This is a genomic window from Sediminitomix flava (assembly GCF_003149185.1).
Taxonomy (GTDB): domain Bacteria; phylum Bacteroidota; class Bacteroidia; order Cytophagales; family Flammeovirgaceae; genus Sediminitomix; species Sediminitomix flava.
In genome coordinates, this window is sequence record NZ_QGDO01000001.1 from 288357 (window position 1) to 346027 (window position 57671).

Annotated in this window: 40 protein-coding genes, 4 tRNA genes and 1 CRISPR repeat array (2 of these 45 cut by a window edge); of the genes, 17 read left to right on the forward strand and 27 right to left on the reverse strand. The window is 35.6% G+C overall.

Features of this window, described 5'->3' with window-relative positions; translation table 11 throughout:
* Positions 1 to 925, forward strand: the end of a protein-coding gene (gene cas3, locus BC781_RS01060) for a type I-D CRISPR-associated helicase Cas3' (protein ID WP_109615400.1). 1106 nt of this gene lie to the left of the window's left edge; the window shows 925 of its 2031 coding nt (coding positions 1107-2031); its start codon lies beyond the left edge, outside the window; it ends in the stop codon at positions 923 to 925.
* 100 nt (positions 926 to 1025) lie between these two features.
* A CRISPR array of direct repeats spans positions 1026 to 3876; the repeat unit is 30 nt; unit sequence ATGTAATCTTTACCAGAATGGTATTCTGAC.
* A gap of 248 nt (positions 3877 to 4124) precedes the next feature.
* Here the strand turns inward: cas3 and BC781_RS01065 are convergent.
* The 4 genes from BC781_RS01065 to BC781_RS01080 form a co-directional block, all read right to left on the reverse strand.
* Positions 4125 to 4505 carry an MbcA/ParS/Xre antitoxin family protein gene (locus BC781_RS01065; protein ID WP_158281361.1) on the reverse strand — a complete coding sequence of 127 codons (381 nt, stop codon included), beginning with the start codon at positions 4503 to 4505 and terminating at the stop codon, positions 4125 to 4127.
* A gap of 628 nt (positions 4506 to 5133) precedes the next feature.
* Complete coding sequence (locus tag BC781_RS01070) at positions 5134 to 5781, reverse strand: hypothetical protein (protein ID WP_146201590.1); 648 nt, start codon at positions 5779 to 5781, stop codon at positions 5134 to 5136.
* A gap of 431 nt (positions 5782 to 6212) precedes the next feature.
* Positions 6213 to 6788: a hypothetical protein gene (locus BC781_RS01075; RefSeq protein WP_109615403.1), complete on the reverse strand. Its 576-nt coding sequence runs from the start codon at positions 6786 to 6788 to the stop codon at positions 6213 to 6215.
* 186 nt (positions 6789 to 6974) lie between these two features.
* The gene (locus BC781_RS01080) at positions 6975 to 7370 is read right to left on the reverse strand and encodes a helix-turn-helix domain-containing protein (RefSeq protein WP_109615404.1); all 396 of its coding nucleotides are present in this window, start codon (positions 7368 to 7370) and stop codon (positions 6975 to 6977) included.
* A 290-nt stretch (positions 7371 to 7660) separates the two neighbouring features.
* On the opposite strand from BC781_RS01080, the gene BC781_RS01085 reads away from it, so the two are divergent.
* On the forward strand, positions 7661 to 7861 hold the full coding sequence (locus tag BC781_RS01085) for a hypothetical protein (RefSeq protein WP_211323657.1): 201 nt from the start codon (positions 7661 to 7663) through the stop codon (positions 7859 to 7861).
* A 1076-nt stretch (positions 7862 to 8937) separates the two neighbouring features.
* On the opposite strand, the gene BC781_RS01090 is transcribed toward BC781_RS01085, so the two are convergent.
* On the reverse strand, positions 8938 to 13884 hold the full coding sequence (locus tag BC781_RS01090; RefSeq protein WP_109615406.1) for a DEAD/DEAH box helicase: 4947 nt from the start codon (positions 13882 to 13884) through the stop codon (positions 8938 to 8940).
* 400 nt (positions 13885 to 14284) lie between these two features.
* Between BC781_RS01090 and BC781_RS01095 the strand changes: the two genes are divergently transcribed.
* Positions 14285 to 15547, forward strand: a complete 1263-nt coding sequence (locus BC781_RS01095) for a phage integrase SAM-like domain-containing protein (RefSeq protein WP_109615407.1) — start codon at positions 14285 to 14287, stop codon at positions 15545 to 15547.
* Positions 15548 to 15658: 111 nt separating this feature from the next.
* Complete coding sequence (locus BC781_RS01100; RefSeq protein ID WP_109615408.1) at positions 15659 to 16723, forward strand: helix-turn-helix domain-containing protein; 1065 nt, start codon at positions 15659 to 15661, stop codon at positions 16721 to 16723.
* A gap of 52 nt (positions 16724 to 16775) precedes the next feature.
* Here BC781_RS01100 and BC781_RS01105 read toward each other — a convergent pair whose 3' ends face one another.
* The 6 genes from BC781_RS01105 to surE form a co-directional block, all read right to left on the reverse strand.
* Positions 16776 to 17621 carry a GIY-YIG nuclease family protein gene (locus BC781_RS01105; protein WP_109615409.1) on the reverse strand — a complete coding sequence of 282 codons (846 nt, stop codon included), beginning with the start codon at positions 17619 to 17621 and terminating at the stop codon, positions 16776 to 16778.
* A gap of 224 nt (positions 17622 to 17845) precedes the next feature.
* Positions 17846 to 17932, reverse strand: a tRNA-Leu gene (locus tag BC781_RS01110).
* Between the two features lie 42 nt (positions 17933 to 17974).
* A tRNA-Leu gene (locus tag BC781_RS01115) sits at positions 17975 to 18058 on the reverse strand.
* Between the two features lie 31 nt (positions 18059 to 18089).
* A tRNA-Leu gene (locus tag BC781_RS01120) sits at positions 18090 to 18173 on the reverse strand.
* A gap of 38 nt (positions 18174 to 18211) precedes the next feature.
* Positions 18212 to 18295 (reverse strand) — tRNA-Leu (locus BC781_RS01125).
* Positions 18296 to 18547: 252 nt separating this feature from the next.
* Positions 18548 to 19336 (reverse strand): 5'/3'-nucleotidase SurE, encoded by a 789-nt coding sequence (gene surE / locus BC781_RS01130; protein ID WP_109615410.1) that lies wholly within the window; start codon positions 19334 to 19336, stop codon positions 18548 to 18550.
* Positions 19337 to 19730: 394 nt separating this feature from the next.
* Here surE and BC781_RS01135 point away from each other — a divergent pair, with 394 nt between their 5' ends.
* Positions 19731 to 21461, forward strand: a complete 1731-nt coding sequence (locus BC781_RS01135) for an alanine/glycine:cation symporter family protein (RefSeq protein WP_109615411.1) — start codon at positions 19731 to 19733, stop codon at positions 21459 to 21461.
* 81 nt (positions 21462 to 21542) lie between these two features.
* Here BC781_RS01135 and BC781_RS01140 read toward each other — a convergent pair whose 3' ends face one another.
* The 4 genes from BC781_RS01140 to BC781_RS01155 form a co-directional block, all read right to left on the reverse strand.
* Complete coding sequence (locus BC781_RS01140; RefSeq protein WP_109615412.1) at positions 21543 to 22808, reverse strand: NAD(P)/FAD-dependent oxidoreductase; 1266 nt, start codon at positions 22806 to 22808, stop codon at positions 21543 to 21545.
* Positions 22809 to 22841: 33 nt separating this feature from the next.
* A complete protein-coding gene (locus BC781_RS01145) occupies positions 22842 to 23150 on the reverse strand; it encodes a 2Fe-2S iron-sulfur cluster-binding protein (RefSeq protein ID WP_109615413.1) in 309 nt (102 codons plus the stop codon).
* Between the two features lie 18 nt (positions 23151 to 23168).
* Positions 23169 to 24326 carry a cytochrome P450 gene (locus BC781_RS01150; protein ID WP_109615414.1) on the reverse strand — a complete coding sequence of 386 codons (1158 nt, stop codon included), beginning with the start codon at positions 24324 to 24326 and terminating at the stop codon, positions 23169 to 23171.
* Between the two features lie 280 nt (positions 24327 to 24606).
* Positions 24607 to 25455, reverse strand: a complete 849-nt coding sequence (locus tag BC781_RS01155) for an AraC family transcriptional regulator (RefSeq protein WP_109615415.1) — start codon at positions 25453 to 25455, stop codon at positions 24607 to 24609.
* Between the two features lie 260 nt (positions 25456 to 25715).
* On the opposite strand from BC781_RS01155, the gene BC781_RS01160 reads away from it, so the two are divergent.
* The gene (locus tag BC781_RS01160; protein ID WP_211323684.1) at positions 25716 to 26825 is read left to right on the forward strand and encodes a Zn-dependent alcohol dehydrogenase; all 1110 of its coding nucleotides are present in this window, start codon (positions 25716 to 25718) and stop codon (positions 26823 to 26825) included.
* Positions 26825 to 27631, forward strand: coding sequence for an alpha/beta hydrolase (locus tag BC781_RS01165; RefSeq protein WP_109615417.1), 807 nt, complete (start codon positions 26825 to 26827; stop codon positions 27629 to 27631). The genes BC781_RS01160 and BC781_RS01165 overlap by 1 nt, the downstream gene beginning before the upstream one ends.
* Before the next feature lie 84 nt (positions 27632 to 27715).
* Here the strand turns inward: BC781_RS01165 and BC781_RS01170 are convergent, their stop codons facing one another.
* Positions 27716 to 28330, reverse strand: a complete 615-nt coding sequence (locus tag BC781_RS01170) for a hypothetical protein (protein WP_146201591.1) — start codon at positions 28328 to 28330, stop codon at positions 27716 to 27718.
* A 665-nt stretch (positions 28331 to 28995) separates the two neighbouring features.
* Between BC781_RS01170 and BC781_RS25450 the strand changes: the two genes are divergently transcribed.
* Entirely contained in the window at positions 28996 to 30867 is a 1872-nt protein-coding gene (locus BC781_RS25450; protein WP_158281362.1) for a T9SS type A sorting domain-containing protein, read from the forward strand.
* Between the two features lie 85 nt (positions 30868 to 30952).
* Here BC781_RS25450 and BC781_RS01180 read toward each other — a convergent pair whose 3' ends face one another.
* From BC781_RS01180 to BC781_RS01190, 3 genes are all read right to left on the reverse strand, one after another.
* Positions 30953 to 31735, reverse strand: coding sequence for a nuclear transport factor 2 family protein (locus BC781_RS01180; protein ID WP_109615419.1), 783 nt, complete (start codon positions 31733 to 31735; stop codon positions 30953 to 30955).
* A 141-nt stretch (positions 31736 to 31876) separates the two neighbouring features.
* Positions 31877 to 32746, reverse strand: coding sequence for a family 16 glycosylhydrolase (locus BC781_RS01185; protein ID WP_109615420.1), 870 nt, complete (start codon positions 32744 to 32746; stop codon positions 31877 to 31879).
* A 93-nt stretch (positions 32747 to 32839) separates the two neighbouring features.
* Positions 32840 to 36133: a glycoside hydrolase family 2 TIM barrel-domain containing protein gene (locus tag BC781_RS01190; protein ID WP_109615421.1), complete on the reverse strand. Its 3294-nt coding sequence runs from the start codon at positions 36131 to 36133 to the stop codon at positions 32840 to 32842.
* 428 nt (positions 36134 to 36561) lie between these two features.
* Between BC781_RS01190 and BC781_RS01195 the strand changes: the two genes are divergently transcribed.
* Both BC781_RS01195 and BC781_RS01200 read left to right on the forward strand, forming a co-directional pair.
* Positions 36562 to 37908 (forward strand): T9SS type A sorting domain-containing protein, encoded by a 1347-nt coding sequence (locus BC781_RS01195; protein WP_109615422.1) that lies wholly within the window; start codon positions 36562 to 36564, stop codon positions 37906 to 37908.
* Positions 37909 to 38129: 221 nt separating this feature from the next.
* Positions 38130 to 39146 (forward strand): DUF481 domain-containing protein, encoded by a 1017-nt coding sequence (locus tag BC781_RS01200; RefSeq protein WP_245935559.1) that lies wholly within the window; start codon positions 38130 to 38132, stop codon positions 39144 to 39146.
* Positions 39147 to 39155: 9 nt separating this feature from the next.
* Here the strand turns inward: BC781_RS01200 and BC781_RS01205 are convergent, their stop codons facing one another.
* From BC781_RS01205 to BC781_RS01235, 7 genes are all read right to left on the reverse strand, one after another.
* A complete protein-coding gene (locus BC781_RS01205; RefSeq protein WP_109615424.1) occupies positions 39156 to 40523 on the reverse strand; it encodes a sensor histidine kinase in 1368 nt (455 codons plus the stop codon).
* Between the two features lie 162 nt (positions 40524 to 40685).
* Entirely contained in the window at positions 40686 to 41435 is a 750-nt protein-coding gene (locus tag BC781_RS01210; protein WP_109615425.1) for a YoaK family protein, read from the reverse strand.
* A gap of 241 nt (positions 41436 to 41676) precedes the next feature.
* Positions 41677 to 44940, reverse strand: coding sequence for an AsmA-like C-terminal region-containing protein (locus BC781_RS01215; RefSeq protein WP_158281363.1), 3264 nt, complete (start codon positions 44938 to 44940; stop codon positions 41677 to 41679).
* Positions 44941 to 45088: 148 nt separating this feature from the next.
* Positions 45089 to 45955, reverse strand: a complete 867-nt coding sequence (locus BC781_RS01220) for a universal stress protein (protein WP_109615427.1) — start codon at positions 45953 to 45955, stop codon at positions 45089 to 45091.
* Between the two features lie 323 nt (positions 45956 to 46278).
* Positions 46279 to 47364, reverse strand: coding sequence for an aminotransferase class V-fold PLP-dependent enzyme (locus tag BC781_RS01225; protein WP_109615428.1), 1086 nt, complete (start codon positions 47362 to 47364; stop codon positions 46279 to 46281).
* Between the two features lie 111 nt (positions 47365 to 47475).
* Positions 47476 to 49368, reverse strand: coding sequence for a phosphoglycerate dehydrogenase (gene serA, locus BC781_RS01230; RefSeq protein WP_109615429.1), 1893 nt, complete (start codon positions 49366 to 49368; stop codon positions 47476 to 47478).
* A 90-nt stretch (positions 49369 to 49458) separates the two neighbouring features.
* On the reverse strand, positions 49459 to 49938 hold the full coding sequence (locus BC781_RS01235) for a SixA phosphatase family protein (protein WP_109615430.1): 480 nt from the start codon (positions 49936 to 49938) through the stop codon (positions 49459 to 49461).
* Between the two features lie 226 nt (positions 49939 to 50164).
* Between BC781_RS01235 and BC781_RS01240 the strand changes: the two genes are divergently transcribed.
* The 7 genes from BC781_RS01240 to BC781_RS01270 all read left to right on the forward strand — a co-directional run bounded on the left by BC781_RS01240 (position 50165) and on the right by BC781_RS01270 (position 56825).
* Positions 50165 to 51100, forward strand: a complete 936-nt coding sequence (locus BC781_RS01240; RefSeq protein ID WP_109615431.1) for a phosphoribosylaminoimidazolesuccinocarboxamide synthase — start codon at positions 50165 to 50167, stop codon at positions 51098 to 51100.
* A gap of 85 nt (positions 51101 to 51185) precedes the next feature.
* Positions 51186 to 51572, forward strand: coding sequence for an STAS domain-containing protein (locus BC781_RS01245; protein WP_109615432.1), 387 nt, complete (start codon positions 51186 to 51188; stop codon positions 51570 to 51572).
* Between the two features lie 103 nt (positions 51573 to 51675).
* Positions 51676 to 52593 (forward strand): ribonuclease Z, encoded by a 918-nt coding sequence (locus tag BC781_RS01250; RefSeq protein ID WP_109615433.1) that lies wholly within the window; start codon positions 51676 to 51678, stop codon positions 52591 to 52593.
* 224 nt (positions 52594 to 52817) lie between these two features.
* The gene (locus BC781_RS01255; protein WP_158281364.1) at positions 52818 to 53537 is read left to right on the forward strand and encodes a DUF5020 family protein; all 720 of its coding nucleotides are present in this window, start codon (positions 52818 to 52820) and stop codon (positions 53535 to 53537) included.
* Between the two features lie 142 nt (positions 53538 to 53679).
* Positions 53680 to 54969 carry an NCS2 family permease gene (locus tag BC781_RS01260; protein WP_109615435.1) on the forward strand — a complete coding sequence of 430 codons (1290 nt, stop codon included), beginning with the start codon at positions 53680 to 53682 and terminating at the stop codon, positions 54967 to 54969.
* 276 nt (positions 54970 to 55245) lie between these two features.
* The gene (locus tag BC781_RS01265) at positions 55246 to 55683 is read left to right on the forward strand and encodes a DUF5606 family protein (protein WP_109615436.1); all 438 of its coding nucleotides are present in this window, start codon (positions 55246 to 55248) and stop codon (positions 55681 to 55683) included.
* Positions 55684 to 55838: 155 nt separating this feature from the next.
* Complete coding sequence (locus tag BC781_RS01270; RefSeq protein WP_109615437.1) at positions 55839 to 56825, forward strand: ROK family protein; 987 nt, start codon at positions 55839 to 55841, stop codon at positions 56823 to 56825.
* 87 nt (positions 56826 to 56912) lie between these two features.
* Here BC781_RS01270 and floA read toward each other — a convergent pair whose 3' ends face one another.
* Positions 56913 to 57671, reverse strand: the 3' portion of a protein-coding gene (gene floA / locus BC781_RS01275; RefSeq protein ID WP_109615438.1) for a flotillin-like protein FloA. It continues 240 nt past the right edge of the window; 759 of the gene's 999 nt are visible here — the last part of the coding sequence; its start codon lies beyond the right edge, outside the window; it ends in the stop codon at positions 56913 to 56915.

Consider the following 57671-nt stretch of genomic DNA (forward strand, 5'->3'; position numbering starts at 1 on the left):
GGATTATACCATCATGCAATCGGGTTTTGATTACAGAAGTTTCTTGCAACGTTTTGGTAGAACGGCAAGAGGGGAGATGAAAGGGAAAATAGTCATCTTTTTCTTGAAACAGAGAGAAGAAAAAAAACAATTCAATAAGCTGAAAAAGCTCTTTTCAGTGCAAGAAGAATGGGGCTATAACTCCTTTACAAAGACCGTAAAGAGTGTACTTCAGAAACCTGAATTTTATACTAATAAGATCAGTCCGTTTATGGGGCAATATCTCTATGCGGTTTATCACAATGCGGGGCGCTATAATTATGATACTAGAGAGTATATCCGTAACCGTATTATTGAAATGGATATGCCTGATATTCAAAGAGGGCAGTTCAAGTTTTTTCAAATTATAAATGCTTCTATTGTTCATCTAGGAAAGGGAGGGTATGCAAGACAATGGCAAGAATGGTGGGAAAAGTATCTTGATTCTTACCTCTCTTTTAGGGGATCAAGTCTTCATATTTCGATCAAAGATATGGAGCGAAACGGGCAAATCTTTAGCTATTCAAAAGAATGGGTCTTACGCAACAAAGCTATTACAGACATCTTGGAAGGACAGGCTCCTGATGGAAGGGACTTGTTTGTTGTAGAAGGTCTTAGGGAGAAACAAGACAATGAGTTATTGTATGAATCTGATACGATTCCTTCAGTAGGAGCTATGCAGAATCGCTTCTTTGAAAGGAAACACAAAAGCAATCAACGAATGCGTAAACAATTATTTTTGGGAGCACTCAAAAATATCGAAAATGGAAATGAGGGTATCGATAGTTTCTATGACAAACAAGAAGAGTTATTGGAAAAACTAGAAGGTTTAGCTCCGTTTTTTACAGAAAAGAGGCTAAATATTATCGGAGTTCAAGGAAGTGATGGCCTCTCTGTTATTTTCTAGTTTTGGTAATCATTTACCTAAACGTTCTTTGACATCTTATTTTTTTACCAGAATGGTGTTATGACCTTGACATCTATATGGAATCGGTACGCGAGAACTTATGTAATCTTTACCAGAATGGTATTCTGACTTCTTATCCTTTTCCCCAAAGTCGTTGAATTTGTCATGTAATCTTTACCAGAATGGTATTCTGACGATACTTCCTTCCATGTGAAGTTTTGAAGTAACGGCATGTAATCTTTACCAGAATGGTATTCTGACGTACCTCTTGACCAGATGTTAGTGTTCTCCTTTGCATGTAATCTTTACCAGAATGGTATTCTGACTGAATATATCAAAGAGAATGTAATCCTTGAAACTTGATGTAATCTTTACCAGAATGGTATTCTGACGTTGTAGACTCTACATAGTTCTCACTTTCTTCTGTAATGTAATCTTTACCAGAATGGTATTCTGACGATAATTGAATTGTCTTGCTGATCTGAAGTTTAAACATGTAATCTTTACCAGAATGGTATTCTGACTTGTTTATCAACCGTAAATCAAGAACCCCAATTGGATGTAATCTTTACCAGAATGGTATTCTGACTCACTAAACATGGATACAATAGAAATAGTATCTAAGATGTAATCTTTACCAGAATGGTATTCTGACGAGCCTATGCTTGAGGAATATGGGTTTAGAACTCTTATGTAATCTTTACCAGAATGGTATTCTGACTAATAAGCCCCTGAAGACCTGCAATAGATTCGCTATTATGTAATCTTTACCAGAATGGTATTCTGACATGATTGCCATTTCTTGTCATTCGCTTTTTATGGAAATGTAATCTTTACCAGAATGGTATTCTGACAACGAAAGAGGGCTGTTTTGCTAGTAAGCCCTTTAGATGTAATCTTTACCAGAATGGTATTCTGACCTGCCCTGCCTCATGAGTTGAACCTTGCGAGTGCTATGTAATCTTTACCAGAATGGTATTCTGACCCCTACGAATGAATACAATCTCATTACCCGAAAGATATGTAATCTTTACCAGAATGGTATTCTGACGCGTTAATCCACGATGCATTTATATTAATTGCATTATGTAATCTTTACCAGAATGGTATTCTGACAGAGATCTAACACCGCTATAAAATCCTTTCCATCATGTAATCTTTACCAGAATGGTATTCTGACATAATTCGGAGTGGTAAAAAAGTATATTTAATTTGTGATGTAATCTTTACCAGAATGGTATTCTGACGAATCTTTCCCCATATGTTTATCTAATTGCAGGTGAATGTAATCTTTACCAGAATGGTATTCTGAACCTTGATCATCGACAGGCACTTGCCCGTTTGTAGAATGTAATCTTTACCAGAATGGTATTCTGACTTGCCTCCAACTGCCTTACAAGCTCCCTGCCCGAAATGTAATCTTTACCAGAATGGTATTCTGACTTGTAAATTTGAAGCCTTACAATGTTGAAAAAAGCATGTAATCTTTACCAGAATGGTATTCTGACTGAAATCTAGTAATTTGAAAAGGTGCATCCTCGCTAATGTAATCTTTACCAGAATGGTATTCTGACGTTTATAACGGTGAGACGGATAATACTTCTACGGTATGTAATCTTTACCAGAATGGTATTCTGACAAAGCAGCTCCTAAAGCAGCAGTAAGAAGAAAGCAAATGTAATCTTTACCAGAATGGTATTCTGACTGTTCTGTCTCGATAATGAGTGCGCAATGCTCTTCATGTAATCTTTACCAGAATGGTATTCTGACATGATTGCCATTTCTTGTCATTCGCTTTTTATGGAAATGTAATCTTTACCAGAATGGTATTCTGACAACGAAAGAGGGCTGTTTTGCTAGTAAGCCCTTTAGATGTAATCTTTACCAGAATGGTATTCTGACGCTTCCATAAATGGCTCATGTCCAATCCCCAATACGATGTAATCTTTACCAGAATGGTATTCTGACCTGATTAATGGAAGTGTAATACCTTTCATTAGTCTTATGTAATCTTTACCAGAATGGTATTCTGACTTAATTAAATTCTCATACGGTAATATATATAGAGGCATGTAATCTTTACCAGAATGGTATTCTGACTCGGGCATTTCCATGACATCTAGTTTTGTCATGTATGTAATCTTTACCAGAATGGTATTCTGACTGTTATAACATGTCTGCGGCATCGTGGTGGGTTGGAATGTAATCTTTACCAGAATGGTATTCTGACTATTGACTTTGCATTTTATCAATTTTGACATTTGCATGTAATCTTTACCAGAATGGTATTCTGACTTTGATATGTCTATTGTTCAAAGTGTGACATATAAAATGTAATCTTTACCAGAATGGTATTCTGACTATTTTATTTCTGCGACAAGTGGTTATGACGTTGTATGTAATCTTTACCAGAATGGTATTCTGACTTGTGAAAAGACTTCAAATGTCCCCAGCGTTGATTGATGTAATCTTTACCAGAATGGTATTCTGACTGATGATATAACCAAGGCATGTTTTGAATATTTGGAATGTAATCTTTACCAGAATGGTATTCTGACCTTATGAAAACTGCACTGTTGTTAGCTCTTCCTCTTATGTAATCTTTACCAGAATGGTATTCTGACACGGATAGTGAATGGGCACAGAAGTGGGGTAAGAAAATGTAATCTTTACCAGAATGGTATTCTGACTGGGAATAGATTTTCTTTTCCATTTCGTCGGCTTCTATGTAATCTTTACCAGAATGGTATTCTGACGTAGTAGACTCTACATAGTTCTCACTTTCTTCTGATGTAATCTTTACCAGAATGGTATTCTGACCTTCTAAACCTTGCTATTTGGTCTATTTGGAAGTATATGTAATCTTTACCAGAATGGTATTTTGATTTTTAGGAATGATGACCGACTAAAATAAGTTGACCATGTAATTTTGACCAGTATGATATTATGACTTGCCCAACTCAGATAAATTGCCAATACTAAAGACAATGTAACTTTACTAAGTTCTACATAATATTATTACCAATAATAAAGCCCTACTAGAGTAAGTTAAATCCCTTGAATTAAAGAACACAAACTAAATTTTAATTTAAAAGACTGAATAGTAGGGATAAAAATTAAATAGAATACTTTTATCAGTACGCTTTGCTCAGTGTTTTTGTATAAAAGAGAATGCTAAGAATAACTTTTCTTAAGGTGATTATGATAGATCACCAAACTCTAAACTATTAAGCATATTACAGACTAAAGCAATACTACTAAGTCTCTTAGCCATCTCATAAGGAGAATTCCAATCTAAGTAGACATTATCTTTTTTAAGCCATTTATTGAACCCTTCTACAGAAGCAAAAACTCGATGTCCTTGATTTACTAAACCAATCAAATAAACAACCCTCTCCTGAATATCAGATTTAAAAGTTCTTTTCTTGTTAAGATAATTGTTCAACTCTGAAGTACTAATGTTCAGTAACTCTGAAAGATCTGTTTTTGACCATCCGCTAATTTCAAATAAATATAGTAGACTTTCTTGTTCTTCAGGAAACTCAGAAATGAAATTAAAGACTTGAGAATCTTTTGCCATATTTGGCAATTTTGATTTAAAATCATTTGATATAATCATAGTATAGAATTAAATGCTTTTATAAATATAAATAAAACTCTCACTATTAGATGTATAGAAACTAATTTCAATTCCATTCCTACAACAATTTAATATAAGCCATAACTAAAACGAATATTGATACAAATGCATTCCTAAAGTCATTCTTTAAAGGTTGATAAATTAAACAAAATGCTACAAACAATTAAGAAGTAAATAAATGTCGTCTATTGTCATTTATTGTCACTTAATGTCGTCTATTGTCGTCTATTGTCATTTATTGTCACTTAATGTCGTCTATTGTCGATAACAGAACTCACGACAAAACACTTAAACAGCAAGGATAAAAATAGAAAATCCAAACAATAAAACATTTAAGAGGAATAAAACACAAAGGCAGGGAATCAAACTAACAAGGTGACATAAAGGAAAAGAATTTATTTAATACTATTATAATGAAGTTTTGCCTATTTCTTTTAGAAAATAGTATCATTGATTAGTATCTACTAGTCTTTTAATGCCTTATAACACATAAGAAAACTATATCATCCTATTTAATTACATCTTTTAAATACTAAAAGGCTACCATTGTGGTAGCCTTTCATCGTATCTATTTCAAGATTTCTAAAGATTCACCAATTTTGAATTCCACACCAACATTCAACCCATAAGCATAGGGCCTGAGAGTATAATCAAGCTGATCGATATGATAGAATGATACCGCATAACGGTAATATCCATTCAAGATGATATTCATTTTATTAGAGACATCAATGATCACTCCAATTTCAGGTTGTATCGAACTTCCTGAACCTTTAGCTCTGGAGAGTAAATGAGAAACAGACTGAAAGTAAAACTCCGTTTCTAAATAGGGAATGAATTTACCTTCAGACTTAAGAAGGTGTCGATATCCCGCTGAAAAATGATACATGTTAATCAATGTACGTTTGAAATCAAATCCTGCCTCAGTATCAAAATGAACTGGAGAATTTCCAATACCTGCGGTGACAGCACTACGAGGGGTCAGATGGTAATAGACTCCCAGGTGTAATTGTGGGCTGATGCCTTGGCTTTCATATATACTAAAACTTGGCACGGCTATAAACTCCTGATAGGTAACTTCATAAGGGTAGTCCCCGTGATAACTGGTGTAGGCTGCCCCTGCCTCATTAATTAAATATAAATCCCCTTTTTTTCTTTGTTGAGCAACTAGACACAATGGTAGTGATAATAAAAATATCGTAATAATAGTTTTCATGATAAAAAATTCACATTTTATAGTGTGATGTCAAATTAAGTAAAATTTGAGAAATTTCAATACACTAACTTCTTTTATCGCAACTATAATATAAAAAACGCTCTATCCTGTGTCTTTATGAATTAGTATTAAGTTTATAAAATAGATGTCCTACTACAATTATATATCATAAAAGACTAATCCATAATTCCTATACTAGCTTAAAATGAACTAGGACCTAACGCTCATACCATCACACTTATTACGAAATTTAATAAACTTCTCTTCATCAAGAGAATAGGCATATAACCTTTGTGCTAGGAATCATTTGAAGCTTTAATTAAAACGGACCCAATAGAATCCTTTTCTAATAAAATATTAATTCAAGACACTGTTCATTAAAACGTAAATCTGTATATCTTTATTTAGATAGAAACACCTTATTAGGTTCTTTATTCACTTTTATCTATCAAAATAGAATTCAAATATTCTCTCATCTTTGGAGCAAAAAATTCCCTCCAGTCTTTTTCAGAAATCAAGTTACTTTTAGCGTTATTACAAAAGGGACATGCTAAAACTGAATTTTCAAAAGTATAACCTTCATTAGGATCAAGTTTTTCTATCTCTAAAGTTCCTTTTGAACGTTTTGATTTTTGATTGAGAGTCATATTTCCATCTCTAATTGATACAATTTTATATAATTCATCCTGAGATATTTGGCAATAATGACAACAGCCCTCTTGCTCATCATACCATACAAGTAGTTCGTTATAATTATCGAAAAGTTTCTTTCTTTCAACATTCCCATTTCTGTATTTTCTATACAGATCATCATATAGCTTAAAATACTCTCTTAGTTCATGAAGTTTCGAATGATTAATTTTAAGTTCATCAAGATAAAACTCTTCTATTTTTTGGTAGTTTTCTTTGGCTTGACCTTTCTCCCAATTTTTATAAGAATCTATCTTTACATATTCATGGATTCTTTTAGTGTAGCATAAATAAAAGTATCTATCATTTAGACTCATATCTATATCATTTTATGAATTATAACAACTGAATATTTAAAACACTTCATCATATCCCAACATGATTGAAAGCATATATCAAGCTTCAATACATTTTAAGAGAATGAGTTACAGTTTGACTATATTCAATTCCTTAAAGACTTTGTGTGTTTAGAAATTCAACATATTCTTTTCAGGTAAAGCCTTCTAACCTTTGTTCTTATCAAAGAAAATAAATACCTCAGGTTTTAATGCAAAAATTGAACTTAGTTTCTCTGCATTTTTTGGAGATATATCCAGTTTATGGTTAAGAACTTTACTGACGGTACTATTATGAACATTCATTTTATCTGCGAGTATCCTTATTGACATTTCATGACATTCCATTAGGTACTTAATTAATTCAACAGGGTGTATATTACCTGGCTTGATAGATGATGTACGTTCATCATAATTTTGAATTAGCAATGTTAAAAAATCAATCTCAATGAAGTCAACCTCTCCTCCTTCAGCCTCTATTGTAACTAACCTTTCTAATTTATTACAGTATGAATAATACTGCTCATCACTCTGGATATAAGTATACATGTTCATTTCAGCCATATAGAATAAAATCATAAAGATTGGATATTTGATTTCATTGAAAAAAATATCTTAGTTAAACATAATCAATTAGGTACTAGTAAAGTAGAATACTTAATAAAAATCTCAAGATGTTCATTTGCCTCATAATTATTAGATGTCGCTTTTATTAAAGTTCTCGTATTATATGTTTATTTTAAGTTCATTGACACTAAATCATCATTACCTAAGATTAGCCAAACTAATTGATTTAGAACTTTAAAAAGGAATGATCGTGTTAAATGAATACTACAATAAACAATAATGAAACAATGGGATATATAAAAGAGCCAGATGGTGTAACGTTTGTAGTAGAGAAAAGGACTCTATCAATTGAAGAAGAAAAATTACTAAAAGACTTCCTTAAGGGAAGTAAAGCAAGGAATAAAGGTTTCTTAAAACAATTTAAGGCAAGGAATAAAGATTTCTTAAAGCAGTTTAAGAATACAAGTTTTACTTCTAAAAGGAAATAATTTTTAATATCACGTACACTTTAAGTTTTATTACAACTGATAGTTTTTTTATCATCAGAATATCATGGATAGTTTGTTAGAAATGAAAAGAAGAACCTAAAAGCAAGAACATAGATATATGTCTCCAAGTTTTTTTATTCATGTACTCTAAAGTTTTTCGTAAAACCTTTCCATTCTTGCCTAACAATTTTTTAGAAGCAGAATAGAAAAATGATTCTATATTTTTTAGTATAGATCTATTTATTTCAATTCAAGTCTTAATTTACAACTTTATTAATAATGGCTTAACTGAGAAATTCTTTCAAAAAAGCATCATAAAATCCTATAACTCCTTTTTTTTATCTCCCATACTCCTTAATTAGAAGTATCTTTTCAAATTCGGAGAAAAAAATATCAATTTGTTAATTAGAAGTCATTACATATTACTTCAATGATGTTTGTTATTCCTTTTTCAAAGAAAAACTACCCCGAGTCCTAAATTCTTTTTTTTTGAAAAAAGTAAATATGAGGATAGATATCAGCTTGTTGAAATCATTCTGGATAAGATTGTAGAAATAGCAGACCGTTGACTTGTTCAAAGTCCGGTTTACATTCTCCACTTTATACGAATTTTGTAAATACAAGACGTTCTCTTTTATACCTTTAAATATATGTGATGTAATCGTCTCAAAACGGTAAATAGTATGACGAATTTACTGTATTAACTATGCTTGTAATAAACTTTCAATAGCCCACTATAAAGCTTAATATAGATTAGTACAGATATGAAATAAGTGCATTATCAAAGTATTTATTAAATGTTAAGTCTAATCAGAAAAGGGGTTTATATCATTCTATGACTCTATAAGCTCCCCGATTTCAAAAAGTGTCCTATATATGCCCTGAGAGTGTAAAAATTTTGAAAATTTTCACATTATTAAAGATCGAGTCTCATTCGGAAATAATTGTCGTTTTGAGGAAAGTGTATTTTCTTCAATTAGGATTCATCTAAGGCAGGGTTTGAAAAATTGCCAAAAACAAGGAAATAGAATGTCATCTTACTTAATAGGAAAACGACATCTATTTCCTCGATTTTTCTATTTTTTGTTGTGTTCGTTCAACAGCGCCAACACACAATCTTCATTTTTTTCAAAATCGTTGCATGGTAGGTAAGCACTGATCCATTTTCGATAGGTTTCAGTGATAGGTTTTTTCTTTTTTTCAAAAGTTTTTTGCAATTCCTTCACTCTTTTTTCAAAATCATTCTGATTTATGTAACCGCCAACGAGGTTTTCTCGAAGGTCTGACAATGCCACATTGTGTTCCTTATGCAGACTACTCAACTCAAAGCTGAACTCTGTCAAAATCTTTCTACCGTTTTGACGCATAAGTATCTTGTCTTCCCCAACCGTGTCTTTTATAGATTCAAGTATTTCGCTCAATACCAGCCTTAGTTCGGGGCGAAATCTCAATTGTGCCATCCCTTCAAAAACTAGTTCCTTGACGATCTTACCCCCCATACGCTCTGTAGTATCACTGCTTCGCATAATACGCCCAATTATCTGTTTTAACATCCCTGCCTTCGCCTTATGAGGGTGTTGAATCCCCTTTTCAAGACATCCCACAAGGCTTTCCGTGAGGTCTGAGATGTTTAATGTGAGAGTGAGTGTCTCATTGTAATTCCTGCCCACGAGTGCGGTACTTGAGTTAATATAGGTCAGCAAATTACCCGAATGATTAACATCTTCAATTACACTTTCTGCTGTAATCAATTTATCAGATACATCTGAAAGGATATAGCCATTGAACCCATCGACTTTTTCAATCATGTGCTTTCGTGCGCATATAAACAGCGTGTCATTGCACTCTGTTGACTTTTGACAAATATTCTTGGGTGCAAGTAGTGTTCGGTGATCTCCTGTCTCTTTGAAGTTGATCAGTAGCTGATCTATGGAGGTTACCTTTGTTTCCAGCCGTGTGATCTCTCGATCAGGTACAGGCGTTGCACTTAATCGGGTGCTTTTGTCGAAAAGCGTGCTATCCTTTTTGAGAGCGATATGCCATAACCCATTCCCCTTCTCAATTGATCGTTGAAGTTGTCCTCTTTTGAATTCTTGAGTTTCTTCGTCCAATACAGGCTTATTATAGTAGAAAGGCTTAAAAAATAGCACTTTCCCTGCCGAGATGTGATTATAAAGGATTTCATAAAACTCCTCGTATAAAGCGTCTTCGCTCCCCATACTTTGAAGATAGGCTTGCTTGAACTTTTCATAGCCTTCATGTCTCCATGTGGCAGAGTACACATCCAGCATTTGTGTGTCGTTGGTCATACCCTGCCATGCTTCGGCAGGGGTGAGTTCGATACACTCGTCGAACAGGTATTTTCTGTCAAGTCTGTCATTGAATTTTGTAAGCACTTCGGGTTTGAAGGTGTCACGGGTTTGATCTCGGTACGAGAAACTTTGAAAGCAGAAAGACAATTGCTCTGTAAAGTGACATTTCACCTCCTCTTGCTCTTCGTCTTCGTTGCTTTCACCTTCTGATGACGGTATTGTATGTGTAAGCTTTGCGTATTCGGCATCCGTAATAGCTGAAAGCCTTTTGAAATCATCAGATTTGCATATCGAGAAGGTGTTGTGCAGTTTATTGAATTCATACGCATGTTCGAGCTGTACAACCTCATAGCGGTTGAAGAGGTGCTCTTCGTCCACAATTGAGTGTTCAATTATTGATTGAAAGGCATTCAGCCTAGACACATACTTCGGTAGAAAAGACTCCGATAAGTAGGCATGCGTAGTGATCACTAGCTTTGCATTTTCAAGCATGCTGATGTCTGAAGTTGCCATGAACTTGATAACACCGAGTTCAGCCATGGTACTTTGTACCGATTTTGGGTCAATCTTCACTTGATACTCTGAGGATAAGGCATCTATACTCGCACGAATCATGTCTTTGTAGACCGAATGTATTGTCTCTTTCGAATGAACAAACAATACAGAGACTTCACCTCGTAAAGCCCATTCCAGTAAAGCACTACCTGAAGCATACGTTTTACCTGAGCCTGTTGGTGCTTCAAGCGTTGTGTCAGGCTGTATCTGTCTTTTGATCTCAAGCGTTTTGTTTGCATACACCTGTAGGGCAGACTTTGCTAGTGCCTGCTTTACTTGCAAAACTATTTGTTGTACTTGAAGATAAGTCTCCTCAGAGATTCTGTGTACGATATCAGAAGAGTAGCCATCACCTGTTTCTGTATGGAAGTGCATTTTGAAGTATTCGTATTCACCTAGGACAGATACTTTACCCTTGTCAAGAATTTGTTTTGCCGTGTGCTTTTTACTGTATACCCTGCCACTTAACATATCTACAGTTTCTGTACCATCGTCAAGAATGAGATAAAGGCGTTGCGTTTCGGTATTGTGTGACCACTTCAACCCCTTGAGGTCTGCGCCTACTAATAGACTTCCTATCTTAGTTCCTGCATCACTATTAGTCGTTTTTACGCTACTTGGACAGGTAGAGTCAAGCGGTGTAAAGGTGAAATATGGGGAAAGCTTTTTGATGTTGGGCTTGGTCAATTTCAGTACTTTTTTCTGTACCGTATTATAACCACTGAGGCAGAGCACTCCTTGAGCAGGGAGTTCTGTAATAGAAAGTGTTTGCCTAACATCCTCTGACATATCTTCTTCTATTTCCTTGACCTCAATATGATAAGGTGAAGGCATTGTTGCTAAAACCCTCATGCGTCCCTTTGCTCTGTTTTCTTCACTGTATACGTGAAAATGCTTTTCAAAGAGTTTTCGTAGGTCTTTTGGAAGATCGTCAGGATGGGTACAGTCAAAATCTAACCAGACGGATTTTCCTTCTTCTACAGGTAGTGAATAACCATACATGCTTCTGTTCGACTCGTACGTCTCATGTATTTCATCGATTCCGTATCCCATCCCTTTTAAATTGTATATTTTCTTCTGCTGACCGCCAGAATAATTCGCAATGAGTTCTAGTGGGAACTCTGTCGACGTGATGATATTTGCATCAACAAGCTCTTGATAAGGTGTGAGGTTCTTGTAGTCAAAATTAAGAGGTTTCTGGGTATCAAATAGTCTGTTAAGCACCTTTGCATTCAAAAACGTTTCTGCCTTAGCAAGTGTATCATCTGCTGTATGAGTCGCATTGATATTCTGCGACTTGTTGCTGTACTTAAACTTTCTTCCACTCCCTTGTGAGAGAGTTGGATAAGTTCCCGAATATGTCCAGAGCCCTGCCTTTGAGCTTAACAACAGCTCTAACTCTTCTGATGAAAGTTGAATATTCTCACGAATCAACTCTAAGACAGGGGCAGGGAATTGTGAGCGATAAGGGTCTTTTGTTTGCCAAATGCCCTTCGCTTTAATGCGTTTATCATCCCCCACGGATTCCACAGCAAAGTAATTGTTGACATTGATCACATGCATCATCTCATACTCTGTAATCTCAAGAGGTATACTGTACGCCTTCCCAGCCTCGGATGTGAATTTCTCAAAGTCTAGTGCTCCTCGCTTACACATGATTGTAATACCATCAGTGTTCGTCTGTAGAAGCTTCATTTCCCCTTCCAGCAAACTGTTGACATAGTAGATAAGAGCCGTAATGAAATATTGTCCCGTTAAGCAGGTCATCAAGTTACCTTTAGGCACACACAGTGACGAATATTCAGCATTCGTCAAACCAAACAAGCTGTTGATGACGATCTTTTTGAGTTGAGCTTGCTGTGCCCATTTCTCTTCCTCTTCAATATTGCCCGCCTTTTTCGCTTGTTTAGCTTTCGCCTTAGCATCTAGTCGATCTGCAATCAACTGCTTGAGTATATCCGTAGAGAAATGAGACGTTTTGCCAAATACCATCGGTATAAAATTGGCTATCAGTAAAGGGTAAAATGAACCAAAGTCGATATCAACGATCTGCCATTCATCGTCACTCACAAACAAGCCCTTCTCTTCAGCATGTAAACCTCCTCGCTTGAACTTGTGCTCAACCCCCTTGATCGAGTAAAGAAATTCGTCCGATTTGCCTGTGCTGAATTTCATTTTAGCTTCCATGCTTTGAACGATACTTTCGGCAGTGCTCCCCTCGAAGAAAGCTTTTAGGTCGGCAGAGATAAGGTCTGTACCAGGAACTTTTATGTCCGTTATAGAGTAACTACCAACCTTTACTCCAACAGCGTTCGCCTCGGTGGGAAAGAGCTTATTAATTACAGAGTTAATCGATAGCAGGGTACTGAGTTGATATGACTTCCCTTGATCGAGAAGCAATTGTTCGTGTCCTTGCAACTTCGGCAGGGTATACTTCTTGAACATTTCAACAGTTACCAAGACATCCTTCTTCAAGTAATCAAGCAGAGTTGTGCGCTCATCTTCCGTCTCTACGTCCTTGTCAAACGCAGGAATGTCGATATAGCCCTGCCCGATACTATCAGCAAAGTGTTTAAGGGTTGCAAAAGTACCCGAATTGTCCATCATGCGTTTGCCCTCCCCAGAGGCTTCTATTGCATGCGAACATATTTTCTTGAAGACATGAAGAGCTGTTTTTTCAGTTTGTAGGTACTTCAGTAACCTAGCTAGTTGCTGTGCTTTAGGTTGAGTCATGTTGGCACAAAAGCCAAATTCACGTTTGAGGCGGTAGCGTGTACCTGTTTTAGTTCGAGTCTGTTCAAAAAAGGTAGACAGGTCTGAAAGGTTGCACTCAAACTCCTTGAATGCCTCTGGGTTGAGCTGAAAGTCATTGATGAATTCCCCCGTCAATGTCTTACCTTGCTTGTAGTGAACGTAATTGATCATTAAGGTCGTGACATCAACAATTACATTATGCCCGACTAGAAAAGGCATGGTGTCAAGGCTTGCAAGATATTCTACCCACTGACCAATCTGAATAGCACCTTCAAAGGTTTTGTAGTCACCAGAGCTAAATTGATAGGCTCCTGCAATATTGATGTTTTTATAGAATTCAGAGTCGAAGACAATCGCTTCGATCTTCGTAGCGGATTGTAGTTTTGTAATGTTATGTTTCATATGTAGGGAGTAGAAACCTTGACTCAAATGAAAAACCCTTACCAAAAAAAAAAGATAAAAACAACGCTAATTAACTGATATTCAAATGAATTAAATTTTAAAAAAATTATTTTATCACATTAATGGTGTATTTACACACCTGTCTGGGTATATGGCTTAACTTGTTGGGAGTACGGTTTGATTGACTCGGTATGTCGTATGACAATTTATCTTTCCGCATTCTATCTGCCAGTCTTGGAATATCAGTACCTACTTGATTGCCTTGTTTTGTTCTAATCAATAGGTTAAAAGTGTTAGTGTCTATTTAATTGATATTTTTTTCCTTCTCACCTTTTTCTTTCGTTGAAAGGTATCTATTCCATAGCGATGAACATTTTCATAATTTAAAATCGCTAAAACAATGGCTATTTCAATTTACTTTCAACTAGGCAAAAAAGAGGATAAAAAAGGGAAGGATTATGTTTGTATGACAGTATACAAAGGTAGAGGTAAGCAATTCTCTTGTGCAACAGGTTATAAAATACATCCAAAAAATTGGGATGCAGAAAATCAAATTGCAAGACGTAGAGCAGAAGATGCACGAGTCATTAACTCGCACCTCGATCTTCGAAAAGATGATATTGAGGATATTTATATAAAAGAACTCGAAGCAAATTTGATTGACTGGGATACCTTCAAGGCAAAAGCAAAATTTATTGCTCACAAGAAGAATAAGGGGAAAGTGTTTAACTTAAGCTCTACCCAAATCAAAAGTAAACAAGACTTCTTTCAAGTATGTGAAGCCTTCCTTGACATCAAAGGTAAGATATATTCCCGAAACACTATAAAAGGATATGAAGACCTTTTTTCAAAACTAAAAGAGTTTGAAGCAGAGAAAGAAACCAATATTATCTTCTCACAAATCACCTTACCTTGGTTTGATCAGGTTATTAACTTTCTCATAGATAGTCAACTCATGAATTCATCTATTAACAACCATCTCAAGAACTTGAAAGCGTTTTTGAATTGGGCATCCGATAGAGGCTATTACCAAAAAAGATTTGACTTTACTAAGATCGGAAAGCTTCCTGAATCAGAGGGAGATACAATAGCTCTAAATAAAAAAGAGCTATTGAGACTGTATGAAATAGACCTTTCTGCTTTCCCTCACTTAGAGCCGGTTAGAGATGTGTTTTGCTTTTTATGCTTTACACTGCAACGTTACCAGTCATATAAAGACTATTCTCCCGATCAGATAATGAATAACGGGACTACTTGGGCTGCACAATGTGGGAAAGTATACGGTATTGCCTACGTCCCTTTAAATCTGTTTGATCACAGGGCTAAACACATTCTTGAAAAATACAATTATACTCTTCCAGAATATGCCGATGGATACTTGAACAAAGAGATCAAGAAAATATGTGAGATGGCAGGGATCAATGAAAAGGTTTTTGTCTCTAAGCGAATAGGAAATAGGGAAATAGGCATCTATAAATACAAATATGAAGTCATTTCATGCCATAGTGCACGTCGAACAGGAGTATCGTTAGCATCAGAGTTTTTGACACTTCCACAAATTCAGAAAATCACTAAACATAAAAGCTTGAAAACATTACAAAAGTATATCAATATTGACCGTGAAAGTCTAAAAAATCACTGCACAAGAGTCACCTTATATTAAGTCGTGAATGGAGCTTCGATACGGAGTTCCATTTTTTTTGAAATTTCTTTTACCCTGCCTTTTTTAATTGCTTTAACCTATCTATTCCATACTGTATCAACTTAAAACAGTATGAAAGAGATAAAAACCTCTGAGACAAACCAAATAAATCTAGTACCTAACAAACTCATTACTGGAAGTGAGCTGTGCTCCATTTTGGGGATTAGTATGCCGACTCTGAAATCATGGCGAGACAAAAGGCTTGTCAAAGCTATCCAAAGAGGAGACTATTACTATTTCAACAAAGAGAATACTCTTGATGCAATTCTCGGTAAGAAACGACGAAAAGAGTGTCAGCAATATGTTGACAAAGACACAATTGCAGAGCGACTCAAACTACCTCCTCATAGAGTGAAATACTACAGTAATAAAGGGCTTATTCCTATGTATACTTTTGAGCGCTCTCGGTTCTATGACCTGAATGAAGTTCTTAAACACTTGTTTCCTTCAAGGGTAGGAGAAGCTATCACAGTTCTTAACGAGAAAGAATTGTATGAATTGCTGGGTGTACAACGCAATACAGTAATCAAATGGAGAAAAGAGGGAGTCATCAAAGCGACTTCTCTAGGTGCTGCCCATCTCTATGTAAAAGAAGATATCTGTGAGAGTGTCTTTAGAGATCAGCGCCCTTATCCTTGTAGTCGATTGTACAAAATCAAAGACATACAACTACTGCTTGGACTGTCACAAATGTCTATATACCGACGCATGAACAAGGACGAAATCCCAAGCCATCGCTTTCAAGGCAAGGATTACTTCGATTTGTCAGAGGTGTTTAAGGCTGTTACAGGAGAAGATCAAATCTTCGAAATCACTTCTGAAAAGCAAATACTTGACAAAGGTGAAGTAACTAAGCAAGAGCTTAAAGCAGCTGTCAATGATCAAAGAATCCGAGTTTATACATTCACAGGAGTGAGATTTTATTCTACAGAAGAACTTAAGGCTTACTTAGAAGAACTTAATAAGAATAAGAAATGGCTTGGCATTGATGAGCTGTTTTCGATAGTACCAGACCTTTCTGAAACAAAGCTAAACTCGTATATCGAGGCAGGGACTATCCGAGCATATACCCATAAAGAGACTATTGTGTTCAAGAGATCTGATATAAAAGTCTTGACCTCGAGTCAGGTCGCTTGAGCTCCAGTAAATCATAGCCACTTCATATGTAATATACGTAGTGGCTCGATTGTTATTTGTCTCCGTTCTTCCAAAGTACCTTAAGAGTTCGTCCACCTTCATCTTTCCACTCTGTCCATCCAGACGCCACAACCCCAAGAACAGTTTCAGCAGCTGAAGACGGTGTGGGAAACAGGTGATCTTTCTCAAAAACGTATATTCCTTCTTTACGTATCATAACCCCTGTTTCCAAGAGTTTTTCTCTTAGCAGAACGATAGAATGATAGAGGCATGGCTTTATTTCAATACTTGCTTCAGATCCACGTAGTACAACAAAGCCTTCACTGGTGTATTCACCTGTTGCTTTAATTCCTTTCCTATTGATATAAAGGAGCTTGCTATCGATTTCGATAAGGGGCTTGAAAAGGTTATAGCCAGACTCCTCCATGACAAGCCTAATGATCTCAAAGCTCTCCAACAAACTTGCCTCCAAGCTTTCAGGTACCATAGGTTTGGGAGGTGTGACAGAGTTGTAAACTTTATACCTGCCAATAGTCTTTGCGACCATATAAGAATGATTTTCAAGGTATTTTGTAGCTGTAGACAAAAGTTGTCCTTCTGTGCTGGAAGAAATGACTAGAGCATGGCTCCATTCAAACTTTGCACTATTTTCATGCCGTTGGAGTCGTTCAAAGGCATTACCTGCCTCTCCTATATAGACAGATGGTTCTAGGGTTTTCTCATCGTTACCAAACAAGAAGTAAAGACATGCCCGTTTTAAATCAATTCTGTCTTTGTACTTTTCGATAAGGTTACGAGGTAGTCCTACTGCTCTGATAATAGAGTTGCTAACAGTCTTGATGACTACAGAGCTTTCCTCTGTATTGGGAATAAAAGTTGTAATTGTTTTGCCGTACATACCAAAAGGTATATTTTATACATTAAAGAAATATCATTGATAATGTAATGTAAGGAGGGGATTTTGTGTTATATTTAAAAAAAAACAGGCAAAAAGAGTACGGTTAGGAGTACGCTGTTTTATGCTAATTTTAGGACGTTTTCATCGAAGATTTCATCGAAAAACTGACTTTAGATAACAAAAAAAGCCCCAAATCGCCATTTTAGAGGCATTTTGGAGCTAAGTGGTACTCGGGGCGGGAATCGAACCCGCACGGTATTGCTACCACTGGATTTTGAATCCAGCGCGTCTACCAGTTCCGCCACCCGAGCAAGGTGATAATATGGCTTTAAAGTAACTTTAGAGTTGTTTTGTACCTGGGGCGGGAATCGAACCCGCACGGTATTACTACCACTGGATTTTGAATCCAGCGCGTCTACCAGTTCCGCCACCCAGGCAAAAATCTCTAATGTAATCAATAAAGGGTTGTACTTCGGGCGGGAATCGAACCCGCACGGTATTGCTACCACTGGATTTTGAATCCAGCGCGTCTACCAGTTCCGCCACCAAAGCATTTGCAAAGACCGTTTGTCTTTACTTTTTTAAGGTAGTACCTGGGGCGGGAATCGAACCCGCACGGTATTGCTACCACTGGATTTTGAATCCAGCGCGTCTACCAGTTCCGCCACCCAGGCTTACTTTTCGTAGGTGCTTTCCTTAAAAGCGATGCAAACATAGCAGGTTTATTTGGATAAATCAAACACTGTGTTGCATAAAAAAAGCCTCTCCTAGGCGTCAGAGAGGCTAACATCTTGATAAATAAATGTTTTTCGAAGCGAAAAAATTTCATTTTTTTTCAAAAAAAAATCTTCCGCTAATCAAATTGTCTTTTTGAGCATTTAAAATTGTATTGTCACAGGTTTACAGCTTAACAAACATTTAGAACTCTATCCCTTCGACGACCAATTTTCTTCAATTTCTTTGAGTGCTTTATAGGCTGTCATGTCATAGGTGACAGGTACAACAGATACATAATTATTATCGATCGCATGAATATCTGTTCCTTCTCCTTTGTCTTCACACACAAATTTACCCGTCAACCATAAATATTCTCGATTATATGGATCTTGTCGTTGGTCAAATGCTTCTTGCCATTTGGCTACAGATTGTCTACAGTATTTTATCCCTTTGATTTCCTCTTCAGATTTTGGAGGAAAATTGACATTTAGAGTGATGCCTTCTGGAAGTCCTTTTTCTAAAACATTTCTACAAATCTCCAAAATGAAATCATCAGTATGGCTAAAATCAGCATCATGACTATAATCACAAAGTGAGAAACCAATCGAAGGCAAACCTTCTATCGAAGCTTCAATGGCAGCTGACATCGTACCAGAATATAAAACACTCACAGATGCATTCGAACCATGATTAATACCACTTACCACCAAATCAGGTACTCTCCCTTCATTCAGATAGTTTTTAGCCAACTTCACACAGTCTGCTGGAGTTCCCGAACATTCATATGCCTCTACTTCTTCACCCCAAATATTCGATTTGTAATATCTTAGTGGATCATTAATTGTGATAGCATGTCCCATTCCCGATTGCGGACTATTAGGAGCTACCACTAATACATCTCCCAATTGCTGCATTAAATTCACTAAGTGACTAATGCCCTTTGCTGTAATTCCATCGTCATTAGACACAAAAATCAACGGTCTCTTATTTTCTGTCATCACTAGTTCATTTTTAGTTCTATCCTCTAAAGGTGTAATATAAGGACTTGGTTTTAGTTTAATGCGATATAATTTCAGAAAGGGAACTGAGGGTCTAAAAAAATGACGAACGTCCTGTTTTTTTCTTTTTTTTTCTTCCTTCCGTTAAAAAACAGCTATATTGTGTGCTTGTATGAAGAATAAAAAGAGAATTAATCATTGGACTTTATCACGATGTATTCTATAGTAGGGTTTTAATCTATCGCTATTCTCCATTTTAAATGTAGAATTTAATGGTTCTTTAAGGTTTAAAATGATATACAAAATAAAACGTGATAAAAGCTATAGATTAATTCTCTGTTGGGTACAGATATATCCATTTTTTTAAACATTTGAACTTCAAAAACTGAAACTAATGCGAATATTTAGATTATCTGAATACTCTTTAGAAGAGTTAAATGCGATATTGAACACCTTAAACGGCTATATCAGTGGTGAATGGTTCGTTTTCTTCCTATTGGGTACTGGACTGTTCTTTACCTTATATTTGAAGTTTCCTCAATTCAGATTTTTCCGCCATGCTTTCCGTATTGTAAGAGGGAAATACGACAAGGATGGAGATGAAGGAGATACTTCACATTTTCAGGCACTGACAACAGCGCTTTCAGGAACAGTAGGTACAGGTAATATTGCAGGTGTTGCTTTAGCAATTCATGTTGGTGGTCCAGCAGCCTTATTCTGGATGATCATCACAGCTGTTTTAGGTATGACGACTAAATTTGTTGAGGTAACGCTCTCTCACAAATACCGTGAAAAAGCAGAAGATGGTTCTATAGCTGGTGGTCCAATGTACTACATGAAGAATAAACTGAACATGAAATGGCTAGCGGCTATCTTTGCTGGTGCAACAGTTCTCTCTGCATTTGGTACAGGTAACCTTCCTCAAAGTAATAGTATTGCTTCATCTATTGAGGCTACATTCGGATTAGACCCAAAATTGACTGGTGGTCTTTTGGCCGTTTTACTTGGTTTTGTAATTATTGGAGGTATTAAACGTATTGCAAATGTAACAGAGAAGTTAGTACCATTGATGGCTGTGGTTTACTTGATTGGTGCATTTGCTGTTATCTTCTTCAATATCGAAAATGTAATTCCGTCTATTGTAGCAATCTTCTCAGATGTATTCTCTGGTTCAGCAGCTACAGGAGGTTTCCTTGGTGGTTCTGTTGCATTGGCATTTACTAGAGGTGTAAACAGAGGTTTATTCTCAAATGAAGCTGGTCAAGGTTCTGCACCAATAGCTCACGCAGCGGCTAAAGCTCACGAACCTGTTTCAGAAGGTATGGTAGCTATCCTAGAACCATTTATTGATACAGTATTAATTTGTACACTTACAGGTATCACCCTTCTTTCTTCTGGAGTTTGGAATGAGAAAATTGAAAATAAATTCCAAAAAACAGATCTAATTGTACTTACACAAAAGTATGATGAAACAAACGCTGAAGACATTCAAAAACTTTCTATTCACTTAGATGGAAATGAAAAACAACCTGTTTACACAGGAAACTTGAATGTTAGAGAAGGAATCATTACAAATTCTGTTTCATTATTACACGCTCGTTCTTTAGCTGAAGACATCAAAGTTTTCCAAGAAGGAAACCTCTTCAGTGGTACATTGAATGTTAATGCAGGAAAAATTAAATTCCCAGAAAAAGTAACCATCAGAGGGAAATCTTTAATGCATAGCTCCCCATTAACTACAGAAGCATTTAAAAGAAGCTTCTTAGGAGATTATGGTCAATATATTATTTCTATTGGATTGTTATTGTTTGCATTCTCTACTGCTATTGCTTGGTCTTATTATGGTGACCGTGCCATTACTTATTTGGTAGGTGCAAAAGGAGTAATCTATTTCAGAATTGTGTATGTTTTAGGGTTCTTCCTTGCTGCATTTACAGATACAACAATCATCTGGACACTTTCTGGAATTACAATTGCGCTAATGACAATTCCTAACTTATTCGGTATTCTGCTACTTCGTAAAGACATGAAAGAAACAGTTACTAAATACTGGAAAGATTTCGATTTGGAGTGGGGTGAAGCAAAAGAGCTTCCTATTGAGAAAAAAAAAGCTGAGGTAGAATAATCTATTCTGAATCTCAGTAAAAAATATAAAAGCCATTCAAATTAAGATTTGAATGGCTTTTTAGCTGATATAGTATTTAGGTTAAATCACTTCTTCTAAAATTAAATTTTTAGGCTTCAACTCCGTTAAGGGATCGCTCAATTTCTCCTTATCCACAAGCGTTCTTTCTTTGATAAACTTTGTGCCTATGACATAAGCTTTCGGATTATTGATCGCATCTACAGCTAGTAGTTCATCTCCTTTGAAATGCCAAACCGAAAACTTCAATGGATTGTCTGCTTCTTTTCGAACAACAGATTCTGTTAGCCCCTCAAACAAACCTATCATTTGTAATTTCACCTCAAACTGATCTGACCAAAACCATGGTATACTTTCATAGTTGGTAGGAATTCCGCAGATATTTTTTGCAGCGACCTTTGCTTGATCTACGGCATTTTGTACCGATTCCAATCTGTGTGAACGATCGTAATGAGGATTATGATGAAAGCTACAATCTCCGATTGCATAAATGTTTTCATCATTTGTTTGGGTAAAAGCATTGACTTTAATTCCATTTTCGAGCTCAAGCCCTGCCTTTTCTGCCAATTCAGCATTTACACTCACACCCACTCCTACAATAATGATATCAGCCTCAAATGTAGAACCATCAGCACAGGTTACCACATTTTGATTTTCGTCAGTACGGATAGAAACAACATTCTTTTCACAGAATATTTCTACGCCTTTTTCTTTATGATAAGATTGGAAGAAAGTAGAAATTGGAGCTGTGGCTACTCTTGCCAAAACTCTATCTTCTCTTTCCAAAACTGAAACCATTCCACCCATTTTCTTGAGTGAAGCAGCCGTTTCCAAACCAATATAGCCACCTCCAATGATCAATACACGCTTTTGCTCACTCTCTTTAAATGCAGTTTTTATATCAGAAACATCTTTAGCAGAACGTAAAGGAAATAGATTTTTAGCCTTTTCAATACCTTCAATTCTAGGAATAATAGGGCTTGCGCCAGTTGCAATCACCAATTGATCATAAGACTGCTCTGAACTATCTGAAAGTGTAATCTTTTTATTTTCTCTATCTATAGAAGTGACAGAAATCCCTAACTTCAAATCAATATTTTCTTGCTTATAGCTTTCCCAAGATTTCAATTGATTTTTCTCAATACCATCATCGCTAGTCAAATATGCTTTGGATAAAGGCGGCCTGTGATACGGAATAGTTGAATCCGAATCAATAAGAATAATTTGACCTTCCCAACCTTCTTTTCTCAAAGAAAAAGCAAGGTTGACACCTGCATGACTCGCTCCAATGACCACACAACACGGATTGTTAGGGATATTTTCTGACATAAGTTTGAATGTTTAAGTCTTAAAAAGTTTATACTATTTAGCTACATGAAAAACAGCTCCATCTAATGCTTCAGAAACTTCCATCTGACAGCACAAACGGCTATAATCTGATACATTATCGTCTAGTTCGAGCATGTCTTTCTCAATCTCACTGGCTTCTCCAACTTTCTCAAAATGCTCTGGGGCTACATGTACATGACAAGTTGCACAAGAACATACGCCTCCACAATCGCCATCAATTCCTTTTACATTGTGTTGTACTGCAAGTTCCATTACAGAACCCGAATTACTTTCTACCGTGATTGATTCATTTTCACTTGTGATAAATGTGATCTTTGCCATAGTGTTCTTAGTTGTAAATTAGTTTGCGTTGAATTTTACTTTGATTTGTTCGAAACCGACTTTACGTCTGAATTCGCCCCATTCCTCTATGTTTTCTTCTGCTTCCAGAATATCAATTGATTTTACTTTTTCAGCTAACGTAGCAAGTAAAATGTTCATAATCTGACGAGCATGTGTTGCTCCCAAACAATTGTGATGGCTAAAACCAAAACTGATATGAGGATTTATTTTACGATCCAATACCACTTCGTTCGGATTCTCAAAAACCTTTTCGTCTCTGTTTGCTGATGCCCAACACAATGAGATTCTCGAATCATTTTTGATGGCATGTTCACAAACGGTTGTATCTTCTGTCACCACCCTTCCCATATGCGTAAGTGGAGCAAAATAACGGATCAGCTCTTCTACTGCTTTTCCTCTGATTTCTGGTTCTGCCTGTAGTCTTCTCAAAGACTCAGGATGCTCCGCAAAGTATGAGATTGAATTTGTAACGGCATTTATCACGGTATCTCTACCTCCTGCAAAAGTCAAAATCATGACACCTTTTATTTCTTCTTTTGTCAACTTTTTACCGTTAACTTCTGAAGCTAGTAGCATCGAATACAAGTCTTCTCCAGGGTTTTCAATGGCTTTTTCTATTTGGTCATCTATATAGTCGTAAAGAATCGATGCTTTGTCTCCGTCTAATGCTGAATCGTCACTTCTGAATACATGTGTTCCCCAATTGATCCAAGTTTCAGATTCTTCATAAGGAATATTTAGAAGTAAAGTCAGTGCTCTAGATTGTAGCTTTAATGAGAATTCACTTACAACTTCAATCGTATCTTTTTCTAATACTTCATCTACAATATCATTGATGATTTTGCAAAGTTTTCCTTGATATGCGGGGTCCAAAGGTCGCTTAAACCAAGGTTCTACCAATGATCTATAATCTCCGTGTAATGGCGGATCTACCTCAAAAGGAATTTGGCGAGTATCACGAATATTTACTTCAGAAGGAACCACAATCCTTCCAGGAGTAGCGCCAGACTGAAAGGTTTTCCAATTATGTGCACTCTTACGTACATCCTTCAAACGCAATAACATGGTTACAGGATCGTTCTGATCATCCATTTCACCAAAGCCTTTTGACTCTCTTGCCTCTTTAAATGGATCTGGGAATTCACTCTTTTTCATTGCTCTTTCTTTATCACTGTTCAAAGATTAACTCTCCAAATCTTGAAGAATGGAGAATTCTAATTCAAAAAATCACCTTCAATGCAATGGTTCGTTTCAAATCCCATTCGTTTTTCAGATGATACTACAGTGACAAAGTACAGCAGATTTATTGAGGCAATCTTTCTCTATTTTAATCCATTAATTATGTATTTTATCTTCATTTGTTAATTAACAGAAAAATAAACGACATAAATCAGAACTTTTATTTCATTTTCAGCATAAATAAGGTCAAAACAGTTTACTGAACCATATTTCTATACATCTTTCTAAAACCAAGTGGTGAGTAATTTTTAAATTTCTTAAACTGTTGATAAAAGAACGGTAAACTCTCATAACCACACTGATAACCAATCTCTGCAACTTGCATATCTGTTTCTAATAATAAACGGCTTGCTCTATTTACTCTATACTCATTTAGATATACAAAGAAAGGACGCTGCATTGCTTTACTGAAAAATCGGGAAAAAGACTGTTCTGTCATATTCAATTGTTCAGCTATCTCAGCAAGTTTTATTTTTCTAGGGTAATGCATGGCAACAAAGTTTTGCACCATCTCTATTCTACTATTCGTTTCCGAAGAAAAATCATAAGCATAAGAAGCCCCTGCCAATACCTCTTCGACCTCCACTGTTGAAAGGAGTTTTAGTAAGTCCAAAAACTTAAGCATACGCTCAAAACCATGCGCCTCTATAATCGCCTCCATTCGCTCTCGTACTTGATACAAGTCCGCATTTTTAAAAAGAATACCTCTATTGATATTCTTCATCAGAAATTGGATTTCCTTAAAATGCTTCACGCCATCCATCAACTCTTGCGACCACTGAATCACCAAAGATTCCGCTCGCTCTTCCGATGCAATATCTTTCTTCCAACAATGTGGCAGATTAGAGCCTAAGAGCACTAATTCTAGTGGCTCATATTCTGAGATATTATTTCCGACATAGCGAACACCGTGACTATTCAACACATAAGTCAACTCAAACTCAGGATGAACATGCCAAGGAGTTTCGAAGCTATTTTCAGAATAATGAAAAGCTCTGATATTTGACTCATCTGAGGTGACTACCTTCTCTAAATATGCTTTCATAGCTCAAAAAATAATGTATTTATTTTTGTTAATGGAGATAAAATATAATTCTATGACATAATAATTAATTTTTCCATCAAAATACAGGAAGTCTCTAAAATAAAAAGCATGCTCTTTTGTAAAATGTCAGGATAGACTTTATCAAGACAGAATTGAATTAAAGTAAACCTCACTCCTCTGTTTTATTCAAACAAGAGGAAAAGTAGGCATACTTTAATATAAAAATTTGAGTAAGGTATCAACAAGTAAGAACTATGAGCATGATTGTCAAAGCTGCTATCGGAAACGGACAAGGAGGATTTACCATTGAAAATATAGAAGTATCAGAACCTAAAGCGGATGAAGTTTTAGTAAAAATAAAAGCTGCTGGTTTATGTCATACAGACCACGATTCTCTTTCTTGGGGAAAACCAATTGTACTTGGTCATGAAGGCGCTGGAGTTGTTGAGAAGGTAGGAAGTGAAGTGACCAATGTAAAAGAAGGGGACTCGGTGATCTTGAACTGGGCTACTCCATGCATGAAATGTTACCAGTGTCAAGATGGAAATCAGCATATCTGTGAAAACAACTCTCCTGTGGTTGCTGGTGGCAATGGACATACGCCGGGGCATGCTCATTTGGAAGGAACAAAGCTGAATAATAAAGCCATTGAAAGATCATTCAATATCGGGACACTTTCGGAATATACATTAGTAAAAGCATCGGCTTGCGTAAAAATGGAAAAAGAAATGCCTATGCCTTCTGCGAGTATCATTAGTTGTGGAGTGATGACAGGCTATGGTTCTGTGACAAACTCCGCGAAACTAACTGCAGGAAGTTCGGCTGTAGTTTTAGGTACAGGAGGTGTAGGTCTGAACGTGATTCAAGGAGCTAGAATTTCGGGTGCTTCAAAAATCATTGCCATTGATATCAATCCAGAAAGATTAGAAATGGCTCAACAGTTTGGGGCTACACACACCATTTTGGCAGATAAAAATGATAAAGGACTGACAAACGCTGCAGAACAAGTAAAAGAAATGACTGACGGAAGAGGTGCCGATTATGCCTTTGAATGTACTGCAATTCCTGCGCTCGGAGCAGCTCCTTTAGCCATGATTCGTAATGCCGGAACGGCAGTTCAAGTCAGTGGTATTGAAGAAGAAATCACGATTGATATGAGACTTTTTGAATGGGATAAAATTTATATCAATCCACTTTATGGAAAATGCCGCCCAGAAGTTGATTTCCCGAAACTAGTCAACCTTTATGATAAAGGAGATTTAATGTTAGATGAAATGATTACGAGAACTTATCCTTTAGAAAATTTACAGCAAGCTTTCGATGATATGCTAGCAGGAAAGAACGCAAAAGGTGTAATTGTATTTGACTAATGAAAGAATCTAAATTTAGAACAACTGAACTGTCAGATGCCGTTTATGAAATGGATAACCTCCGTTTCATTACCGTAAAAACCCCACATCTGAATGGTAGAGGTGATATCTGTGTATTTGTGCCAGATGGAGAAAATCTAAAAGATTTACCAATTGTCACTTTACTGCACGGTGTATACGGAAGTGCATGGATTTGGGCATTTAAAGGCGGAGCACACAAAACAGCCAAACGGTTGATTGAGCAAGGAAAAATCAGACCAATGGTTTTAGCTATGGCTTCTGACGGCCTTTGGGGAGATGGCTCTGCATATACTGCTCACAATCATCATAATTTTGAGAAATGGATAGCTGAAGATGTACCAACTGCAGTGAAAGAAAATATCCCTCAAGTATCAGAACAATCTAAGTTGTTTATTTCTGGTTTATCTATGGGTGGATTTGGAGCCTTGAGAGTTGGTGCTAAATACGCCAAACAATACAGTGGAATTTCGGGACATAGTTCTATTACAGAAATAGAGCAAATGAAACTATTCGTTGAAGAATCTTTAGACTTATATAAGCAGAAAGAAAGAATAGATGAAGATGTTTTTACAGCCATGCTCCAAAATAAAGAACAGCTTCCCCCCTTCCGTTTCGATTGTGGCACTACCGATGAATTGATAGATTTTAACCGTAAGTTACATACCGATTTGGAGCAATCTAACATCGAACATTCTTACCAAGAATTTGAGGGTGGTCATGAATGGAAATACTGGCAAGAACATATTGAAGATACCTTGATCTACTTTAATAGTTTGATAAACTAGGCTTTAGAACAAATAAAAAAGCTTCTTCACTTTCAAAAATAGTATCTATGAAAGTGAAGAAGCTTTTTACTTTTCACAACTTAATTACTGATTTAAATAAGTGTAGGCTCCTATACCATTGATTAAGGTATCATAGGTATTTTTCACTTCATTCAAAGGCTCCAAATCAGGTTTTTTATGCTCTTGATAATTTTTAATCATACTCAAGGAAACCATTAACTTCAATAAGATTTCTTGATCCTTAAGTCTTTGTGCTCTGCCTTCTATTTCCTCCTCTGTATTTTTTAAAGAAGCTATATCAGCTTCATAAGCTTCTATTTCTTTTATGAAATAGCTTTCAATTTCTTTTTGAAGAACAGAATCTCTTAATTGGGCGGTATACCGCTCTACAGTTCTCCAATACGATTTATTCTGAGAAATATACTTGCGATAAGCTCCCAACTTATCATCTTCAAAATCCTTGATGGTATCCAAACTTTCTTGTAAACTTCTGAGCTTTACATCCTTTTCAACAGCCTCATCATATATTCTTTTTACAATATCATTCCCTCTAAATTCACTCTTAACGGTGAAATAACTATCTGACTCTAAAACCTCTGGTGTTATATCTTCAACAACTTCAGCCTTTTGAACAACTTCATCTTGAGAATTACATGAAAATAAAAAGAGGGGTATAAATAAAATGGATAGAATTTTCATACTTAAAAATATTAGAACTTGAAAAAATGTATGCATTAAAACTTAATATACTTATTCTATTCTTCAGCCAAAAAATAATTCTTCGTTGGGCATAAATGGGGCTGATTGCCTTTCCTTATTATTCAAAATTGAACAATTAAAATGTCTTTTAAACTGAATTATACTTTGAAATCTTTTAGACATAATTCACCTTGAAAATTCACTTTTTAGGTAAAAATCTCTTCATCTAAGACAACTTGTACAAAAATGAAAAGGCAATGTTTCAAGATTGTCTATTCCAAAAATGAAATGTACAACCCAATTAGAAACCCACTTTATCATATCATAAACAGCGCTTTCAACTCATATGAAATGAACAACTAAATACACACATCTTCATCTATCACTGTAGGATTTCACACCTATTGTTTAGTACAAGTGTAATCACTTTTTAACTGTAATATTCACAAATAATACTAGATTTTTTATAGACACCTCCTGTCAAGTTTTTGTCTAGTATGAATTTTAGGATGTCAGATTTCACTTAGCCAAATTCATTTCAATTCAACACATGAATAATATCAATTAGAATTCATATCAAATAAAATCCAAACTGCTGTATCGGTCATAAACTTTTACTTAAGACTGGTATAGCCACATTTAAACACAATCAACTATTTTTTTTTATGAAAAAAAGTTTACTCTTAGGACTTGTTTGTTTCCTGATCGGATTCACAAGTTCGGCTCAAGATTGGGCTAATATCTCTATCCCTGCCAACGCTGGAAATGGAAATGTATGGCAACTCCAAAGTAATGTTTCAGATGACTTCAATTACACGTTTAATGCATCCAACAGTAAAACTAATTTTGGACCAAACAATATGTGGTATAACTTCTACCACAATCAATGGGATGGGCCAGGTACAACCTACTGGAAGTACAATCATGTATCAGTGAAAAATGGAAATTTAGTATTAAAAGCATCACGTTTCAACAAGAGTAATCAACCAAACCCGCAATACCCATACCCTGGAGCTACTGAAAGCTATAAAATGGGCAAAACAAATGGTGGTGTCAACTCGGGCTGTATCACTTCAAATAATAAAGTTTCTTACCCCGTATATGTAGAAACGAGCTTGAGTGTTGCCAATATTGCACTTGCTTCTTGCTTCTGGCTCTTAAGCCCAGATGATACGCAAGAAATTGACATCATCGAAAATTATGGAGATGTAAACTTCTTCAAACAATTCACCCATATTTCTCATCATTCATTTATAAGAAAACCATTCCATGATTATCAGCCACGAGATTGGAATAGCTGGTGGCCTGACGGAAGAGTAAGTAGCAATTATGGTTGGGGTGATTGGTGTTGGAACAATGGAAACAGAAGATTTTTTCGTTTGGGTGTTTATTGGATATCTCCAAATCACTTTGAGTACTACATTGATGGAAACTTAGTGAGAGTTTTGTATAACAATGCAATAGCTACTAATATGAACGGTACTTGGGAGTACACTTATTACAATGCAATTCATCCTGCAGGTACACAAGATCAATATGGTACGAACATAGGCGGTACCCCAACAAACACCAATGGATACTCTGATGTTACAACTTATGCTACAGGCTCCAATTACTCTTTTTCTACACTTCAAGCAGCGAGCAATGCTTCAAATGGTATCAATGTGATTGATCCAGGGAATTATCAAAATGGAACAGGTTTTAACAAAGCAATGGACATCATTGTAAATGTTGAATCGCAGAGTTGGTTAGTTAGCAGTGGTCAAACACCTTCTGATGCAGATTTAAATAGCTTATCAAAAAATGAGATGAAAGTGGATTGGATTAGAGCATATAAACCTGTCCCGAATAATGGCGGTGGGAATTCAGAAGTTGTCATTGAAGCTGAAAATTTCAATGCAACAGGTGGCACATTCAACGATGGGACAGTACCTTATGGAGCTAATATTGCTGGATCTATTATCAACTTTGTAAATGGTGGCGATTGGATGGAATATCTCGTAAATATTCCTCAAGAAGGTGCTTATGAAGTCACCTACCGTTATGCAACACCAAACAGTAATACATCTGTTAACTTTGATGTATCTGGAGTTTATTCTTTTAATACAACTTTACAAAACACTGGTAGTTGGGGCAATTATAGCAATGCCACAGCAAGTAGTACAGCATATTTCACCGCGGGTAATCATCTTATCAAATTAACTGCAGGAACAGCTGCTTGGCAATGGAACTTAGATAAAGTAACTCTCACAAAAACTGGGGCTTCTCGAAAGGCAGAGACTCAAACTATCGAGCTACAAAGCCCGAGAATTCTTGTTTCGCCAAACCCCTCTGAAGATTTTATAAATATTTCAGGGCTTTCAAATGGAGAATATGTACTTACATTGGCAGACCTTAACGGGAAGGCTGTTCTTTCTCAGAATATAAATTTCAATACAACATTCCGCTTAGATGTTTCAAATATGACTAACGGTATGTATATCTTAAACATTAGAGGTTTAAATACAAACTCAAATACTAAGCTTTTAATTCAATAGTATAAAATGTAATTACGGGATAGAACTGCTTGAAATAATATTTTCTTAGTTCTATTCCGTAATCATTCAGCTTAAATAAAAGCTACTAGAATTTACCCGAATTTCCCCATTGTTCTTTAGGAAGAATTTCCTCTTGTACATCCCAGTGTTCAACGATCAAGCCATCTTCAAGTCTGAAAATATCAATATATGCAAAGTCTTTTTCATTCAATCTTGCATGTGAAAGACTTACTACAAAATTTCCTTGCCCTATGAGCTTGTGCACTTTTTCGTAACTTGCTTTAATTCCCTTTTTCTGAAAATCCTTGATATGTGCAACAAGCCCCTCAACACCATCACCCACAGTTGGACTATGTTGGTAATACTTTTCCGTTGAAATAAAGTCTGTTAGTTTCTCCCCCTTCCCTTTAACTAATACTTCTTCTAAGAACTTTTTAACTAAAGCTTTATTTGTATTCGTCTTATCTAAATCTACTATTTCGGTAGGACCATCCACCATAGTTCGCCCCGAAGCAGTTTCTTTCTCAAAAGCTTGAATAACATCCCAATGTTCGATGATTTTGTCATTCGAATCGGTATGGAATATATCAGCAGTTACCCATTGTGCTTTTCCATTATCAATATTTTGGTAAGCATGCGTAAAAACATATTCGCCATCCTCAAAAGAGCGGACAATCTGAATATCTCTATTCTTATTTCTCTCGATAAAAGGTTCAAAAAAAGCCACAAAGCCTTCTACTCCATCAGCGACTCCAGTACTATGCTGCGTGTATCGATCTCCAGTGTATTTAGTTACAGCCTCTCGTGCGTTTCCATCCCGAATACCTTCTAAGTACAAACCTTTTGCATTCTCTATTTTCTGACTCATTTCACTTTAAATTCTAATTTCAAAAAGAATGTTTTTCCAAAAGGTTACAAAGAGCTAAGCCTAAGAGTTTCTTTGTGGGGTATTATACCTTCAAATATACTGCTATCTATTGTTTAGATTAAAAAAAGAAGAACATAGCTATTATTTTGCTTCCCAAACTCGAAAATATTTAACGTGGAATTCTCCATCTAAACGCTCATCATCGGGAAGTGCGCCAAACCATTTATTAGATTCATTATTGAAATTGATTTCTAAAGGCTGATGCCAATGCGTATTTTCTGCTTCTCTAAAAAGAATACCATCTATATAAAAACGAATGTACTCTGCTGTCCACTCCAATCCCCAAACGTGATAATCGTTTTGAAGCTCAGTTGGAATAAAAAACTTCTTTGTTCTTGAAAAATGCTTTTTTACATCTCCTTTATCTTTTGGGGCTTTGAACACATGAATATTTGAATTCAAGTCATTTCTATTATATGTTACGCCTGGCGCATTTTCACAAATATCTATTTCAGTCCACCAATCTTTTGAGACATTTGTCATCCAAAAACCTGAAACCCAAGGTGCATCCATCAATTTCATTTCAGCTTCAAAATAACCATACAAAAATTTGTTCTTACTTTTTATAAATCCCGATGTATGTGTATAGCCCTCGGGAAGAGCATCATCACCGTGTTTATTTACACGAAACACAGCTTCTCCACCTTCCAAACTCACATTAGAACCATGAAAGTAAGTAGGTTGACGACCTTTCCACTTTGGATTATTTGGATGCCATAAGTTTTCGTTGATTTCTTTCCCATCAAATTCATCTGAAAACTTTTGGAGAAACTTCCACTTCCCATGATTTCTCTGATCCGAGAGTGGGTATTTATCATTCGCTCTTTCAATAGCTTGTTTTACATCTACAGAATCTACATAGTTTTTAGGCGGTATCGTTAAATTTTGAGCAACGGAAATACCGTTCAACAGGAAAAGACTCAAAGAAATAAGTATGATTTTATATTTCATTTTTTTATGGTTTAGGCTGTTTACGATCTATAAAAAAATACTCCTCGGTTACGTGAATTGCCGAATCCACTAAACCGAAGAGTGAGTAACACATTATAATAATTTCAAGGCAGAAGGATTTTGAACGTCTTTTGCTTTTGAATAAGGAATGAAATAGAAAGAATACTGATAATTTCCAGCTTTAATCAAGAACTCTTCGTGTGCTTGAGCTTTTCTTGACCAGCTATCATCTCCACCGACACCCATTTGAAGATGATCAATATCCAATGTTAATTGATCTCTGATTTTCAACTCATTCGTATGATTTGAGCTTTCTAAATTATTTAGGTCATATGGAGAAATACTAAAATTCAGCGCTTCCTCCCCTTTTATAAGTAGACCTTTCCCAGCCTTATTTTCTAACCTAAACCAACGAGTATCTGTACGATTTCCATACTCCTGTGGTTTGATGTACATATAATCTAATTCAGAAACTTTTGAGGTATAAAATCCAAGTTCAGCGCCATAATTTCTATCAGCATAATTCTCAAAAGGACCTTTTCCATAATAACTCAATTGTTCATATTCATCTGAAATATCCAAGCTCACCCCTATTTTGGGCAGATTAGGCTGTCCATCAGCTACTTGAACCTGATAATCCACTTTCACCCACCCATTTGAATATACTTTATAAACAAGCTGTAGCTTAGTAGCCAAAGTTTCTATGACTCCATCTGTGGTTATCGTTACAAAAGTTTGATCTGATGACTTTTCAAGATTTATACCTTGAAGCTTGAAATCTTCAACTGCATTTAGCCACTTTCGTTCACCCTTTAACTTCAAAGCTCTTCTGTAAGCTCTTCTGTAAGCTCTATCATTCTCAGTTTCTGCTCGCCAAAAGTTTGGTTTTAGAGGACTTAAAATCAGTTCTTTTCCATCCAATTCATAAGATGTCAAGAATCCTGTCTCTTTTGAAAAAGAGGCTTTAAATGAAGTATTGCTTACTTCATAAGAATCTGCTGTATCATTCACTTGAACACTTCCTTTCAATTTTACGATTCTATTATTCTCCTGCTCCATTGGCAATTCGAATTGCTCATAAAAGACAGAATGCCCTTTTTCAGCCCAAAAATAATCTTCTGTGGTAAAGCCTTCAATTCGTAAAGCATACTCTTTGCCTGCCTTCGCTCTAGGCTTTTTAAATTTTATTTCAAATGATTCTGTTTCATATGGTTTTGTAGAAAGTCTTGCTACTTCACCAGAGTCAATAGCTTTTCCATCTTCTAATAATGTCCATTTAATTTGGTAAGAAGAAAGGTCTTTAGCATGATGTCTATTATAGATTTCAAAGCTTCCCTCTAAAATATTCTTAGTTCTAATAACAACAGGTTGATTTACTTTTTTACATTCAAACAGCGCAGGTTTTGGTGTTCGATCTGCTGCTACAATCCCATTGATACAAAAACTACCATCATTAGGCGTATCCCCAAAATCACCTCCATAAGCCAAATACTCGACACCATTTTCATCTTGCTTTACCACTCCTTGATCAATCCAATCCCAAATAAATCCTCCTAAAGCACGATCATAGCTATAAATCACATCCCAATATTCTTTCATATTCCCAACCGAATTCCCCATCGCATGTGCATACTCACACAACAGAACTGGACGTGAATCAAAGGAAGTACTTTCAATCAAGTTAGCTAATTCAGAAGGTGAAGAGTACATTCTACTCAACATATCCACATAATAAGGGTCCGTCGGATTTCCGCTATTTGCAGGATAATACTTTCGCTTATAATTTGGGGCAGTTGGAACACCTTGTGCACCTTCATAATGTACTTTTCGAGTAGGGTCAAAATCTTTAATCCAAGCAGCCATTGCCGCATGATTTGGTCCCATTCCAGATTCATTGCCCAAAGACCACATGATTATACTCGGGTGGTTTTTATCTCTCTCCACCATACGAATCCCCCTTTCTATAAAAGACTTAGCCCATTCTGGTTGATTTGAAAGCTCTCCTCTTAAACCATGTGTTTCTAAATTTGCTTCATCCATCACATAAAGTCCTTCTCGATCACAAAGGTCATAAAAGTAAGGATCGTTTGGATAATGTGAAGTACGAACTGCATTAAAGTTGAACTGCTTTAACAAACGAACATCCTCTTCAATGTCTGCCCTACTTAATGTTTTCCCATTTTCCATATGATGATCATGTCGGTTTACACCAATCATTTTCACCATATTTCCATTGACAAGAAGTCTGCCTTTAGCATCAAATTCTATTTCCCTAAAACCAATATTTGTACTTACGATTTGCTCTTCCCCTCCCTTTTCATTTTTGAGAGTAAAAACTAGCTTATACAAATAAGGATCATCAGTCGACCATTTTCTAGGATTTTGAACTTTATACTCGATTAAATTCCCAAAATATACATTATCTCGTTGTGGATACCACTCCGTAAAATATTTACCGATTTTAAATTCATGAGGTAACTCGACAGGCTTATTTTCAGCATCATAAAGCTGAGTAATAAGTGTCCAATCATCAAATTTAGTGGCAGATTTATTCCCAAAATACCCGACTTTTTCTATAAACCTATCAGCTACGTTCGCCACAAATTCTGGCCGGATTTGTAATTGGGCATCTTTAAATTCTTCATCAAGATCAGTACGAACAAAGAAATCATTTAGCCTTACTTTCGGAGTCGAAAGCAGATACACTTCTCTATGAATTCCACTCATTCGCCAATGATCTTGAGCCTCCAAATAACTTCCATCAGACCATCTGTAAACTTGTACAGCTAATTTATTTTTCCCCTTTTTGAGGTATTTAGAAACTTCAAATTCTGCAGCTAACCTACTGTCTTCACTATACCCAACAAGCTCCCCATTTAACCAGACATAAAAAGCTGAAGTTACCCCACCAAAATGTAGAATTAAATCTCTATCCAACCACGAATCATCTACTTCAAAATATTTGATATAACTGCCTACAGGGTTGTCTTCATGATTGATATTTGGGTAATCATTAAAAAACGGATAAGTAGAATTTGTATAAATAGGCCTTCCAAATCCTTTCATCTCCCAGTTGGACGGTACTTCTATATTTGTCCAATCTTGATCTTGATAATCTAATTGATAAAAATCAGAGGGTTTATCTAAAGGTTTAGGAACCCAATTAAACTTCCAATCTCCATTTAAAGATTGATACCAATCCGATTTCTCTCGATCTCCTCCCAAAGCTGTTTCCATTGATGAAAAATTATAGAAAGTTGCTCTAGAAGGCAATCTATTTATTTGATTCACCTCAGGGTTCTCCCAGTCATTTTTACTTTGTGCATAACTTAGCTCCACACTCCATAAAAAACTTATAAATAGTGCTAAAAAATATCGTGTTTTCATGCTGTTGAATTTAGCTTTATCAGTTTATATAGCGCTATCCTCCTATCTATAAAAGGAGAATTCTACCTTACTTTTTTACAGTTTCAATTTATCCGATAAAGCATTAATAAGAGTGGAAAAAATAGTAGAACTAATGGGTGTATTCTTTTGAAGTAGAGTAAAAACCCTCTCCGAAAGCACTTCTATTCCTTATTCAAGCACATACTTTTTCAACAGCAAATGAATGTAAAATAAATCAATCCTTGAATAATAAATTAACAATCACTTAGCAAAATCCACTTACACTCAAATTTTAATTTAAATACACACGACTTTTATTTGTCGTTTTTTATAAAATTAACAAATTGGAACAATTTTAGATATAATTGTACTAATGAAAATTATATACAATTTTCTTTACCTATGCTATAAGCAAAATCAATTACTCGATGAGAAAAATTCACTATGTACTAACAATCATTCTTGTTCTTACAAGAATAACTTATTCTTTTGGACAGACAGAATCAATTGACCTAAATAACAGTGATGATAGAGCAGGTGTAAATTATGACTGGTCAGACAATAATACTTGGAATCCAGCTGGCACACCTCCAGACCCTGATACAAATATCAATATAAATGATACAGGTTTATCTGCAGACCCTCAAACTGCGACTGTTAATGATAGAGTACAATCTAGTCATTTTATCAAATACCTTGGAGATGTCACTTTAGATGGCACTAAAACTTGGAATATTGAAGGTGTTGTAGTTATTGACGGAAATTTCACACAAACAGCTGCATTCGCAAATAACCAGATCAATATTAATGGTGGAGCGTTAATTATTACAGGTTCTTTTTCACAATCAGGCGCTTTTGCTACATCTGGAGTAAACCTGTCTAATAACGCTATGTTAATTGTTGATGGAGATGTGAATATATATAGTACTATTGCTGGAGGTACCTTCACCAATGATGGCTCAAACATTAACATTATCATTGGTGGTGATTTAGATATTAACAATGACCTTGGTAATAGTTCAATTTCAACGGGCGATAACGGAAACATATTCGTAGAAGGAGAAACTAATGGCAATGGAACAGTTGATGGACAAGTACCTGATACACATAACCCAAGTACAGACCCTCCTCTAACAGATGGAGGGGTTAATGATGCTGTGGATGATATTCCTAACCTTGGTGATATTATTGGAGGTACTAACCCTGGAGGGTCTATAGACGCAGCACTTCCAATACAACTCATATCTTTCTCACTAAACCAACAAGAAAAAAACATTAAACTCCAGTGGACTACAGCTTCAGAAATTAATTCAGATTATTTTGAAGTACTGTGTTCGTTTGATGGTAGTAATTATGAGTCATTAGTTTCAATTCCTGCACAAGGAAATAGTGAGAGCTTGGTTGAGTATGCTTACGAATACCAGTATCAAGGTTCTGCTCAAAGATATTACAGATTAAAACAAGTCGATCTAGATGGAAAATATACACTATCAAAGGTTTTAATTTTTACGCCAAAGCTTGTAAAAAACTTGAGTTTAGTAAAACCTAATGTATACCCTAATCCTGCGAAATCATTTGTGAAAGTTCAATTGGATGGAATAGAAATCAGAGAAGTCATGATATTTTCTACAGATGGAAAAGCATTTCCTCTTGAGATTCAACGATTGGCTTCGGGTGAAGTGAAACTTGATGTAAATAATATTCCTAGAGGTTTATACATCATGAAATTAATCACAGACACACAAAGTTATTCTGAAAAAGTCCTTTTGGAGTAGACATCTGTTTTTAACAGCAAACACAAACATAATTGTAAATATATGGGTAGGAGCTTTTTCCTACCCTTTTTTTATCTAAAATCTATTGAATCTGCCTTTTTATCTATTCGTTCAGGAAGCCTAATTTGTAACCAAATAGAAGTCCTTTGTAACATATTTAGAAAATTCTAGAGTGTCACGAAGAATCTATAAATTAAGAATAGAAGTTCCACTAACTCATTATGATCAGAGTACTATTCCTTCTATTTCTATTCTTTAGTATTCAAATTTCAATTTGTAAGGCTCAAACTGATTCTCTGATTTTTGAAAATGGAGACAAGATGGTTGGAGAACTTAAAAATATGGAATATGGAGTTATTGTCATGAAGACAAATTATAGTGATAGTGACTTCAAAATTGAATGGGATGGTATTGATCAAATTTTCTCCTCTACTCTATTTCTAATTACAATTTCTGATGGAACAAGGTATATTGGCTACCTCTTTTCTATGCCCGACAAGAGAATTCGGATTACAGATGAATACGGCATTATCTTCTATGAAAATATAGATGATATCGTTTTCCTCAAATCACTTGAATTGGGAATTCTGAGTCGAGTTTCAGCATCTATTGACCTTAGTTTAAGTGTCATCAAGGCCAATAATCTGACACAACTTAATACGCGTAACACTCTTGGTTATGTCGCTAAAAGATGGTCAATAGACACCTATTACAATACATTGGTTTCCGTACAAGATAGCGTTTCTGATACGAAGAGAATTGACTCTAATATCAATTACCGATGGTTTTTGCCTAATGATTGGTACCTTCCTGCCAATGCAACTTTTCTTTCTAACAACGAACAAAACCTAAGATTAAGAGTCATCGGTTCGCTTGGAGTAGGAAAATACTTAATTCATCAGAATACATTTTATTGGGGGATAAATATCGGTATTTCTTTTGTTCAAGAACGGTTCACGACTTCAGACCCCGATCAGCAAAGTTGGGAAGGTTATGCAGGAATGGAATTAAACCTATTTGACATTAAAGACATCAAATTACAAACTATACTTTTTGTTTACCCAGGTTTAACAGAGCAAGGGCGATTAAGGTCAGATTTTTCTTTTGACTTAAAATATGATTTACCCAAAGATTTCTACTTCAGACTCGGACTTAGCTTAAACTACGACAGTAGACCTATTGAAGGCGGTTCACAAACAGATTATGTATTTACGACAGGTTTCGGGTGGGAATGGTAAAATGAAGTTTTACTTATATTCCTCTAAAGGTTTTCTCTCTATACCTTTCTTTTCAATATCTGTAGTATTTTGGGAATAGGGTAAAACTATCGAAAAGATTGTCATCTTCTTCACTTCACTTACGACAAATATAGAACCACCATGCAACTCTACGAATTGCTTCACGACTGAAAGACCAACTCCTGTACCTTTGATGTTATCTACATTTTTGGCTCGGTAAAAAGCATCAAATAGTCTAGGAATATCTTCTTTAGGAATTCCGATACCATGATCTGTAATATTTAATTTCACATAACTATTTTCATATGAAATTTCTACAATCGGAAATTCTCCCTTTTTACCGTATTTGATTGCATTTGACAACAGATTATCAACGCAATGAACGATAAAGTAACTGTCAAATTCAACTAATTTTTCTTCCCCATTAAAAATGATCTTTCGTTGAGAAAATGGAATAGCTGAAGGATGATGTTTGACTGATTTTATGATAAGTTCAGAAAGAGATTGCTTAGATGGGAAAAAGTTAATTTGCCCAGATTCTAAATGATGATATGCCAAAACCCTATCCATCATTTGAGTGATGTTATTTATAGAAGTAAACACATTCTCAAACTGCTTATTACATTTTTGCATACTATCATCATCTAGCGTTTTAGATGCTTTCAGGTGCAAAAGCTCTGTTGAACTATGAATTACTGTTAGAGGCGTTTTAAACTGATGAGAAACCATAGACACAAATTTACTCTTCAGCATATTCAGCTCTTTTTCTCGTTCAAGAGCTTCCGATAACTCTTTTTCTTTGTCAATAAGAACTTTCTTCCTCCTAAAGTCTTCATCCTTGAAAAGTAGTGAAATGAAAAATATCATTACAAGCATAAAAATCCAATGGAATCCGGCTGCAGTAATTGGGCCTTTAGGAAAGTTGATAATTTCGGGAAATTGAATCTCTAAGAAGATAAGTAAGAAAACATAAGTGAATGTACCTATTGCCATTTTGCGGTATAACTTTCTCGGAAATATGTGGATATTCATCACAACAGCAGTGGCCAGAGTTAGAATTATTGTACCTCTTATTCCGCCGTTTTCCTTCCAATCAAAAAATGTAATACACATTTGTATAGGCAACATCAGATAAAGCCCAGCTTGGTACTTTGCTTTTACACGACTTATATAAAAGCCAACCAAACAAATTACCCCAACTATATATAGAATATAGATGAATTGCTCAGATAAGGTGGAATTCTGAAAAGTAATTGCAAGTACAAAACTACATGTAACCGACAGGAAATATATACTATTGAGTACCCTTTCCTCCATACTAAGCTCTGTTTTACTACCAATAAATAGGTCTATTAATAAATCGAAATGTTTACGCATCACTTCAACTAGGTGAGGTACAAATATCTTTATCAATACCTTTTTATGCTTCTTATATCATTTTTCTAAAGCACCTATGCAAGATTGTATAAAAAAATAAAGGTCTTCTTACTCACTATCAGATAGCTTTGGAAGACCTTATTCTATATATCGGCTATTGTATTATTTCGTTTTCACTATTGCGCCTTTCAATTTAGGAAGTGCCCCTTGTCTTTTATAAAGAATCTTGAATGTAGCTAAGAGCTCTCCAATAATCGTAAAACCAAGTACTACAGCAGGTACGATAAATGTGAAAATCGCGATTCTTTCATGAAGGTAATATCCTATTACACCACCAATTATAAAGCAGAAAAGAATTGTTAGTCGAAGTAAAATACTTCTCGAAGTTTTCTCATCTAAATTAGACTTATGATTGAATAGCCTTGAAGTTTCAATAGCTAAATCGGTAAGTAAGCCCGTCATATGTGTTGTACGAACTACAGCACCAGAAATTTTTGTAACCAATGCATTTTGAAGTCCCATTGCAAATAGAAGAATACTTGCAAAGAATGAATCTGGGATTCCCATTTCCAATTGCTTTGTATGTGCAAAACCCACAAAAATTAGTAAAAGCATTTCAATGAAAATCGGAAACACATATGGAAAATGTTTTTTCTCTGGAAACTTAAAATCAAGATACCAACTACAGAAAAAGGCTCCTGAATAGAAAGCTGCAATCCAAAGAACAGAATTGGCTACGAAGTTTTGAGCAAAGTTTACAGAGAAATCTGCAACATGACCTGTTACATTGGTTGGTAAAATCCCGAAAGCTAGAAAACCAGTAATTCCTACTAATCCTGCAATACCCGACAGAATAGCAGCCATGCTGACATCATGTAAAAACTCCCTCTTATCCCCTTGTTGTTTGTACATTCTTAAAGTTGTTAGTGTAGTTGTTTGTATTGTGCGCTGTTATTATTGTATTGAATATATTGCCTTAATACGAATCTGAGAAGTCTAGTTTTCCAACTTAACAAACCTTATTAATATTTTATATAACCTTAGTACTTTTACAAATTCTTAATAATCAAGAAGTCGCATTTAATCAGAAGCATAAAAAAATCTCGAAGTTCTAAACTCCGAGATTCTTAGATTTGGTAAAGGCTTGATTAGCCTAATTTTTATCTTTTTTACTTTTCTTTTCTTCTTTCTTTTTTTCCTTCTGATGCTGTCTTACCTTTTTACCTTTTCCGAGTTTCACATCATACTCCTCAACATCTCCTACTATTCGGATTGCAACATATTTACCGCCTTCATCGGTCATGATCTCATCTTCACTATCGCTTTTTTTCTTTCTACCTGTAAGTGTGTTCCAAGCTACACTTCTCACCAACTTTACAGGCACTTCTACAAGGTAAGCCATACTCATATCTAAACCTTGCTGCCCTGTAATGTACAATTGACCGATTGTAGAACTGATATCCATTTTTGGAATAGTCACCTTCGCATTTTTCAACTCCAAAGTATTCTTGATTTCAGCAAATCTGATATTATTTAAGTCTTTATTACTAAAGTATTTTGACATGGCTTCTAAGGGACCAAAGTTTTGTATTTTTCCATCCCGAATAGATGCTTCAATGTCTGCTACAGACTTATCCAAATTCACTGTCAAATCAGGGTTTAAGTATAAAGATGAATTGATTTGAGCATTTAAAATACCGTCAAAATTATCTGCTACACTATATGTTTCGCCTTCATAGGTTGTTTCAAAATGAATCAAATTCATATCCAATTCTTTCGCTTCAGCTTTACTTTTGAAGACTGCATTTTCAGCATCGATAAGATTTAGGTCGCCATTAAAATTTAGTCTTCCACCTGCAGCATCAGTCCCGATATCTTTAAAATGAATTACACGATTTGGTGTGGTGACAATCTGACCTCTAAAATTCGTAATATCCATCTTTGCATATTTCATGTGAGATATATTCACCTTTAGATCAAAAGAAGGATACTTGGCCGTAAAAGGATTAAACGTTAAGGTATCGGTAGTGCTTACTTGTTGAGATGTTGTCTGGGCTTGGGGGTTACCACTGCTACTGCTAGCCTCCACAAAATTTGCATTTAGCAACTCATTAAAGTTGAGCATCTGTGCATTCACATCAAATGTTCCTTTCAAATCATGCTTGGTACTATCCGTAATATTTTCCAAATGAGCATTGAAGGTAAAGTCACTCTCACCAATTTTACCTGTAAAATCTTCAATAATCATCTCATTCGGTTTATGAATAAATTTGATATTGAAATCTCTAAAAAGAAGAGGCGTTCGGTTAAATCGCCATTCCAGTTTACTGATTGTAACCTCACCAAATGGAAAACCTTGTTCTTTAATAATTTCTTTATTGCTTGTATCAATTTTACCATTCACCTTAAAACCATTCAAGGCTGCATTTTTATATTCTTGTGGGACATGCAGTTTATTTTTGAATGTGAAAAAGTCAACAACCTGCATGGAATTAGAATTGATCGAATAACTCAAAGTAAGGGGTTCTGTATCACTCGAAGTAATCGATTCAAAATTTAAAAGCTCGGCAGATAAGTTAATATTACTTCCTCCTAAATTCCCTTCAAAGCCATCAATAACTATTTTTTCGGGAGCAACCTCAAGTCTTCCTTTCAACTTCTTTAGGTCTGACATGCCAGGAAGAACTGCCGAAAGGTTATTAATTTTGAATTCACCGTAAGGAAGCAACTTATAGCTATTCAACTTTTCTGAAGTAGTTTGCAGTGTAAGGTCAATATTCAGATTTTCTATCTTCCCATGATCTACTTGAGAAGTACTATCTAACTTTACAAAATCATCGATGTGAAACATTTTACTATCTAGCTTCGCATTGATTTTCATGTTTGCATTTTGACCTGCCAAATGCTTCAAAATATTTTCAGCTTGTCCTGTAAAATGAATATCCGAATCATTCATTTTTGCTTTGAAGTCATGAATCCCGAGCTTATTTTCAAAGAGGTACAAAATTCCGTTTATGTCCTCATATTTTTGCGCTGTTTGAGGAATTTCAAAACTAATATCTTTCAAGAATAGCCCTACTTTCCCTCCATCACTGATATAATAGTTATTCTTTTTATCGATAGTACTTTTTACACTTCCTTTTAATTCAATTCCTCCTTTCAAGTGTTTTATCTTATCTCCTTTCAGGAAAGGATTCAAGGTGGCTAAATCAAAGGAAGAGTTGGTGGTAAAATCTAGGTAAGGAGTTTTCAAATTTTTCACAGAAGCAGACATCCTTATTTTTCCAGATTTTGAATCTACATTCAAGTCTTCTAGTTTAATCACTCCCTCTGATAAATCTGCTTTACTACCTGTACTCAGATAACCTTTAAAACCGATATTTTCTAAAGCGATATTATTTTCCTTACCGTAAAGTGAGACATCTTTAGCTCCAAAATTTGCTTCAATAAATGGAATTGTATCTTTTGTTTCTCCCTTTATTGTTGCATTGAGATAGATTTTCCCATTGTCTTCACTTTTTTGTCCTTTGGTATTTACCCAACCATTTGTGAGGAACGTTAGCAAACTTAAATCTTCTTTTTCAGCATTAATTTTCAGGTCAGCATAACCATTCTGCTGAACTGCATAGCTTCCTTCAATCCCAAATTGAGCTTCAAAAACGGATAAATGTGCTTCCAAAATCTCAATGAACATATTGTTCTGATTGATTTTTAGGTGACTCTTAAAACTGATGGGCTTATCCTTAAGCATTACTTTTTCTTTATGCTTAATTCCCAAAAGTGTCATGTTTGTATTGATTTTGGAATACAATCTACGATCTCGAAGTTGAAAACTAGTATCAAAATGGTCAACCCTCAGCGCAGCTCTTTTCTCTTTAGGTTCACTCTCAAAATCTAAGACTAGATTGTTTATTTCTAGTCGTTCCAATACAATATCCAAAGGTTTATCTCGCTGTACTTCTTTTGTTTCTTCCTTTGTTTGGGTAGAGTCTGTTGGGTCAAATCCAACTGCATTAAAAATATTCAATGAAGAATCTTGATATTGGAGAAGTCCAAAGTAAGCACTATCAAGAGTTACCTCTGCTACATTTATGTTTCCGACCATCAAATCTGAAATATTGAAGGCAAGATAAAAATCATTGATCTTGCAAATAGGACGTTCTTTCTCTTCTCTAATCTCTTCTGCTCGTTCAAAATAAGTTACATCTTGCAGTCGCAAAGACACTTTGGGAAAATGGGAAAAAGGGGATAAATGGATTTTCTGTACTTTTAATTCTCCTGGTTGTAAGCTATTAGCTATGTCGATTACTTTATCTTTGATTGCTTTCCTATTCAGGTAAAAGAGTCCTGTAGTCAATACAATCATTCCGACAGTGAATACCAAAAAGTATTTCACGAATTTCATAATTACTTTCATACTTATATGAAGGGGTATTAGGTGATAATTTATAGAATAACACAGTTTTTTATTAATTGGATGTAAACCGACCATAAAAAAAGCCCAATGTCAGAAACATTGAGCTTTCGGGTTGGTAAAGGAAATTATAATCTTAACTATTCTTTGTCTAATCTTTTTTATCGAAATGTTGATTGAAAGTCAACACTGCTAGCTTAGAATGATTTGCTACTTCTTCAGCTACACTACCCATGAGTATGTGAGAGATACCAGTTCTACCATGTGTAGTCATCGCAATCAAATCCGCATTTTTATCTTCTGCGAATACTCTGATTCCTTCCTCTTCTGAGAAGAAGTTGAAGTGGTGAATTTCATAGTTTTCGAAACTATGCTCTTTCACAAAATCTTCAATGGTGTTTTCAGTTTTGATCGTTGTCTCAAATGAGTTTGGCGTAATGATCTTTGTGAACAATATCTTCGTATTGTACAAAGCTTGGAACGCTTTCAGTTTCTCAACTGATTGATAAGATATTTTCTTGAAGTCTGATGCAAAAACCATTGTTTTTGGCTCAAACTCATCTTGGTGGTCTTTGATAGACAATACAGGTGTTCCTGATAGTCTAATCACTTTTTCAGTGTTTGAACCAACCAAGAGTTCGTCAATACCATTTACTCCCGACGTCCCCATTACAATAATGTCTGCTGGGTTTTCTGAGATGTATTCAGCAATATGCTTTTGTGTAACATCAAATACTACATGAGTGTGAAGCGTTACATCTTCATATGTTTTTCTAAACACTTCTACTTTACGGTTGATGTATTCCGTGCTGTTTTCTTTGAAGAACGGATTCACACTTAAATCCACAGTGTGGTAAAGCGCATTTGGATCTGTTCCTGCTGGCATTGGTACATCAACTACATGTAGTAATGTAATTTCAGCCTGAGTTCGTCGAGCAATATCTACCGCTACCTCAAGGGCTTTTTCTGCTTGGACTGAGAAGTCTGTTGGAACGAGTATGCGTTTGTAGGTGCTCATGATAATCGAGTTTAAGTGAGAAATAAAGTATAGTGTTGTTTTTACATTTGTGAATATCTTCAAATATTTATCTAGTTTTGGTGATGATTATCAATGAGTTTTGATGATTGTTTTAGAATGGTGGAAAACAAGCCATTAAAAGCCGTTTTTATCGAATTCAGAAATTGTAAAAAGTAGTCAAAAACATACATATCAGTACAAAAGTATCTGAGTAACTCCTGATTTCTGTCTATTTCAAATGTTGAAAAACTTTGTTCTAGCCAAAAAAAAGGCCAACACCAAGTGAAGACCTTTTCTCATTTATAAAAAGAAGTACTGATTTATTATTTTAATGATTCTAATAAATCATTCAACTTAAAGTATATCTCTTTTGAATGTGTTGGAAAGTTAGCAATACGTACTTGATTTGCTTTATATTTTCCGTAACCTGTACCAATAATAAGTCCCTCTTTCTTCAAATAATCAATTACTTCAGAAGGCTCTTTTCCAATCACCTCAGTAACGATAACCGTTTTAGAACGATGGTCTTTGTTATCAACAATAGGCTTAAAATTCGGGTGACGGTCTAGCAAACCATAAGTCATGGTAGACTTATAATCCATTTCTCCACGAATCATATCTACTCCTCTACGGTTCATATCTTCTGCTACTTTACCCAAAAGGTAAATATTCAAGACATTCGGCGTTTCTGGAGTCATATTGTTTTCAGCTTGTTTCAGAAGAGCTGGAATGCTGTGGTAAGTTCCAACTTTCTGTCCAGCTTCCATCAATTGATTACACTTATCTACACATCTTTGATTGAAAACCCAAACTCCAAGACCTGCAGGCAATCCCATTCCTTTTTGCACAGAAAAGTAAAGGGAATCAATTTTAGTAAGATCAAGATCAACATAAGGAACAGCTGAAACAGCATCTAGAACAATCAGAGCTTCTTGATTTCTTTCTCTAACCTTATAAATTTCCTCAACTGGAAGTTGGACACCCGAAGAGGTTTCATTTTGCGTTAGGCAAATCATCTCAACATCTGATGGAAATTCGATTTCATCTGTCTTGAATCCTTCACCAAATGGAGCTTCTACTTTCTGAGCATTTCGCCCCAATTGCGTTGAGAAATCATAGAATTTCTTTGAGAAAGAGCCATTCACCAAGTGGAAAGAAGATTCACTTGTACAGTTTTGTAGCAAACGCTCCCATATTTCATTGGCAGAGCTTGTAAAGACCATAAAATAGTCTTCTGGAATGCTAAGAAGTTTTCTTACTTCTTTTTCTGTATGTGCATAAATGTCTTTGAAAGCTTGGCTTCTGTGAGAAATTGAAGCCACATTGTTTTTCAAAGCCATTTGAATATGATCTGGAACTGTAAAATACAATTCGCTTGGTCCTGGTGTAAGGTGATAATTTTTAGTCATAAGTAACAGAAACTAAAGTATAAGCAAACCCTAAGAATACAGCGATTCTTAGGGTTATATATATCAGTAAATAATTGAAAGCTCTAATTGTTTAAATGATATGCTAAAAAATTAATATAGCACTCTCAATTTAATTGTTCCTTCAATTTCTTTCAATGCTTCAATCAATTTCGGATCATAAGCCTTGTCGATATCTGTGATCACGTAACCAATTTTCTCGTTTGTCTTCAAATACTGGCCAACAATATTGATTCCGTAATCTGCCATGATACTGTTGATTTTTGCCAAAACCCCAGCTTCGTTTCTATGAATATGAAGCAAACGGTGTGCATTATTCAATTGAGGCAATTGTAAGTTAGGGAAGTTTACACTATTAAATGTATTACCCGTATTTACATAGTCAATCAACTTATTGGGCACAAATTCAGCAATGTTTTCTTGTGCTTCCAAAGTACTACCACCAATGTGAGGAGTCAAAATCAAGTTTTTAGCACCTTGAAGTACCGACTTAAATGGCTCTTGATTATTTTTTGGCTCAGTAGGGAAAACATCTACACCCGCACCTTTTAGCTTTCCACTATCTAGTGCATCACGAAGTGCTTGAACGTCAACTACAGGACCTCTTGCAAGGTTTACAAAAGTAGCCCCGTCTTTCATCATTGCGAACTCCTTCGCACCGAAGAAACTCTTGTTTTCTGCACGACCATCTACATGAAGTGAAACTACATCCACTTTATTTAGAAGCTCCTCAAGTGAAGTACACTTTTTGGCATTACCAAGTGCAAGCTTCTCAATAATATCGTAATAGTATACTTCCATACCCACAGCCTCTGCTATTACAGAAAGTTGTGATCCGATATTTCCGTATCCAATAATTCCTAACTTCTTGTTTCTGATCTCAAATGAACCCGTAGCCGACTTGTTCCATTTTCCTTGATGCATCATTTCAATATTATCAGGAATATTACGCATCAACATGATAATTTCACCAAGTGCAAGCTCAACCACACTACGAGTGTTACTGAAAGGAGCATTAAATACTGCAATTCCTTTCTCTTGAGCTGTTTCAAGATCAACTTGGTTCGTTCCGATACAGAACGTACCAATTGCCATCAGACGGTTGGCATTTTCCAATACCTTTTTCGTGATATTTGTCTTAGATCGGATACCGATGATTGAAACATCTTTGATCTTCTCAGACAATTCTTCTTCGTCCATTGCTCCTTTATGAAGCTCAACTTGATAGCCTTCTTCCTCAAGAGTTGCTTTAGCATTCGGATGAACGTTTTCTAGCAACAATACCTTGATTCGGCTTTTTGGATAAGAAACCGCCATTGGTAATTTATTTTCGTAAAGGATTTCATCTAGGTTTGGCGCAACCATATCTGCATTCTCAACTACAGAAGGTCTACTTACATTTTCAGTAAATGCGTAGAACTTGTCAGCCATTCCCTCCTTTCTAATTTCATAATCAGTATAGCCATCACCAATTACCAAAACTTCACCTTTAAGATCAAGCTCTTTCATTTGAGCAACCTTACCTTGTGGTTTAGTAAGTAGGTTTTCAGTGTCATAGCCATTAATATTTCCGTCTACATCATAAGTAAATGTATTTGCGAAAATATTTTGCTCCAAGATACCATACTCGCTCACTACAGGAGTAATGAAATCTTTAAAGCCATTTGAAACGATAAAAACATCCTCAGCATTTTGCGAAAGAAATTCTTTGTTTCTTTTAAAGGAATCGGAAACCTTACCTTTCAATTCTGAAACTAATGTATCGATATGCTTTTTGTTAGCATCCAATAGTTTTACTCTTCGATCTAGTGCTTCATCAAAAGACAAAGAACCTTCCATAGCTTGATCTGTAAGTTCTTTCACTTGGTTTGCTAAATCCTCTTTATCAGGGTTTTCAGCATGTGAAATTTCGATCAAAACATCTAAGGCTTCAACTTGTGTGAAGGTACTGTCGAAATCAATGACAAAGAATTTTTTTTCACTCATGATAGTTTGCTCGAGAAATAATTAAAAATATCACAACGGATTAGACGTATAATTACATTAATTGCAAATTAATGCAAATTCATTGTGATATCACATTCTTTTTGTGAATTTAATCGTTCCGAATCCTTTTACGATATGATTCCACTCTTCTACATCCAATTCGATGGCTACTGCAGAAGCTGGTACAAAAGAGTAAAATTCTTCTGTTAAATACTCTGCTAGATAGCTTATTGCAGGATTATGACCTACCAAAACCACCGAATTCATAGTATTATCTAAGCCTTGAATCATCTCGTAAAGTTGCCCAACAGAAGCATTATAAATTGAAGGAGCTTCCTCCAACTTTTCTTCGGAAAGGTTTAATAACTCAGAAATGTATCGAGTTGTTTCTTTTGTTCTTTGAGCGGTACTAAAAATCAGTTTATCTACTTCTAAACCTTCAGTATTTAATTCTCTCCCCAACTGAATAGCATGTGTAATTCCTTCAGTGGTTAAATCTCTGTCGAAGTCCGACCCACCCAAGTAACTGTTTTCTGCTTCTGCATGTCTTATCAACACAATTTGCTTCATAGTAATTGTTTTGTTTGATAGTATTAAGAAAATGAAACATTTCTAGAATGCTCTTTAGGAGAGACTAACTTCCTTCACCATTACGCTAAGATTCCTCAATATTTGGGCAAAGTTGCAATAAATTCCATTTAGAGTTAAAAATATCTTTACAGAATTGGTGAATTTCTTAGCTTTGCACTCACATTTGAATTTGTAAAAGATAGAAAACTAAGACCTTTTCAGCAATATGGAAGCTACAAAAAATACCAATTTCCAGTTTGAGAAATCAAATGGTAAGTATGAAGGAAAAGTAAGAGATGTTTACTTTTTTGAGGATAAGTTGGCGATCGTTGCTTCAGACCGTATTTCGGCATTTGATGTAGTACTCAAAAGAGCTATTCCTTACAAAGGACAAGTTCTTAATCAGATTGCAAGTAAATTCTTGCAAATGACTGCTGACATTGTTCCTAACTGGGTGGAAGCTACACCTCATCCTAACGTAACTGTTGGTAAAAAATGTGAGGCATACGCTGTAGAAATGGTAATCAGAGGCTACCTTGCTGGTCATGCTTGGAGAGAATATAAAGCAGGTAAAAGAATGCTTTGTGGAGTGGCATTACCAGAAGGGCTAAAGGAAAATGATAAATTGCCTGAGCCAATCATTACGCCTACAACAAAAGCAATGGAAGGTCATGATGAAGATATTTCTCGTGAAGAAATTCTTGCACAAGGAATTGTAAGCGAAGGCGAATACGTAAAACTTGAGGCTTATACTAGAGCTTTATTTGCTGCTGGTCAAGCATATGCCGCTGATCGTGGTTTGATTTTGGTTGACACAAAATATGAATTTGGTAAATACGATGGTGACATCTATTTGATTGATGAAATTCATACACCAGATTCATCTCGTTATTTCTACGCTGAAGGATACCAAGAACGCCAAGATAAAGACGAGCCACAAAAACAATTATCTAAAGAATTTGTTAGAAAGTGGTTAATTGAGAATGGTTTCCAAGGACAAGATGGACAAGTTGAGCCAGAAATGTCTGATGAGTTTGTAGCCTCAGTTTCTGAGCGATATATCGAACTCTTTGAAAACATTACAGGAGAAAAATTTGAACGCACAAGCTACGAGAATAGAGAAGCACAAATGGAAGAGGCGATCCAAAAGTATTTCGGATAATCGATTAGCCTCTTAAGTACTTTGTATTACATCGAAACTTCTTTATCTTAGTTTCGTATAGCTTGAAAAAAGATAAAATTTAGATATGAAATTCACGATTGATAAGTCGGAAAAATATACAATTATCTCTTTAGAAGAGGAAAAACTAGATTCACTAAAAGCTCCACTTCTTAAGAGTGAAATTATTACGTTGTTCCAATCAGGTACTGAAAACTTGATCCTTGACTTGGAAAATGTAAAATACGTTGATTCGTCTGGGTTGAGTGCCATTTTGGTTGCTAACCGTATGACTGGTGATGTAAATGGCGAATTTGTCATCTGCAACATTTCTGATCACGTGATGAAATTAATCAAAATCTCAAAATTGGAATCTGTATTAAACATCCTTCCAACAAAACAAGAAGCAATCGAGGCGATCTTCTTGCATGAGATTGAAAAAGATTTGGGTACTGAGCCTTCAGACGAAGACTAAAAAGAAACTAAATCTTTAAATAAAACACCTGTCGAGACATAAACCCCTTGGCAGGTGTTTTTTCTATAGCTAAAAATTCAATTAACTAGAACCAATATTACAAGTGCCTTTCGAATTAAAGATTTTAGGAAGTAGTGGTGCCACACCAATCGGCGATCGTTTCATGAGCTCTCAATACCTAACTATTGGGAAATCTCATTTTTTGATTGATTGTGGAGAAGGGGCACAATACCAATTACTCAAGTACGGAATAAGCCCAATGAAAATTTCTAGGATTTTCATTAGTCATTTGCATGGAGATCACTTTTTCGGCTTACCAGGACTTATTTCTTCTATGCAGTTAAACAGACGACAGGAAGAATTACACATTCATGCGCCAAGTGGTCTTGATGACATTTTAACCACTTCTTTCAAACATTCCGATACACAACTTACCTTCAGTATTATTTTTCATCCCACACCTACTGATCCTACAGCTACGATTTATGAGGATGAATTTATCACGGTAGATACACTTCCTTTGAGTCACCGCATCTTTTGTAGAGGTTTTCTATTTCAAGAAAAACCAAAACCAAGAAAGCTTCTAGCTGAAAAATTACCGTATGGAATGCCCTTTGAAATGTACAAACAATTGAAGAGTGGAATTGATGTGGTTTTTGAAGATGTTGAATACAAATCTGATGAGGTAACCCTACCTGCTAAAAAGAGTCGTTCTTATGCCTATTGTTCAGACACAGCTTATCGTGAAGAGTTAATACCATTGTTAAAAAATGTAGATTTATTATATCATGAATCTACCTTTTCTGAACAACATAAAGACCGTGCTACGTACACATTTCATAGTACCGCAAAACAAGCTGCACTAATTGCAAAAAGAGCCAAAGTAGGTAAGCTAATTTTAGGCCACTTTTCTGCACGTTATAAAAATCTTAACATTTTGCTCGAAGAGGCTCAAGAGGTATTTAACAACATTAACTTAGGCGTGGAAGGATCAGATTATGAGCTAATTGATAGTGAATAAATGTTCATTTAACGTGAATTTTTCGTTTATTTTCCATTATCCAACAATTGTACTTATTAACAATTTATTTGCACTTTTTTTAGGATAGCTTAACATGCGCTTCTACTTTTGCAGCATCAATTCGACGGATGGTACCAATCAAATTGAGGATAAATCAGGACTGAGATTTAGTCATTTCACAGTGCTGTTGAAAAAAAATAAAATAAATGAATCACGTATCACTAATGAAAAAAGTATTAACACTTTTAGTTCTTTCTTTTGCATTTTTAGCAAACTTCGAAGCTTCAGCTCAAAACATTCAAGCTCATTACGATTTTGGGGAGACTCGTAAGTACATAACTACTACTTTTGAATATTTTAGACCTGCAGAGAAAGGAGAGACTTTCATGTTTGTAGACTTCGACTACAACATGAACAATGAAGACAATAAGCAAATGTCTTTGGCTTATTGGGAAATCTCACACAAATTTTATTTAAACGAGAACAAACTGAACCTACACGTTGAATACAACGATGGTTTTTTTGCTGGGGGTACTGATGCTATCGCTATCGACCAAGCATTTTTATTAGGTATGGGGCGTCCGTTCTCAATCGGAGGATTCTTCTTCCACCCAACTATTTCTTATAAATTCATTCCTAGCAACGAAAAGAACACTGACTTCCAATTTACTTTGGTTTGGTTCAAGCCGTTGTTTGATGGAAAAGTAATGTTCAATGGTTTCTTGGATATCTGGACAGATGACAGCTTAGCAGATCAGCTTAATCCTGAAGCAACTAGTATCAGCAAACAAGCTGTATTCTTAACAGAGCCTCAAATCTGGTACAACGTGAACGATAACTTTGCAGTTGGTGGAGAAGTTGAAATTAGTAAAGGTTTTGCTGAAGCTCAGTTCGATGACGACTGGATGGTAAACACAACTCTTGGTGTTAAATACACTTTCTAAAAACCAGTTTTAAGGAACAAAGCATTTCAAAAATACATTTCCTAGATGAAAAGCGCATTTGATCTAGGATGTAGAAATTTAAATTTAAAATCCTTACACTCAAGTAGTAGTGAGTGTAAGGGTTTACAAACTCCCTACCAAAATGATTGAAAGAATCTTTAAACTTTCGCAAAGAAATACAACTGTCACTAAAGAATTTGTAGGAGGATTAACTACGTTCTTGACAATGGCTTATATCATCTTTGTCAATCCAAGCATCTTAGGAGACGCTGGAATGGACAAAGGTGCACTAATCACCGTTACGTGTCTTTCAGCATTTATCGGTACTATTTTAGTAGCTCTTAGAGCTAACCTACCTTTCGCAATGGCACCTGGAATGGGGCTAAATGCATTCTTTACTTACTCTCTTGTATTTGGTAAAGGCGTTAGCTGGGAAGTTGCACTTGGTGTAGTATTCCTTTCAGGTATTGTATTCGTTTTATTTACATTCATCGGTCTTCGTGAGAAAATCGTAAAAGCAATCCCAATTACACTACGTCTTTCTATGGCGGCAGGTATTGGTTTGTTTATTTCATTCATCGGGTTCAAAAACTTGGGAATGATCGTAGATAATCCAGCTACACTAGTTAGCTTAGGAGAATTCACTACGCCAGTTATTCTTGGTCTTGTAGGTTTGACTGTAACTGCAATCTTAGAAATCAAAGGTATCAAAGGTGGTATTCTTTTAGGTATCTTGATCACTACTGTATTGGGTATGGTATTGGGAGAAGTTGCTCTTCCAGATAGTATTATCTCAACGCCTCCTTCAATTGAGCCAATCGCTTTCAAATTGGACATTATGGGTGCTTTGAAATGGTCTTTGATTGGCCCAATCTTCTCATTCATGTTCGTTGACCTTTTTGACTCTGTAGGTACAATCATCGCTTGTTCTTACGAAGCTAAAATGGTGAAGAAAGATGGTTCTATTGAAAAAGTAGGTGAAGTTCTTGAAGCAGATTCATTAGCTACACTTCTAAGTGCAGTATTGGGTACTTCAACTACAACTACTTATATCGAGTCAGCTTCAGGTATTTCTGCTGGTGCTCGTACAGGTTTAGCTTCTATTTTCACTGCAGCATTCTTCTTGTTAGCAATGTTGTTTACACCAATCATCGGAATTGTACCAGCATTTGCTACAGCTCCAGCTTTGATTATTGTAGGTGTTTATATGTTCAAGAATGTTTCTAAAATCAACCTTGGAGATATTACAGAAGCAATTCCTGCATTCCTTACTATTTTCCTAATGCCATTAACTTACAGTATCAGTAATGGTCTTAGCTTCGGTTTCATCTCATTTGTATTGGTGAAAGTAGTAGCAGGAAAAGGTAAAGAAGTTTCTCCAATTTTATGGGGAGTGGCTGTACTTTCAGCTCTTAACTTGATTGTAGGATAATCTCTTTTCTGAAGAAAGAAAATATCTATCTATATATCTTCTAAAAGGCTAGCTCAATCGAGTTAGCCTTTTTTATTTTTAAAAATGACTAAAGCTCAAACCACCCTTATAATAAGATGAATTCGGACTTGTTTTTAATAATTTCAAATTCTTTTTCGGGAAATTGTGATAGTGTATTTTTCAATCCTAATGAAATCCTTATTTTTGTCCCTGCTTTGAACGTTAGATGATCAAATAGCACTTTAGAGTGGTATTAACGCATTAAATGATATAATAATGAATTTGAAAGATGTAGCGGCAATTGCCGGAAAACCAGGAATCTTCAAAATCTTGAAGCCTACTCGTAATGGAGTAATCGTTGAGACTATTGCTGAGAAAAAAATGAAATCAGTAGTAAATGCTACTCAACGTATTTCAGTTTTGAAAGAGATTTCTGTTTATGTAGAAGGAGAAGCTGAAGAGTCAGTGCCATTAGAAGATGTATTTGGTTTGATGAAAAAAGCTTGTGAAGGAGCTAAAGCTGATGTCAATACTTCTGATGCAGATGAACTTGCTGATTTCTTAGCATCAATTCTTCCTGCATATGACAGAGATAGAGTTTACACTTCTGACATCAAGAAACTTGTAAACTGGTACAACCTATTGGTAACTTACTACCCAGAAGCATTAGAAGCTGCTGAAGAAGAAGAGGATTCTGAAGAAGCTGCTGAATAAGCATTATCAATTCTATAGAAAATCCCATTTCTTATTCTAGAGATAAGAAATGGGATTTTTTTATACTTTTTACTTTTTTCCCTTCAATCTTCCATCGGGAAATTTCCCTAGAAGATTCAGTGTTACTCAAAAAAACACCCTTTAATTCATCATTTATGAAAGAAGTAACACTAGGTATAGATATAGGTGGTACAAATACCAAACTCGGGTTTGTAGACGAAAAAGGAAAAGTACATGGAGAATCATCAATTCCGACTTTTGCAGATCAATCCATAGACATTTTTCTTGAACGCTTAACTTCTCAAGTTGATCTATTAAAAAAAGAGATCAAAGAAAGTATGACTATTGTAGCAATTGGAATTGGAGCTCCAAATGCTAATTTTCATAATGGAAAGATTGAAAAAGCGCCAAATCTAAAAGCTTGGGGTGACGATGTTCCTCTAGCCTATTTTGTCAATAAAGCACTTCACCTACCTGTTTACATCACAAATGATGCAAATGCTGCTGCTCTTGGGGAATTACAGTTTGGCGCAGCAAAAGGCTTAGATGATGTTATTGTCATTACACTCGGTACAGGGCTCGGAAGTGGTATCATAGTGAATGGAGAACTTGCAACAGGTCATGATGGTTTTGCTGGTGAATTAGGTCACGTAAGTGTAAAATTTGATGGTAGAATCTGTGGGTGTGGTAAAAAAGGCTGTTTAGAAACTTACGTTTCTGCAACAGGAATAAAAAGAACTGTATTCAAAATGCTTTGTGAACATAATGGAAATAGTGTTTTATCCAATGTTGCATATGACGATCTGGATGCTGCTATGATTTCTGAAGCGGCCAATAATAGAGATGCTGTAGCATTAGAAGCTTTTGACTACACAGGAATGATCTTGGGGATTAAATTAGCAGATACCGTTGCTCACCTTAGTCCTGCTGCATTTATTCTTACAGGAGGATTGGCAAATGCTGGTCATTTAATTACTGAGCCAACTAAAAAATATATGGAACAGAATCTTATGCCAATCTTCAAAGGAAAAGTAAAAATCCTTACTTCTGGCATCAAAGATGCAAATCCTGCAATTCTAGGTTCTGGAGCTTTAGCTTGGCAAGAATATAAAAAAAACACCCCTCCTAAAGTTGAGAAGTAAAATCTCACACCTCAAAATGAAACCCCAAAACTGCGATATTTCACAATTTTGGGGTTCTTTATTTTCTAAGAATAAACGATGATATTATTAGTCATCACTATCGTTATTCTTCTTTTTCGTTGTTGAAGTATCCGATTCTGCAATTGAATCTCTCATTGAAGTATCAGCCTCAATATTTTTCATTTTGTAATAATCCATGATTCCAAGATTACCACTTCTGAATGCTTCAGACATTGCTAAAGGAATCTCAGCTTCTGCCTCAATTACTTTTGCTCTTGCTTCTTGCGCTTTTGCTTTATTCTCTTGTTCTTCAGCTACGGCCATTGCTCTACGCTCTTCAGCCTTTGCTTCAGCAACTTTCAAGTCAGCTTGCGCTTGGTCTGTTTGAAGAGCAGCACCAATGTTTTTCCCTACATCTATGTCTGCAATATCAATTGACAAGATTTCAAAAGCAGTTCCAGAATCCAATCCTTTACCCAAAACAAGTTTAGAAATACGATCTGGATTTTCAAGTACTTTTTTATGAGAATCAGAAGAACCGATTGAGGTTACAATACCTTCACCTACACGAGCTAAGATTGTATCTTCTCCAGCACCACCGACTAATTGTGCAATATTTGCACGAACAGTAACTCTGGCTTTAGCTACCAATTGAATACCATCTTGTGCAACTGCTGCAACAGGAGGCGTATTAATTACTCGAGGATTTACTGAAATTTGAACAGCTTCAAATACATCTCTACCAGCTAGGTCAATAGCAGCAGCTTGTTTAAAAGAAAGGTCAATATTTGCTTTATCAGCTGAAATTAGGGCCTTAATTACCGACGGCACATGACCACCCGCAAG

What these genes read in the sequence shown, in the direction of transcription:
- BC781_RS01080 (WP_109615404.1), bottom strand. Translation starts at nt 7,370, where the DNA reads ATGGCTGAAATGAACATGTATACTTATATCCAGAGTGATGAGCAGTAT.
- BC781_RS01235 (WP_109615430.1), bottom strand. Translation starts at nt 49,938, where the DNA reads ATGAAGCAAATTGTGTTGATAAGACATGCAGAAGCAGAAAACAGTTAC.
- BC781_RS01170 (WP_146201591.1), bottom strand. Translation starts at nt 28,330, where the DNA reads ATGAAAATTCTATCCATTTTATTTATACCCCTCTTTTTATTTTCATGT.
- BC781_RS01265 (WP_109615436.1), top strand. Translation starts at nt 55,246, where the DNA reads ATGAATTTGAAAGATGTAGCGGCAATTGCCGGAAAACCAGGAATCTTC.
- BC781_RS01220 (WP_109615427.1), bottom strand. Translation starts at nt 45,955, where the DNA reads ATGAGCACCTACAAACGCATACTCGTTCCAACAGACTTCTCAGTCCAA.
- BC781_RS01075 (WP_109615403.1), bottom strand. Translation starts at nt 6,788, where the DNA reads ATGAGTCTAAATGATAGATACTTTTATTTATGCTACACTAAAAGAATC.
- BC781_RS25450 (WP_158281362.1), top strand. Translation starts at nt 28,996, where the DNA reads ATGAAAAAAAGTTTACTCTTAGGACTTGTTTGTTTCCTGATCGGATTC.
- BC781_RS01240 (WP_109615431.1), top strand. Translation starts at nt 50,165, where the DNA reads ATGGAAGCTACAAAAAATACCAATTTCCAGTTTGAGAAATCAAATGGT.
- BC781_RS01165 (WP_109615417.1), top strand. Translation starts at nt 26,825, where the DNA reads ATGAAAGAATCTAAATTTAGAACAACTGAACTGTCAGATGCCGTTTAT.
- BC781_RS01160 (WP_211323684.1), top strand. Translation starts at nt 25,716, where the DNA reads ATGATTGTCAAAGCTGCTATCGGAAACGGACAAGGAGGATTTACCATT.
- BC781_RS01245 (WP_109615432.1), top strand. Translation starts at nt 51,186, where the DNA reads ATGAAATTCACGATTGATAAGTCGGAAAAATATACAATTATCTCTTTA.
- BC781_RS01205 (WP_109615424.1), bottom strand. Translation starts at nt 40,523, where the DNA reads ATGCGTAAACATTTCGATTTATTAATAGACCTATTTATTGGTAGTAAA.
- BC781_RS01065 (WP_158281361.1), bottom strand. Translation starts at nt 4,505, where the DNA reads ATGGCAAAAGATTCTCAAGTCTTTAATTTCATTTCTGAGTTTCCTGAA.
- BC781_RS01200 (WP_245935559.1), top strand. Translation starts at nt 38,130, where the DNA reads ATGATCAGAGTACTATTCCTTCTATTTCTATTCTTTAGTATTCAAATT.
- BC781_RS01155 (WP_109615415.1), bottom strand. Translation starts at nt 25,455, where the DNA reads ATGAAAGCATATTTAGAGAAGGTAGTCACCTCAGATGAGTCAAATATC.
- BC781_RS01100 (WP_109615408.1), top strand. Translation starts at nt 15,659, where the DNA reads ATGAAAGAGATAAAAACCTCTGAGACAAACCAAATAAATCTAGTACCT.
- BC781_RS01150 (WP_109615414.1), bottom strand. Translation starts at nt 24,326, where the DNA reads ATGAAAAAGAGTGAATTCCCAGATCCATTTAAAGAGGCAAGAGAGTCA.
- BC781_RS01085 (WP_211323657.1), top strand. Translation starts at nt 7,661, where the DNA reads ATGGGATATATAAAAGAGCCAGATGGTGTAACGTTTGTAGTAGAGAAA.
- BC781_RS01180 (WP_109615419.1), bottom strand. Translation starts at nt 31,735, where the DNA reads ATGAGTCAGAAAATAGAGAATGCAAAAGGTTTGTACTTAGAAGGTATT.
- serA (WP_109615429.1), bottom strand. Translation starts at nt 49,368, where the DNA reads ATGAGTGAAAAAAAATTCTTTGTCATTGATTTCGACAGTACCTTCACA.
- BC781_RS01105 (WP_109615409.1), bottom strand. Translation starts at nt 17,621, where the DNA reads ATGTACGGCAAAACAATTACAACTTTTATTCCCAATACAGAGGAAAGC.
- BC781_RS01260 (WP_109615435.1), top strand. Translation starts at nt 53,680, where the DNA reads ATGATTGAAAGAATCTTTAAACTTTCGCAAAGAAATACAACTGTCACT.
- BC781_RS01210 (WP_109615425.1), bottom strand. Translation starts at nt 41,435, where the DNA reads ATGTACAAACAACAAGGGGATAAGAGGGAGTTTTTACATGATGTCAGC.
- BC781_RS01135 (WP_109615411.1), top strand. Translation starts at nt 19,731, where the DNA reads ATGCGAATATTTAGATTATCTGAATACTCTTTAGAAGAGTTAAATGCG.
- BC781_RS01095 (WP_109615407.1), top strand. Translation starts at nt 14,285, where the DNA reads ATGGCTATTTCAATTTACTTTCAACTAGGCAAAAAAGAGGATAAAAAA.
- BC781_RS01070 (WP_146201590.1), bottom strand. Translation starts at nt 5,781, where the DNA reads ATGAAAACTATTATTACGATATTTTTATTATCACTACCATTGTGTCTA.
- BC781_RS01090 (WP_109615406.1), bottom strand. Translation starts at nt 13,884, where the DNA reads ATGAAACATAACATTACAAAACTACAATCCGCTACGAAGATCGAAGCG.
- BC781_RS01225 (WP_109615428.1), bottom strand. Translation starts at nt 47,364, where the DNA reads ATGACTAAAAATTATCACCTTACACCAGGACCAAGCGAATTGTATTTT.
- BC781_RS01140 (WP_109615412.1), bottom strand. Translation starts at nt 22,808, where the DNA reads ATGTCAGAAAATATCCCTAACAATCCGTGTTGTGTGGTCATTGGAGCG.
- BC781_RS01145 (WP_109615413.1), bottom strand. Translation starts at nt 23,150, where the DNA reads ATGGCAAAGATCACATTTATCACAAGTGAAAATGAATCAATCACGGTA.
- surE (WP_109615410.1), bottom strand. Translation starts at nt 19,336, where the DNA reads ATGACAGAAAATAAGAGACCGTTGATTTTTGTGTCTAATGACGATGGA.
- BC781_RS01190 (WP_109615421.1), bottom strand. Translation starts at nt 36,133, where the DNA reads ATGAAAACACGATATTTTTTAGCACTATTTATAAGTTTTTTATGGAGT.
- BC781_RS01255 (WP_158281364.1), top strand. Translation starts at nt 52,818, where the DNA reads ATGAAAAAAGTATTAACACTTTTAGTTCTTTCTTTTGCATTTTTAGCA.
- BC781_RS01270 (WP_109615437.1), top strand. Translation starts at nt 55,839, where the DNA reads ATGAAAGAAGTAACACTAGGTATAGATATAGGTGGTACAAATACCAAA.
- BC781_RS01215 (WP_158281363.1), bottom strand. Translation starts at nt 44,940, where the DNA reads ATGAAAGTAATTATGAAATTCGTGAAATACTTTTTGGTATTCACTGTC.
- BC781_RS01195 (WP_109615422.1), top strand. Translation starts at nt 36,562, where the DNA reads ATGAGAAAAATTCACTATGTACTAACAATCATTCTTGTTCTTACAAGA.
- BC781_RS01185 (WP_109615420.1), bottom strand. Translation starts at nt 32,746, where the DNA reads ATGAAATATAAAATCATACTTATTTCTTTGAGTCTTTTCCTGTTGAAC.